General features: G+C 72.4%; 35 protein-coding genes and 6 pseudogenes (2 of these 41 cut by a window edge). 21 read left to right on the plus strand and 20 right to left on the minus strand.

Going from position 1 to position 57,671, the window contains the following annotated elements; translation table 11 throughout:
* Nucleotides 1–513, plus strand: the 3' portion of a protein-coding gene (locus tag WBG99_RS33690) for a hypothetical protein (protein ID WP_338899988.1). Its footprint begins 981 nt before the window's first position; only the last 513 of its 1,494 coding nucleotides appear in the window; its start codon lies off the left edge, out of view; the stop codon is at nt 511–513.
* Between the two features lie 32 nt (nt 514–545).
* Here WBG99_RS33690 and WBG99_RS33695 read toward each other — a convergent pair whose 3' ends face one another.
* A complete protein-coding gene (locus WBG99_RS33695) occupies nt 546–1,976 on the minus strand; it encodes a SpoIIE family protein phosphatase (RefSeq protein ID WP_338899989.1) in 1,431 nt (476 codons plus the stop codon).
* Between the two features lie 478 nt (nt 1,977–2,454).
* Between WBG99_RS33695 and WBG99_RS33700 the strand changes: the two genes are divergently transcribed.
* Entirely contained in the window at nt 2,455–2,868 is a 414-nt protein-coding gene (locus tag WBG99_RS33700) for an SsgA family sporulation/cell division regulator (protein ID WP_338899991.1), read from the plus strand.
* A gap of 41 nt (nt 2,869–2,909) precedes the next feature.
* On the opposite strand, the gene WBG99_RS33705 is transcribed toward WBG99_RS33700, so the two are convergent.
* The 4 genes from WBG99_RS33705 to WBG99_RS33720 all read right to left on the minus strand — a co-directional run bounded on the left by WBG99_RS33705 (nt 2,910) and on the right by WBG99_RS33720 (nt 8,235).
* A complete protein-coding gene (locus WBG99_RS33705) occupies nt 2,910–4,010 on the minus strand; it encodes a chemotaxis protein (RefSeq protein WP_338899992.1) in 1,101 nt (366 codons plus the stop codon).
* 162 nt (nt 4,011–4,172) lie between these two features.
* A complete protein-coding gene (locus WBG99_RS33710) occupies nt 4,173–4,709 on the minus strand; it encodes a DUF4232 domain-containing protein (RefSeq protein WP_338899993.1) in 537 nt (178 codons plus the stop codon).
* 123 nt (nt 4,710–4,832) lie between these two features.
* The gene (locus WBG99_RS33715) at nt 4,833–6,470 is read right to left on the minus strand and encodes an alpha/beta hydrolase (protein ID WP_338899994.1); all 1,638 of its coding nucleotides are present in this window, start codon (nt 6,468–6,470) and stop codon (nt 4,833–4,835) included.
* 574 nt (nt 6,471–7,044) lie between these two features.
* Nucleotides 7,045–8,235 (minus strand): acyltransferase family protein, encoded by a 1,191-nt coding sequence (locus tag WBG99_RS33720; protein ID WP_338899995.1) that lies wholly within the window; start codon nt 8,233–8,235, stop codon nt 7,045–7,047.
* A gap of 154 nt (nt 8,236–8,389) precedes the next feature.
* Here WBG99_RS33720 and WBG99_RS33725 point away from each other — a divergent pair, with 154 nt between their 5' ends.
* On the plus strand, nt 8,390–9,184 hold the full coding sequence (locus WBG99_RS33725) for a GNAT family N-acetyltransferase (RefSeq protein WP_338899996.1): 795 nt from the start codon (nt 8,390–8,392) through the stop codon (nt 9,182–9,184).
* A 33-nt stretch (nt 9,185–9,217) separates the two neighbouring features.
* On the opposite strand, the pseudogene WBG99_RS33730 reads toward WBG99_RS33725, so the two are convergent.
* From WBG99_RS33730 to WBG99_RS33745, 4 genes and pseudogenes are all read right to left on the minus strand, one after another.
* A pseudogene (locus WBG99_RS33730) lies at nt 9,218–9,509 on the minus strand (GNAT family N-acetyltransferase); the annotation flags it as partial.
* 245 nt (nt 9,510–9,754) lie between these two features.
* Entirely contained in the window at nt 9,755–10,018 is a 264-nt protein-coding gene (locus WBG99_RS33735) for a GlsB/YeaQ/YmgE family stress response membrane protein (RefSeq protein ID WP_338899997.1), read from the minus strand.
* Nucleotides 10,019–10,103: 85 nt separating this feature from the next.
* A pseudogene (locus WBG99_RS33740) lies at nt 10,104–10,640 on the minus strand (hypothetical protein).
* Nucleotides 10,641–10,894: 254 nt separating this feature from the next.
* Nucleotides 10,895–11,278, minus strand: a pseudogene (locus WBG99_RS33745) (phosphotransferase); the annotation flags it as partial.
* Here WBG99_RS33745 and WBG99_RS33750 point away from each other — a divergent pair.
* On the plus strand, nt 11,248–11,394 hold the full coding sequence (locus WBG99_RS33750) for a hypothetical protein (RefSeq protein ID WP_338899999.1): 147 nt from the start codon (nt 11,248–11,250) through the stop codon (nt 11,392–11,394). The pseudogene WBG99_RS33745 and the gene WBG99_RS33750 overlap by 31 nt on opposite strands.
* 684 nt (nt 11,395–12,078) lie before the next feature.
* Here the strand turns inward: WBG99_RS33750 and WBG99_RS33755 are convergent.
* The gene (locus WBG99_RS33755) at nt 12,079–12,537 is read right to left on the minus strand and encodes an SPW repeat protein (protein WP_338900000.1); all 459 of its coding nucleotides are present in this window, start codon (nt 12,535–12,537) and stop codon (nt 12,079–12,081) included.
* A 169-nt stretch (nt 12,538–12,706) separates the two neighbouring features.
* Between WBG99_RS33755 and WBG99_RS33760 the strand changes: the two are divergent.
* Nucleotides 12,707–12,841, plus strand: a pseudogene (locus tag WBG99_RS33760) (transposase); the annotation flags it as partial.
* A 78-nt stretch (nt 12,842–12,919) separates the two neighbouring features.
* Here the strand turns inward: WBG99_RS33760 and WBG99_RS33765 are convergent.
* Complete coding sequence (locus WBG99_RS33765) at nt 12,920–14,287, minus strand: deoxyribodipyrimidine photo-lyase (RefSeq protein WP_338900001.1); 1,368 nt, start codon at nt 14,285–14,287, stop codon at nt 12,920–12,922.
* A 181-nt stretch (nt 14,288–14,468) separates the two neighbouring features.
* Nucleotides 14,469–15,512 carry an acyl-CoA dehydrogenase family protein gene (locus WBG99_RS33770; RefSeq protein ID WP_338900002.1) on the minus strand — a complete coding sequence of 348 codons (1,044 nt, stop codon included), beginning with the start codon at nt 15,510–15,512 and terminating at the stop codon, nt 14,469–14,471.
* Nucleotides 15,513–15,849: 337 nt separating this feature from the next.
* Between WBG99_RS33770 and WBG99_RS33775 the strand changes: the two are divergent.
* The 5 genes and pseudogenes from WBG99_RS33775 (at nt 15,850) to WBG99_RS33795 (ending at nt 21,394) form a co-directional block, all read left to right on the plus strand.
* A pseudogene (locus tag WBG99_RS33775) lies at nt 15,850–17,216 on the plus strand (PI-PLC domain-containing protein).
* A 42-nt stretch (nt 17,217–17,258) separates the two neighbouring features.
* On the plus strand, nt 17,259–18,206 hold the full coding sequence (locus WBG99_RS33780) for an aldo/keto reductase (RefSeq protein ID WP_338900003.1): 948 nt from the start codon (nt 17,259–17,261) through the stop codon (nt 18,204–18,206).
* Between the two features lie 149 nt (nt 18,207–18,355).
* Nucleotides 18,356–19,531, plus strand: coding sequence for a hypothetical protein (locus tag WBG99_RS33785; protein ID WP_338900004.1), 1,176 nt, complete (start codon nt 18,356–18,358; stop codon nt 19,529–19,531).
* 170 nt (nt 19,532–19,701) lie between these two features.
* Nucleotides 19,702–20,097 (plus strand): VOC family protein, encoded by a 396-nt coding sequence (locus WBG99_RS33790; protein ID WP_338900005.1) that lies wholly within the window; start codon nt 19,702–19,704, stop codon nt 20,095–20,097.
* Nucleotides 20,098–20,317: 220 nt separating this feature from the next.
* Nucleotides 20,318–21,394, plus strand: coding sequence for an adenosine deaminase (locus WBG99_RS33795; protein ID WP_338900006.1), 1,077 nt, complete (start codon nt 20,318–20,320; stop codon nt 21,392–21,394).
* Here WBG99_RS33795 and WBG99_RS33800 read toward each other — a convergent pair.
* Nucleotides 21,370–21,894 (minus strand): DinB family protein, encoded by a 525-nt coding sequence (locus WBG99_RS33800; protein ID WP_338900007.1) that lies wholly within the window; start codon nt 21,892–21,894, stop codon nt 21,370–21,372. The two genes, WBG99_RS33795 and WBG99_RS33800, sit on opposite strands and share 25 nt — an antisense overlap.
* A gap of 408 nt (nt 21,895–22,302) precedes the next feature.
* On the opposite strand from WBG99_RS33800, the gene mgrA reads away from it, so the two are divergent.
* Nucleotides 22,303–23,301 (plus strand): L-glyceraldehyde 3-phosphate reductase, encoded by a 999-nt coding sequence (gene mgrA / locus WBG99_RS33805; RefSeq protein WP_338900008.1) that lies wholly within the window; start codon nt 22,303–22,305, stop codon nt 23,299–23,301.
* Here mgrA and WBG99_RS33810 read toward each other — a convergent pair.
* Both WBG99_RS33810 and WBG99_RS33815 read right to left on the minus strand, forming a co-directional pair.
* On the minus strand, nt 23,282–23,584 hold the full coding sequence (locus WBG99_RS33810) for a DUF1905 domain-containing protein (RefSeq protein ID WP_338900009.1): 303 nt from the start codon (nt 23,582–23,584) through the stop codon (nt 23,282–23,284). The two genes, mgrA and WBG99_RS33810, sit on opposite strands and share 20 nt — an antisense overlap.
* A 106-nt stretch (nt 23,585–23,690) precedes the next feature.
* A pseudogene (locus WBG99_RS33815) lies at nt 23,691–24,076 on the minus strand (nuclear transport factor 2 family protein).
* 477 nt (nt 24,077–24,553) lie between these two features.
* Between WBG99_RS33815 and WBG99_RS33820 the strand changes: the two are divergent.
* The 4 genes from WBG99_RS33820 to WBG99_RS33835 are packed head-to-tail and all read left to right on the plus strand — an operon-like array spanning nt 24,554 to nt 29,032.
* Entirely contained in the window at nt 24,554–24,964 is a 411-nt protein-coding gene (locus tag WBG99_RS33820) for a hypothetical protein (RefSeq protein ID WP_338900010.1), read from the plus strand.
* Nucleotides 24,965–25,021: 57 nt separating this feature from the next.
* On the plus strand, nt 25,022–27,346 hold the full coding sequence (locus WBG99_RS33825) for an FHA domain-containing protein (protein WP_338900011.1): 2,325 nt from the start codon (nt 25,022–25,024) through the stop codon (nt 27,344–27,346).
* Between the two features lie 5 nt (nt 27,347–27,351).
* Nucleotides 27,352–28,035 carry a hypothetical protein gene (locus WBG99_RS33830; protein ID WP_338900013.1) on the plus strand — a complete coding sequence of 228 codons (684 nt, stop codon included), beginning with the start codon at nt 27,352–27,354 and terminating at the stop codon, nt 28,033–28,035.
* A complete protein-coding gene (locus WBG99_RS33835; protein ID WP_338900014.1) occupies nt 28,028–29,032 on the plus strand; it encodes a serine/threonine-protein kinase in 1,005 nt (334 codons plus the stop codon). Before WBG99_RS33830 ends, WBG99_RS33835 begins: the two co-directional genes overlap by 8 nt.
* Here the strand turns inward: WBG99_RS33835 and WBG99_RS33840 are convergent.
* Nucleotides 29,004–29,468, minus strand: a complete 465-nt coding sequence (locus WBG99_RS33840) for an RpiB/LacA/LacB family sugar-phosphate isomerase (protein ID WP_338900015.1) — start codon at nt 29,466–29,468, stop codon at nt 29,004–29,006. The genes WBG99_RS33835 and WBG99_RS33840 overlap by 29 nt on opposite strands.
* A gap of 31 nt (nt 29,469–29,499) precedes the next feature.
* Nucleotides 29,500–29,748: a hypothetical protein gene (locus WBG99_RS33845; protein ID WP_338900016.1), complete on the minus strand. Its 249-nt coding sequence runs from the start codon at nt 29,746–29,748 to the stop codon at nt 29,500–29,502.
* A gap of 252 nt (nt 29,749–30,000) precedes the next feature.
* Here WBG99_RS33845 and WBG99_RS33850 point away from each other — a divergent pair, with 252 nt between their 5' ends.
* The 3 genes from WBG99_RS33850 to WBG99_RS33860 are packed head-to-tail and all read left to right on the plus strand — an operon-like array spanning nt 30,001 to nt 34,699.
* Nucleotides 30,001–31,707, plus strand: a complete 1,707-nt coding sequence (locus WBG99_RS33850) for an ABC transporter ATP-binding protein (RefSeq protein ID WP_338900017.1) — start codon at nt 30,001–30,003, stop codon at nt 31,705–31,707.
* Nucleotides 31,704–33,626 (plus strand): ABC transporter ATP-binding protein, encoded by a 1,923-nt coding sequence (locus WBG99_RS33855; RefSeq protein ID WP_338900018.1) that lies wholly within the window; start codon nt 31,704–31,706, stop codon nt 33,624–33,626. The genes WBG99_RS33850 and WBG99_RS33855 overlap by 4 nt, the downstream gene beginning before the upstream one ends.
* Nucleotides 33,626–34,699: an iron-siderophore ABC transporter substrate-binding protein gene (locus WBG99_RS33860; protein WP_338900019.1), complete on the plus strand. Its 1,074-nt coding sequence runs from the start codon at nt 33,626–33,628 to the stop codon at nt 34,697–34,699. The genes WBG99_RS33855 and WBG99_RS33860 overlap by 1 nt, the downstream gene beginning before the upstream one ends.
* Nucleotides 34,700–34,756: 57 nt before the next feature.
* Here the strand turns inward: WBG99_RS33860 and WBG99_RS33865 are convergent, their stop codons facing one another.
* Nucleotides 34,757–34,966 carry an MbtH family protein gene (locus tag WBG99_RS33865; protein ID WP_338900020.1) on the minus strand — a complete coding sequence of 70 codons (210 nt, stop codon included), beginning with the start codon at nt 34,964–34,966 and terminating at the stop codon, nt 34,757–34,759.
* A 14-nt stretch (nt 34,967–34,980) separates the two neighbouring features.
* Nucleotides 34,981–53,886, minus strand: coding sequence for an amino acid adenylation domain-containing protein (locus WBG99_RS33870; RefSeq protein WP_338900577.1), 18,906 nt, complete (start codon nt 53,884–53,886; stop codon nt 34,981–34,983).
* 197 nt (nt 53,887–54,083) lie between these two features.
* On the opposite strand from WBG99_RS33870, the gene WBG99_RS33875 reads away from it, so the two are divergent.
* From WBG99_RS33875 to WBG99_RS33885, 3 genes are all read left to right on the plus strand, one after another.
* Nucleotides 54,084–55,124 (plus strand): iron chelate uptake ABC transporter family permease subunit, encoded by a 1,041-nt coding sequence (locus WBG99_RS33875; RefSeq protein ID WP_338900021.1) that lies wholly within the window; start codon nt 54,084–54,086, stop codon nt 55,122–55,124.
* 217 nt (nt 55,125–55,341) lie between these two features.
* Nucleotides 55,342–56,448 (plus strand): iron chelate uptake ABC transporter family permease subunit, encoded by a 1,107-nt coding sequence (locus tag WBG99_RS33880; RefSeq protein ID WP_338900022.1) that lies wholly within the window; start codon nt 55,342–55,344, stop codon nt 56,446–56,448.
* Nucleotides 56,449–56,476: 28 nt separating this feature from the next.
* Nucleotides 56,477–57,355, plus strand: coding sequence for an ABC transporter ATP-binding protein (locus WBG99_RS33885; RefSeq protein WP_338900578.1), 879 nt, complete (start codon nt 56,477–56,479; stop codon nt 57,353–57,355).
* A 30-nt stretch (nt 57,356–57,385) separates the two neighbouring features.
* On the opposite strand, the gene WBG99_RS33890 is transcribed toward WBG99_RS33885, so the two are convergent.
* A protein-coding gene (locus WBG99_RS33890) for a methionyl-tRNA formyltransferase (RefSeq protein WP_338900023.1) crosses the window boundary here: on the minus strand, nt 57,386–57,671 show its 3' portion. 662 nt of this gene lie beyond the right edge of the window; only the last 286 of its 948 coding nucleotides appear in the window; its start codon lies off the right edge, out of view — the gene reads right to left on this strand; its stop codon occupies nt 57,386–57,388.

A 57,671-nucleotide genomic window follows, 5' to 3' on the forward strand; every position in this document is an offset into this window, starting at 1 on the left:
GAGGCCTGGGCACAGGCCTCCATGGGCAAGGGGCAGGCCATGCGCCGCACCCTCGGACAGGCCGAGGACCTGTTCGTCTCCGACCGGGGGGACGTGCCGCCACCGAGCTGGATGCAGATGTTCAACGAGGCGGACCTCTACGGCATGCAGGCCCTGGCCTACCGCACCCTCTCGGAGCACGAGCCGGCCGCGGCCAAGCACGCCCGGCACTACGCGGAAAAGGCTTTGGACCTCAGGACCGATGCGCAGGAGAGGTCGCAGATCTTCGACTACCTGTCGATGGCCTCGGCCTGCTTCATCGCCGACGACCCGGAACAGGCCAGCGGATACGCCCGCCTCGCCCTCGCGGCGATGGGCTCCAACTCGTCCCATCGCACCTGGGACCGGCTGCGCCAGATGTACCGGCTCACCGGTCAGTACTCCAGCTATCCGAAGATCCAGGACCTGCGGGAGGAGATCAAACTCGCTCTGCCCAACCAGTCGAAGAACAAGGGCGACATCGCCCCGGCGTGACCGTCAGGCACCGACGCCTCAGTGACGACGCCTCAGGAACTGACCCTGGCGACGAGTACACAGGCGTCGTCCGCCCGCTCGGTCTCGCCGAACTCCTCCACCACCGTCCGTACGCACTCCTGGGCCGTACGCGCCTCGCCGAACCGTGGGGCCAGGTCCAGCAGCCGCTGGACGGCGGCGGCCCCGTCCTGCCAGGGGACCAGTCCGTCGGTGTGCAGGAGCAGCAGATCGCCCTGCTCGAGCGTCACTTCGGCCTGTCCGTAGACGGCACCCGAGGTCGCTCCGAGCAGTACACCGTCCGGCGCTGTCAGCGCACGCCCCGTCCCGTCGCGGAACAGCAGCGGGGCGGGGTGCCCGGCCTGCGCCCAGAGGAGGGTGCGGGTCGCCGGCCGGTAGCGGCAGCAGACGGCGCTGCCGAGGGCCGGCTGCACGGTGGCGTCCAGTAACTGGTTGAGGCAGGCCATCAGCCGGCCCGGCTCGCTGCCCGCCACCGCCATGCCGCGCAGCGCGCCGATCAGCATCGCCATGCCCGAGGTGACGGTGACGCCGTTCCCGGTGAGGTCGCCGACGCTCAACAGGCTCTCGCCGCCCGGCAGTTCAAGGGCGTCGTACCAGTCACCGCCGATCAGCGCGCTCGTCGCGCAGGGCAGGTAGTGCGCCGCCAGATCCAGATTTCCGGGGCCCTGGCACGGGAGCCGCAGGGAGCCGCGCCACGGCGGCAGCACGGCCTCCTGCAGTTCGACCGCGAGCCGGTGCTCGGTCTGCGCGATGTACCGTTGGCGCTGCAGCGAGTCACGGGTCTCGCTCACCGTCCGCTGGCTGCGCCGCAGTTCGCTGACGTCCCGCAGCACGGCCCACATCGAGGCCGTACCGCCGTCGTCGTCGAGCACGGGCTCGCCCATCATGTGTACGGTGCGCACCCCGCCGTCGGGGAGCGCGATCCGGAACTCGCCGTCGATGCGCTGGGCGTCGATCAGACAGTCCGTGACCATCGCCGTCAGCTTCGGCCGGTCCTCGTCGAGCACCAGCGACGGCAGTTCGTCCAGGGTGAGTGGTGGGGCGTCGGGGTCGCGGCCGAGGATCTGGTACAGCTCCCCGGACCAGCTCGCCTCGTCCGTCAGCAGGTTCCATTCGGCGCTGCCGACCCGGCTGAGCAGTGACTCACGCCGGGGGGCCGGGGGCGGCGCGACCGGGATGTCGGCCGTGACCGCGGGGACCGGCGGCAGGGCCGGCCCGTCCCGCAGCTGCGCCAGGTGCTCGTCGAGGTCCCCGAGTTGATGCAGCGCCAGGTCATAGAGCGCGCGCTGCCACCGGCCCTCGGCGTCCGCGCCGTCGGCGGGCGCGTCACGTCGGACGGCGTCCACGTCGCCCCGCAGTCGCCGTGTCTGCGAGATGAGCGCGTCGACCGTGCCGCGCCGGGGCGGCTGGGCGGCGGGACGATCCGCAGAGAGATGGGACGGCATCACGTACTCCGATGGGGGACGGTACGACCAACGCTGACGTAAGGGCCGATTACGACTGTCGCACAGCCCGCGACGCGCTGTAAGGGATTTGGCAAGACACGATACGGTGGTGCTTCCGGCATATGCCACCGTCCTTGCGGGTGGGGTTCACCGCGGCAGGCCGGTGCACGCCCGGAGGGGTCAACTCGCAGAGATCGTACGTGACTTGGCGGACCGTCGGCTGCACGTCACATGTCTTTCATTCCCCTGTTCGAGGGTCGTATGTGCGACCCACTCCGATTGCAGAGAGCGGCATCTGTAAATCGGACCGCCCCGGCACTCCTGGAAGCGTCCGGGGCCGTGGATTGCGTGATGTGGGTCACAGGTGCGAATCCAGATGGCCGCGCCGTACGAAAGCCCACCGCGAGGTCGAAGGGGCACGTCGGCGCACCGGCCGGCCCGCACCGGAAGAAGAGCTTCACCCGAACGGAGACCGTTGATGACCGTCACGCTGGAACAGCCCGCCCGCGCGCTCCTCGTCACCGCCGAGGACCGGGAGATCCCCGTGCCCGCGAGCCTGCGCTATTCCTCCGACGATCCGCTGGCCGTCCACCTCGACTTCCCGGCCGACATCTCGCTGAGCGGCGCCATGGTGACCTGGACCTTCTCCCGCGACCTGCTGGAGGGAGGGGTACTGGCGCCCGCCGGCTCGGGGGACGTGCAGATCTGGCCCTCGGGCCGCTCCCGCACGGTGGTGGAGCTGAGATCTCCGTACGGTCTGGCCCTGCTCCGGTTCGAGACGGCGGCTCTGTGGCGCTTCCTCCTGTGCAGCTACACCGTCGTCGCGGCCGGAAGCGAGGACCTGGGCCCGGCAGTGGACCGAGGTCTGACGTCCCTCCTCGGCGGCGTCTGACGTCTTCCTCGGCGGGACTCCGGTGTGTGCGGGCCCGGGGCTCAATACCGCAGGACGCCCGCGATGCCCCGGGCGTCACCGAGCGCGCCGTCGGGGACGAAGCGGACCTCGGCGCCGGTGTTCAGGCACTGCTCCACGATCTCGTCCACGATGTCCTCGCGGACGTCGGGATCGTCGCTCTCGGCCGGGACCAGATGGCCGTCGCCGCCGTCGGCGCGGACGGTCGTCCGATAGTTCTCCTCCACGGCCAGGAGCTCGATGCGGCCCTCCCGCGCGTTCTGCCGGACCTCGTCGACCCCGGCCGCGAACGCCTTGCGGCCGCGGGCCGCTTCGAGCCGTCGAGCCACCGTGTCGAGATTCCTGCGGTCCTCGGCGGCGACCAGGGGCCGGACCGCCTGCCACACGGCCTCGGGGGTGCCGTGCGCGAGACCGCCGTGCGGGAGGCGGGTGGCGTCCTCGGTGACCGTGCCGATCTCGTCGAGCAGGGACAGCGCCGCCGTCTCGCCGGTGACATACAGGGGCCGGTCGTGCGTGCGCAGCACACCGGCCAGCGCGGTGTCGGCGGCGCGCAGGAAATGGCGGGTGCCCTCGTCGCGGAAGGCGGACGGCAGGTCGCCGATCCGCTCCTGCCGCTCGGCGTCGAAGTTGTCGCGGTCCCGGGTCAGCGGGAAGCCACCGACGTGTGCCTCCGTGACACGGCCGCCTCCGCCGTTCCACAGAGTGACCCGGTCGGAGGAGACCGAGAGCACCCAGAACGGCCGCTCGGCGGCCTGCGCGGCCACCAGGTTCCGGGTGAGGAAGGTGTCGGAGAGCACCACCCGCTCCGGCACCGGGCGGGCCAGTGACCAGACCTGGTGCTCACCGGGCGCCGCGAAGATCACCAGGCCCTCCTCGGTGTGCGCCAGGTCCACCTCGGCCAGCGCCTGCTCCAGCTGTGCCACGACATCACCCCGCCGTTCACGCGTCACCGCGGGGTCGTGTTCCAGCCGCTTCCTGGCCTCGGCCACCACATTGCGCAGCCGGACCGGATCCTGCGCGTTCTCCGGTTCCCGGCGGTGTGTCGGCGTCAGCACCGTCACCGCGGGATAGGGCCGAGGACGGCGCAGCTCGGTGAGGGTCGCGGGGCTGAGGGCATGCTCCATCCCTTCACGATAGGACTGATCGGCGTGTCGGGCATTCGGGGTGACCCGGCCGCCGGTCCGGGCACCTCGGGGGCCGGAGCCGGCACGCATCGAGCCCGTCGGCACGCACCGGTGAAGGTGCGCGCCGACGGGCTATTCAGTGGTGTGCGCCCGCCGCGAGGGTCAGCCGACTTCCTTCTCCTTCTTCAGCGCCCTGTCGGCGGCGGCCTCGGACGGCTTCCACCACGTCGTCACCGGCTCCCAGACCTTCACCTTCTTGCCCGCGCCCAACTGCTTCGCGGTGAAGGTACGGCCGTTGTAGGCCGGGTTGGCCGACACGGTGACGGTGCTCACGCGACGCGTCTGTGGGTCCTCGAGGTCGGCGATCGTACGGACCGCCGCGTACGCCGTCCTCCCGGCGCCGACCTGGTACGGGCCGCTCCCGCCCGAGGGCACCGGCAGGGCCGCCCCGTCGAGGTCGCCGAAGGTGACGACGGGGAGGCGGTCGATCGTGCAAGCGCGGGTGCCGGTGTTCTCGACGCTGATGTGCACGACCCTCGTGTCCTTCGCCTGCTTGGCCCGCAGCTTCAGGACCTTCGCCTTGCAGACCGGGGTCTTCGCGGCCGGCTGGGCGGCCAGACCCTGCGGGGCGGCGGCGAGGAGCAGCGCGGCCCCGGCTGTCGCCGCGGTCGAGAGGGTGAGGACGGAACGGATACGCATCGGTGAATTCCCCGGTATTGGTCACGTACGGGTATGGCATGTGCAAAGACGACGCATACCCGATGTGACGCGCGAGATGCGGGAGGGGTCGTACCGCACGGTTCCGTGTTGCACGCCTGATGCTCAGTCGTCGGCTCCGCAGGAACTTCCGTCGGCCGGCAGCGAGCCGTACAGCAGGAAGTCGTCGACCTTCCCGCGCACGCACTTCGACGACCCGTACCCGGTGTGCCCCTTGCCCTTGTTGTCGAGGACGACCGCCGAGGAACCGAGCCGCTTCGCGGTCTCCACGGTCCACCGATACGGCGTGGCCGGGTCGCCCCGGGTACCGACGAGCAGCATCTTCGGGGTGTCGACGTCCCGCACCTTCTCGCGGATGTAGTCGGTGCCCGCGGGGCGGCCGTGGCACATCAGCACCTGGGCGAGCCGGTACGGGCCGAACACGGCAGAGGCGTCCTCGTACGCCGCGCGCAGGTCCTCCAGGTCGTCGGTGATCTGCTTTGCGGTGGGCCGGTCGGGATCGTCGGCGCAGTTGATGGCCATGAGCGCGGCGGGGAGGTTGTCGAGCGGGACCTCCTCGGCGTCGACGAGTCCGCTGTGCGGAATCGGTGTGGCGGACGCGCCGGGGCCGGGCGGCTCGTACGGGCGGACCGGCGTCGAGGACCTGTACGAATCGGGCGGTGTGGCGAAGCCGCCGCCCGCGAGGGACATGAGGCCCCGGGTGTCGCCGTCGTGGACGAGCATGTTGAGCGCGTGGGTCAGGGCGGGCCACATCTGTTCGCTGTAGAGGGCGTGGCTGATGGCGCCCACGAGGTCCTGGCCGGAGAACTCCTGACCGAAGTCCGTCGGCACGGGGTGCTCGTCCAGCGACTCGACCAACTCGACGACCTGCTCACGGGCCGAGCGGGAGTCCTGCCCGAACGGGCACGTCAGCTCCTCGGTGCACGCGTCGAGGTAGTCCTCCAGCGCGGTCTGCTGCCCCTGGGCACCCACCAGCCCCTGCTCGGTCAGCGGTTGCGTGAGGGTGTCCACCCCGTCGAGGGCCATCCGGCCCACCTTCTCGGGGAACCGCGCCGCGTACACCGCGCCCAGCCGGGTTCCGTAGGAGAAGCCGAGGTAGTTGAGCTTCTCGTCGCCGAGGGCGGCGCGCATCACGTCCAGGTCGTGGGACGCGTTGAGCGTGCCGATGTGGGGCAGCACCGGACCGGAGTGCTTCCTGCACGCGGCGGCGGCCAGCCGCAGTTGCTTGAGCGCGGTCTGCGGGTCGTTCGCAACGTCGCCGTCGTCGGTCGCCTCCAGAGCCTCGTCGGTGCCGTCGCCGCAGCTGACGGGGGAGGAGCGGCCCACGCCGCGCGGATCGAAGGAGACGAGGTCGTAGCCGTCCGTGAGGCCCATGAACTCCTCTCCCCCGTAGGCGAGTTCGGGGACACCCGGGCCACCGGGGCCGCCGAAGTTCAGCAGCAGCGAACCGCGCGCGTCGCCGGTGGCCCGGTAGCGGGCCATCGCCAGGTCGAGGGTTCCGGCCTCGGGACGGGCGTAGTCGAGCGGCACGGTGACCTTGCCGCACCGCAGGTCCTCGGGCACCTCCATGCCCTCGCACCGGGACCACTTGATCTTCTGTTGGTAGAAGCGGGTCAGGTCGGGCTGCTTGTCGTCCTTCTCGGCGTGGGTGGCCGCCGCCGTGGCCGGCAGCCCGGCCCCCAGCAGGGCCAGCGCCGCGACCGCGGCTCCGGCGAGCGGACGCCGTCTGTGCGTGGACCGCATGCGCGCCTCCAGGGAAACCCGGCCGGGCGGCCGGGAACAACCCCCGGATCACGATAAGCGGGCCCTCCCGGCCACGCCTCCCGGCGAGTGCGTCAGGCGAAACTGCCGTACCCTGCGCCTCGTCACCGCCGCACACTGTTCTGCGGATGTAGCTCATACGCGTGAACTCGACCATTGGGAAGCCCTGTTGCCCGCTGAACCGGCTGCTTCCGGTGTCGCGGGCGTGACCGGCGTCGGCGAGGACGCCGCGGGGGTGCGGCCGACCACGTACTCGGCGGCCGCACCGCCGTGCCGCATCCGCGATCGCCAGCGAAGGAGCGCACAGATGACCTGTCCGGTCCATCGGGACCTCGTCGTCATCCGGGCCACGCCCGACGACCTGGCGGTGGTCGCCCGCTGGGCGGGGACGAGGGCTGGAACCCGGGGCTCTCGGACCCGTCGTGCTTCTTCGCGCAGGACCCCGAGACGCGGTCCGTCGCCGGCTGCGACAGTGTCCTGCCGTCCGGTCGACCGCACCCCGTTTCCTGGAGCACTGGCTGACCACCGACGGGCACCGCGCGCTGGCGCGGACGGCTCACCGGTCGGCGTCGTCCGTCCCGGCCGGGACGCCCTGCGCGTCGGCTCGCTGATCGCGTGTACCGACCCGTGGGGTTGGGGCAGCCGTGTCTCCCGTCCTGGCCGGGTGGGCGGCGTCGCCCTTCCTGAACGCCCACTCCATGCGCGGCTCGACGACACAGCGCAGCGCGGTCCGCACGGGTGCGGTGCACAGCAGCGTGATGCCGCCGACGGCCAGGGCCGTGACGGCGAGTTCCCCGAGCGGGGTGTGCAGCCACTCCACGGCGTACCAGTCCCGGAAACGGGCCCACTTGATCACGAAGCCGTGCAGCAGATAGCCGTACATCGTGCCCGCGCCCAGCGCCGTGAACCACAGCTCCCGGCGCGGCACCCAGGCCAGGAAGCAGGCAGTCAGCAGCACCGCCAGACAGAACAGCGCGGGCGTGGTCAGCAGACCCGCCCAGCGGGACACGCCCTGGCCGGTGACACTGCCCCGGTGGTAGAACCAGCCCGCGTCGAACCACGGCGCCACCCGGTACGCCGCCACGACCGCCCCCAGCCCCACCGGGAGCAGACACAGCCGTACGCGACGGGCGCGCAGCCGCTCGAAGTGCTCGGCGCGCAGGGTCAGCCCCAGCACGAAGAACGGCAGGAAGCCGAGGACGCGCTGGATGGAGACGTCGCCGCCGAGATCCGGTGAGACCGCCGCCAGCATCGCCAGCCCCAGCGCGACGGGCATCGGGTGACGCAGCATCAGCCACAGGGGAGTGGTCAGCCGCCAGATGAACAGCGCGACCAGGAACCACATCAGGTACCAGGGATCCAGCAGGCTCAGCGGATAGCCCGGGTCGTCCTGCGCCCACCGGTAGAACAGCGTGTACGCCGTCTCGAAGACGACGTACGGGAGCACCACACCCGTCAGGAGCCGCTTCAGCCGGCCGGGCGCCATGTCGAAGCCGCGCGAGAAGTAGCCGGAGATCAGGGCGAAGGCCGGCATGTGGAAGGCGTAGACGGTCAGATACACGGCCGTCGCGGTCCGGCTGCCGTACGTCAGCGGCTCCCACGCGTGTCCGCAGGCCACCAGGACGATGGTGAGGTATTTCGCGTTGTCGAAGTACGGGTCTCGCGAGGCCCCCTTCGCCCGTGGCGTCTCCCGGACGGGTGGGGTCGCGGGAGCGGGGCGGGTCTGCTGGACCACGTCTTCGGACATCGGCGAAGGTCTCCGGACAACGACGACGGAACCCGAACCGCCTGCCCCCTCACGCCGGTCTCAGTCGTCATCGGTGGGGTCCGCGTCGCTTCCGGTACGTGAGAAGCGGGTGATTTCCGTTGCCAGGGCCAACGACTGATGATGGAGTGAGCACATGGATCACGCTGCTGTGCTGGCACTGTTCGACCGGGACATGCGGGAGGGCGCTCTCCCCGACGGCCCCGGAGCCCGGATCGAGCGCGTGGGCGGGGTGGTGCGCCAGGTCGGCTCCGAGATCGGCTGGAGCGGAGTCGTCTGGTCCGACCTCGACGAGGCGGGCGCGGACGCGGCCGTCACCGAGCAGATCCGGTACTTCTCCGGCCTCGGACGCGACTTCGAGTGGAAGCTGTACGGCCACGATCTCCCCGTCGACCTGGGACAGCGCCTGCGCGAGGCCGGCTTCACGCCAGCACCGGAGGAGACCCTGATGGTCGCCGAGGTCGCCGACCTGACCCTCGACGTCGAGCCGCCCGAGGGCGTACGCATCCTGCCCGTCACCGACCGTGCGGGCGTGGACCTGGTGGCCGACGTCCACGAGAAGGCCTTCGGGACGGACAGCTCCCGTATGCGCCACCAGTTGCTGGCCCAGCTCACCGGCGACACCGAGACGGTGGTGGCCGTCGTGGCCCTCGCCGGCGACGAACCGGTGAGCGCCGCCCGTATGGAGCTGCTCCCCGGTACGCGCTTCGCCGGCCTGTGGGGCGGTGGCACCGTCGAGGGCTGGCGGGGCCGCGGTGTCTACCGGGCCCTCGTCTCCCACCGCGCCCGCGTCGCCGCCGACCGGGGCTACCGCTACGTCCAGGTCGACGCCCTCGCCCGCAGCCGCCCGATCCTGGCCCGCCTCGGCTTCGAGCCGCTCACGACGACCACGCCGTTCGAGTACGCCGTGGACAGCGTGGCGGCGGCCTGACCGGCAGCCCCGAGTGCGTCACAGGTCGAGCTGGGCGTCGCCCGGGGAGTGCTGTTCGGCCTGGGCGATGACCGCGCGGCGCCGCTCACCACGGGCCGCGCCGACCGCCGCGTCGAGCAGCGCGGAGGCGACGCCCTGCCGCCGCTCGGCCGGGTGCACGGCGATGTACCAGCTCCGCCAGATGGCTCTGCCCCTCCTTGGTGAACAGCCGCAGACAGGCCGAGCCGAGGAGTTGTGCGCCCTCCGCTCCCGACGCCAGCCACGCCAGACGGTGGCTCGACGAGGTGGTCGCGGGGTCGGCGAGCTGGGTGATGCGCGGGGACAAAAGGGCTCCGGGGCGGGTCGGCGTACGGGTGGCGAGGCCCGGCGACGCCAACCGCCGGGTGCCGCGACTCGCAACGGAAATCCGCAGGCGACGTCCCGCGATGCGGGCGCGCGGCCCAGTCGCCGCCCAGGGTGCGTGACCGTCGGTCGGCTGTCGGGCCCGCGTCACCGTCGGCGTTCCGGCCTGCGGGAGCGCCGGCGATCACGCCGGGTTCCCGCCACCGCCGACCGTCGCCCCATGAACCCTCAGCGCCGCGCCCGTGTGCGGTCCAGCGCCGCGACGCCCAGGGCCGCCAGCGCGATCTGGATGAGCCACTCGGCCCAGTCGACGCCGTCCGTGTCGGCCACACCGACGCCCACGGCGATCGCGGTTCCGATCAGCGCGGCGATGATGCCGACGAGGATCGTCAGCAGGATGCCGATGCGCTGACGGCCCGGCACGACGAGCCGCCCGAGTACACCGATGACAATGCCGATGACGATCGCGCTGATGATGCCGTCGATCTCCATCTGATCTCCTCCCCTACGCGTCGGGCCCCCGCAACCGTGCGAGTGCCCTTCGAACGCGAGTACAGTCCGCCCTTGTTCGTGTTCTTCAGGAGCCCGTCACCCATCCCGTGACGGCCAGCACCTCCGCCGCGATGTCGACGACCAGGCGCCCGTCCGTCGCCACCCGAACGGTGTCCGCCGGCGCCCGCTCGTCCAACAGCCTTGCCTTGCGCGCGCTTCCGGCCGGCTCCCGCTCCAACTCGGAGCCGATCTTCCGGCCTCTGAGCCGCCCCTCGGTCGTCTCGTCGGTGGCGGTGAGGAGTACCCGCAGGATTCGTACGTCTCCGCCTATGGCCCGCCGGAGGAGGCCCGCCGTCTCGTCCAGCACGCTCAGGGTGTTGGTGTGGACGAGCCTTGGATGGCCCAGCGCGGCGTAGTTGCCCCACACGGCCGAGAATTGCGTTCGGTGATGGCGGAGCGGTGCGGATCTCCCGGGGCGCCGGATGCACCTGCCCCGTGGAGTCGCCCTCGATGACCGCGTGCGGCACCTCGGCGACCCGCAGTCGGTCCATACCTCCCAGCCCACCGTCGACTTGCCGGCCCCGGCCCGCCCGCCGATGAGCAGCACCTCGGCACGTTCCATCTATCCGCCACCTTCGGAGAGCCGACGCCGGGGCGTGCGGCGCACCGCAGCGCCGTCCGGATCGCCGCCGCCGGATCGCCCTCGTGATACGGCCGCTCCGATGCCTCGACGCCGTCGAGGAACTCCTGGTAACGCACGGCGTACGCGAGGTGTGCCGGCGGCTCGGCCAGGGCGAGGGCGCGGGCGGGATCGCTCGCCGGAACGTGGGCCTGCCAGGCGTCGACCCAGACCCGGACGGCCGTGGGACGGGTCTCCTCGGGAAGGAAGTCGTACAGGCGCAGACCGTCCAGGACCGGGTTGCCCCAGTGGGCGTCGGCGAAGTGCACGACGACGGGCGGCCCGCTGTCGCTGCGCCAGTTGCCGGGATGGAAGTCGCCGTGGACGAGTGTGTCGGGGAGCCCGCACTCGGCGAGCAGGTGCCAGCGGTCCGCCAACTCCCGTGCCATGTACCGCTCTTGACCGGTGATGCCCAGATCGGCCGTGCCGTTGAGCAGTTCGCGTGTCAGTCGGCCGAGGGCCGGGGCCCGCCGGTCCCGGAGTCCGGGCGGTCGCCGGCCGGCCAGGGCGGCCTGCGCGGCGACGAAAGCGGCGCACCGCCGCCTCGACCGTGGCGGCGTCGGCCGCCCAGCAGTCCTCACCGGGGACGTGCTCCAGCAGCACCCGCCGCTCGTCGGCGGCGAGGACCGTCGGCACCAGCCCCGGGTCCATCCGGGCGAACGCGGCGATGACCGAGGCCTCGTCGGAGGAGAAGTGAGGCGTCGCCTTGAGCCACACCGGCCCCTGCCCGGTGGGCAGCCGGAACAGTCCCGCCAGGTTCCACGTCCGTCGCTGCTCGACCGGCCCCGTCGCCGGCCGCCCGAGCGCGGCAAGCGTCCGTGAGGCCCAGTCGAGCAGTTCCCGCAGCCCGTCGGCCCGGCCCCAGGGCTGCCTGAGCGCGTCGTCGGCGTCCAAGATCCCCTGTGCCGCGGGGTGTTGATCCAGGAGCCCGCGCCCCGGCGGTTCCAACGCCTCCACGTGGTACGTCAGATGTCCGTCCCGTCCTCCCTCACCTCCGTCGGCCTCCAGGAGGCGCAGCACGAGCACGGGCACCCCGAGCGAGCGCTCCAACCGTTCTACGACCGGCTCGACCTCGGCCCATTAGGGAACGTCGACGGGGAACGGGCCGGTGACACCGAGGAAGTGCTCACCCGATGTCACCCATGCGCTGACGGTTCGACACGGCGACAGTCTGAAGCGGCGTGAGGGATGCCGGCCAACGAATATCGCCCACCGTCTCCGCCCCGGCCCTCCGTTTCGCGCGAAACGTCAAAAATAGTCTTGAAAAGGAAGTCGGGGGCCTTCTCGGCCATGGATCTGCGGTATGCGTGGCCGGGCCGGACGGCGACGGCCGGCCCGCCGGAGCGGGTCGGCCGCCGTTACCCCTCGCGGGCGTTCCTGTTCACACCTGCGGCGTGCGGGGCGCACGCGTGCCGCCGCCCTTCGCCGAGGCGCCGGCGCACAGCAGCCCCAGGAGCAGAGCGAGGCAGCCGATGACGATGTTGTTGATCACGACCCCGGCGTCCGGGCTGGCGCCGACGATCCACGCCGAGATGATCATCCAGACTCCCAGTGCACACATGGCCCAGCTCAGGCCGTACATCCGCTCGGGTGCGGCCGTGAAACCGAGAGCCAGCAGGCCGATCGCGATGCCCACGATCAGGTTGTGGGGCACCAGCGAGGGCTGGCTGGAGGTGTAGTGCAGTATCCACGGGGACACGGCGCAGTACAGACCGAGCAGGAACACCGGTCCGTCCACGAGCGCCACATCGCGACCACCGAGCATGCGGGCATACCGGGCCCGCATTTCGGTTACATCAGGGTGGCTGGTGATGTCACTCCTGTGTGAGGTGTTGGCCATGACTCGACTCCTTTGAACTCTGCAGGCCTGACCGCGTCTGGTGGGGTTTGCGGTAAGGGCCGCGTACGTTCATTCTGCGCTTATTCTGCCTTTATGTGTAGTCGTCGGGGGAAGGGGAGGGATGTACATGGCCGGTCTCGTCGCGCCGCCATGGGTGTAGTCGCAGGCGATGAACCCCGCCGATCCGGGGCCCACCACCGGAGCCACGGCCCGCCGACTGGGCGTGTCGCCCATCACCCTGCGCTCCTGGGGCCGCCGCTACGGCATCGGGTCCGCCGTCCGCCCCGGCGGCCGGCACCGGCGCGGTCCGCCGACCGCGCTGGGCGAGGCGGTGGAGGCCCTGTCCGGACTCCACCGAGGAACGGCCCGAGCCGCCGAAGCTCTACGGCGTGCCTCCGCGCCCTCGCAGGAACCGCTCCCGGCCCTCGGACAACGAGACGATCGGCTCCGGGTAGTCCAGCGCGGCGCGATCCACCCCCCGCAGCTTCCACGGCTCGTGCACGGCCGGCCCCTCGACGTCCGCCAACTCCGGCACCCAGCGTCGTACGTACGCCCCGTCCGGGTCGTACCGCTTCGCCTGGGTGACCGGGTTGAGGACGCGGTTGGGGCGGGTGTCCGTGCCCGTCCCGGCCATCCACTGCCAGTTGAGCTGGTTGTTGGCCATGTCGCCGTCGACCAGCAGGTCCAGGAAGTGGCGCGCGCCGACGCGCCAGTCGACGTACAGCGTCTTGGTGAGGAAGCTCGCGGTCAGGAGCCGGCCTCGGTTGTGCATCCAGCCCTCGTGACGGAGCTGGCGCATGGCCGCGTCGATCACCGGGTAGCCGGTGCGGCCTTCCCGCCACGCCTCGACCTCCTCCGGAGCGGACCGCCAGCGGTCGTGCCTGGGGCGGTAGTCCACGACCGTCGCCCGGGGCCGCGCCGCCAGCACCTGGCGGTTGAAGTCCCGCCACGCGAGCTGCCGTACGAACGCCTCGGCACCCGGCCCGCCCGCCCGGCGGGCCCGATGGACAAGTTCGACGGGGGACAGGGTGCCGAAGTGCAGATGAGGGGAGAGCCGGGAGGTCGCGTCGCCCGCCAGATCGTCGTGGCGGTCCTCGTACGCGGCGACACCGCCGCGCAGCCAGTCCGTGAACCTCCGCCGGCCCTCCGTCTCACCGCCGGTCGCGAGTCCGGGCGACAGCTCCGTGAGCTCCGCGCGAGCGGGCAGCCGCTCGGAACCGACGGCGTCCGGGACCCGGACCGTCCGGGGCGCGCCGAGCGGGTCGCGCGGGCGCTGCCGGGACCAGTGGCGGAAGTACGGCGTGAAGACGGCGAAGTGGTCGGACGCGGCGGGGACCAGAGCGCCCGGCGGGACGGCCGTGGTCACCGCCGCGTGCACATGCAGCCGCAGCCCCTGCCTCCCCAGCGTCCGCCGCAGCCGTTCCTCCCGCCGGCACGCATGGGCGCTGACGTCCGACGCCAGATGCACCTCGTCGGCGCCCGCCTCGGCCGCCACCTTCGCCACCTGCTCCGCGACGTTCCCCGAGCGCACCACGAGCCGACCGCCGCGTTCCCGCAGTCCCGCGTCGAGATCCCGCAGGCAGTCGGCGAGGAACGCCAGCCGGTTGGGCACGGCGAAACCGGCCCGGTCCACGGCCGGATCGCGCACGAAGAGGGGTACGACCTGCCGGGAGCCGTCCAGGGCGGCACGCAGCGGGGGGTGGTCGTGCAGCCGCAGGTCGGCGGTGAACAGGACGACCGAGACATTCATAAGCACACCTCCGTATCAGGCCCTCCACTGGTCACTTCCACGAGGAGAGCCGATCCGGATGCGGCGGACGCGCTTTTCATCCGCCGGGAGCGCCGGGAGCGCCGGGAGCGCCGGGAGCGCCGGGAGCGCCGGGAGCGCCGGAGAGGCCGAGGGGAGGCCTTCGAGTGCCGGCCGGTCCGGATCAGTGCGCGGCCGACAGGGAGGCGAGGTGCGTCTGGCGAACTTCGGCGGTCTGGCCCTGGACCAGCAGGAACATCGCCTCGCGGGCCAGCCGCTGCGCCCGGCTGTCAAGGGCGAGGGCCCGCCCGCCGCCGACCACGACCGCGGCGGTGGTCGCCGTGCGCATCAAGTCGAACGCCTTCGTCTTGAGGGCCAGTCGCTCCTCCATGTGCTCGTGCGGCGCCGGATGGTCGGCGAGGGCGTACGCCTGCCGTCGCACCTTGTCCAGCCGCAGCCGCAGCCGCTTCGTCGTGGGGTCGTCCTGGTCCAGCAGACCGAGGGCGGACTCGGCGACTCCGAACACCGCCGGCGAGGCGTTCGTCGGCTTGGGCCGGTCGCTCGCGGCCCAGGATTCGTACGGCGCGTGCAGGGCCACCGCGTCGTCGGGGATCCACAGCCCGTCGAGGTCGAGCGAGACCGTGCGGGCGGCCGTGAGGGCCGCGAGCCGTACGGGTGCCGAGGCCTTGAGCCCGGACTGCTGTCTGGCCTCGGTGAAGGCGAACACCACCTCGTCCGCGTCCGTCACCCCGGCCAGCAGCATCACATCGTTCAGGCCCCACCCGGTGTACCAGGGAACCGTCCCGTGAAACCGCCAGCCACCACGCTTCGGCACGGCCCGGACCGGGACCCGCGGGTACCTCCGCAGATGCGCGTACGCGACACCGGACAGCAGCTCACCGGTGGCCAGCTTCGCCAACAGGCCGTCCCGGGCGGGGAGTTCGCTCTTCGTGAGGGTCAGTACGGGGGTGTGGTGCTGGGCCTGCAGGAACCAGGTGGAACAGCACGCGCCCGCGAGGATCTCGGCAGTCTCCCGCGCCACGGAGTCGGGCGCGCCCGAACCGCCGTACGCCTCCGGCGCGCTCACCCCGAGCAGCCCCGACTCCTTGATCGCCCGAATGCTGCTCGCGGGCACCCCCTCCTGGTCGACGCGCTCGGCCTGAGGCAGGAGCACCTCGGCGGCGAGTCCGCGCGCCTGGACGACGAGGGGGTGCGGTGACGTGGTCATGGGGTGATTCTCCCCGGCCCCGGTCCCAAGGATCACCTCTTCGGGGCGGGCAAAAGATCACACCTCCTCCGGGGTCGGGACTGCGCTGAAGGAAGGGCGCCGATGACGCGGGAGACCGGCGCGAGGTGCCCGACATCGCTCTGGGCGGCGGTCGGCGCGGATTCCGCCGCCGTCGGCCGACCCGGCGGCATCCTCGGGACCTCGGAGAGCGGCGATCGCGTATTGCTGACGCCGACGCGCGGGTCGTAATGTCATGCACCTGACTTCACCGTGGGGCCGGCCCAGGCCGGGCCCCACGACCACCCCCGTTCAGATGATTCGGATGAAGGGCATCGTCATGCCGCGCCCCCGCACCACACTGCTCGCGACCGCCGTCGCACTGGCCGCCGTCGTCGCGGCTCCCGCTCCCGCCGTCTCCGCCGCGGCCCCGGCCACGGGCGCCTACTACGTGCAGAGCGCCACCACCGGGCTCAACGCGGCCGACAAGGGGGAGCGGTCGAGCAGCACCGGCCCAAGGGCAACGAGGACCGTCAGCAGTGGACGGTGCGGGCGAGCGGATCCTCCTACGTCCTGGAGAGCGTGGACACGGCGGGCAGCTGCCTCGGCCGCACCGGCGACCGGGCCGCGACCGTCGCGTGCACGAGCACCGACGCCGCCTGGGACATCACCGAACTCGGCGCCGATCGCCACCGGCTGAAGGTTCCCGGCGCGGAGCGCTACCTCACACTCGGCGCGAAGCCCTCCGGCTCCAACTACCCCGCCCGGCTGGCCGTCGGCCCGGCGAGCGCCCTGGCCGCCTGGTACCTCACCCCGGTCGCGCCGACGACCCGCCCCATGCCCTCGGCCGACCAGCGCACCCTCGACCAGGTCACCTTCCTCACCGCCCACAACGCCTACGCCAACGGCGTCGACGGCGGTTTCGCCCCGCCCTTCGTGAACCTGGTGCCGAACCAGTCCCGGGGCATCAACCAGCAACTCGCCGACGGTGTACGAGGATTCATGCTGGACATCCACCAGACCCCGGACGGCGCGATCCTCTGCCACAACAGTTGCACCCTCGTCAGCAGACCCGTCGCCCTGTGGGTGGACCTCCAGCGGATGGTCGACTTCCTCAAGCGGAACCCGAACGACGTCGTCACCGTGTTCCTGGAGGACTACGTCGACCCCGGTGTTCTGCGCGGCGAACTCGCCCGCGTCGAGGGACTGTCCGACGTGCTCTACCGGCCCGACCGGGCTGGTGTTCGGACCAACGGCTGGCCGAAGATGGCCGACTTGATCGCGGCGGACGACCGGCTGCTGATCTTCACCGACCACAGCCGCTCCGCGGACCAGTCCGCCGGGCTCACCCGGGACACCTTCGGTGTGATGTACCAGAAGGAGTGGACCGTGGAGAACTACTGGTCCATGGGCGGCGGTATCGGCTCCTCCGACTGGTCCTGCTACAGCCGTTGGTACGACGCCAACACCAACATCCCGCTCACCCGCGCCGAGTCCCGATTCAAGCCGCTGTTCGTCATGAACCACTTCCGCGATGTCCCGATCACCTCCACGGTGACCACGGACAACGCCAAAGTCGCCGACCGGGCCCAGCGGTTCTGCGCGCCGGCCGCCCGGAAGAAGCCCAACTTCCTTGCCGTGGACCACTACAACCTCGGCAACCCGGCGTCCGCGGTGACGACTTTGAACACGTACGTCTATCCGTAGCACCCGGCGGACGCGGTGCCCGGCGCGTGCGAGACTGCGCCGATGACCTGGGACACGTCACGAACCTCTCACGGGCTTCGCCAGAAGATCACCGCGACCGCCGCCGGCACCTGGACACTCGGTGACCTGCCCGTCAGCCGCATCGGCTTCGGCGCGATGCGGCTGACGGGCACCGCCGCCTTCCACCTCGGGGCGCCCAGGGAGCGCGAGCGGTCGATCGGCGTGCTGCGCCGCGCGTTCGAGATGGGCGTCAACCACATCGACACGGCCGCCTTCTATTTCTCCTCGCTGCGCTCGGCCAACGAACTGATCAACAGCGCGCTGGGCGGGCCGTACCCGGACGACCTGGTCGTCGTCACCAAGGTCGGGCCGCACCGCGCGTACTCGGGCGAGTGGGGCACAGCCGCCCGCCCCGACCAGTTGCGCGGCCAGGTGGAGGAGAACCTAAGGCAGTTGGGTCGCGACCATCTCGACGTCGTCAATCTGCGCCGCATGCGGCAGGACTCCATCGCCGAGCACTTCGGCGCGCTGGCCGAGCTGCGGGACGCCGGGCTCGTCCGGCACCTCGGCGTCTCCGGCGTCGAAGCGCGGCACCTCGCCGAGGCCCGGGCGATCGCACCCGTGGTGTGCGTCCAGAACCAGTACGGCCTGCACAGCCCCGACCCCGACGCCGACGAGGTGCTCCGCGTCTGCGGCGAACAGGGCATCGCGTTCGTGCCGTTCTACGCCATCGCCGGCGACGCCGGTCCCGGGGGCGCGAGTACCGCGCACGACGACGAACTGCTCGCGGTCGCCCGCGTCCACGACGCGACCCCCGCCCAGGTCCGGCTCGCCTGGACGCTGCACCAGGGGCCGCACGTCCTCGCCGTCCCCGGCACGGGAAACCCGGACCACCTCGTCGAGAACATCGCCGCGGGCGCCCTCCGGCTCACGGCCGACGAGGTGGCCCGGCTGGACGCCGTGCGTCGAGGGGAGCCGGCCACGCTGTGACAGTCGGCCGCCGCCCGGCGGCCGACCGAGTCCGCCGGGGAGCGGGAAGTCGGCACACCCGGCACACGCCGTCGGGGCAAAGCGGCGCCAACTGGTTCATATAGGCTGCCTGTTCTGCCCCTGCCGTTCGCCCCCCGGGAGAGTCACCCGTGAGCGTAGCCACCGCCCACTCCTCATCGGCCGTACCGCCCGCCGACGGGACACCTGTGACCGTGCCGCAGCAGGACGACGGGTACTGGACCGAGCCGAACGCGACCGGCGACGCGGAACCCTCGGCCGCCGCCGACGGCGAAACGCCTGCGCAGGAGCCCGGCGACGATGTTCCCGCCGACGCCGTCGACGAGCAAGTCGCCCGCGACGCGAGGGAGTTCGGCGTGTACGCGCGCACCGGCGGATGGTCCTTCGCGCTGAAGGTGGCGCGCAGCGTACGGCCCGGCGGGGAGACGGCGGGCGAGACGCCGAAGGTGTCGGCGAAGCAGTTCGCCGAGCTGGCCGGGTGCTCGCCGGAGCGGGTCATGCGGTACTACAAGGCGTGGGACAAGGCGGCCGACGACGGCATGGTCCCGCACTTCGAGGCGCTGGCACCCGGCGAGGAGATCGGCCTGCCGGACTCGGACGTGTGGCTGTCGTACTACAGCTCCCGTTCCAGCGCGACCTCCGGCCGGGGCGCCGCGATCACCGCGGCGGCCGAGGCCGAGGGTATCCGCCCCACCAAGGCGCTGGAGGTCGCCGAGAACCCCACCGCGCTGCGCGCCGCGATCCTCGCCGACCCGTCCACCGCCCAGGCGGCCCGCACCGCCCTCCTCGACCGCCTCAAGGAAGACCCCTCCCTCCGGACGGAACTGGCTCGCGACATCGCCCGCACCGACGAGCTGAAGAAGGCCGTCGCGAGCGAGACCCAGGCGGCCGGCCGCATCGGCTACGTCCGGCAGATCGTCGAGAACGGGCAGGTCAAGACCCCGGCCGGCCAAGTGATCGACGCCACCGCCGAACTGCGCGCCGAAGCCGAGCGGCACCTGTCCCTCATCGACGAACTCGACGACGACGAGGACAGCGGCGAGTGGGCGGCGGAGGCGTACGACACCGTCAAGGAGCTCGTCGTCCAGACCGTGCGGGCCGACCCCGAGCTCCGGGTCCAGGAGCGTCGTACGAAGTTCTACAGCAGCCTCCAGAAGGCGACGAAGGTCTTCGAGGAACTGACCCTCGACGACGCCGTCGACCTCGACGCCATCTACGAGGACGACATGCTGGAGCGACTCCAAGAACTCCAGCAGGCGCTCACCACCTGCATCGCCGCCCTCCGCAAGGCGTCGCCGGGCGACTGATCCCGGCCCCGGCCGCCCCGAGACCGAGGCCCCCTGCGTGGCAGGGGGCCTCAGTCGTGCGCTGTGGGGGAGACGCCATTTGCCGTCCCGCACGTGTTACGTATAACCTCCCGGGAACCCCGGGCGGAAATCGGAATCTCCGCCCGACCCGCCCCCGCCGAGAGGTCCCGATGAGACGCATCGCCCTGGTCACTCTCGTGGTCGACGACTACGACGAGGCGATCCGCTTCTACACCGAGGCGCTCGGCTTCCGGCTCGCCGAGGACGAACCGAGGCCCGACGGCAGCCGATGGGTCGTCGTCGAGCCGGGGAGCGCGGGGCAGGGCGTCGGACTGCTTCTCGCGAGGGCCAAGGACGAGGCACAGCGCGGCCGGATCGGCGACCAGACCGGCGGACGCGTGGGCTTCTTCCTGCACACCGGCGACTTCGCCCGCGACCACGCCCGGATGCTGGCCGCCGGCGTCAGGTTCCTGGAGGAGCCGCGCCACGAGCCGTACGGCTCGGTCGCCGTCTTCCAGGACCTGTACGGAAACCGCTGGGACCTCCTCCAGCCCGCCGCCGGCTGACCTCCCGGTCACCCGCTCCATCCACCGACACCGCCCCACCCACCGACACCGCCCCACCCACCGACACCGCCCCACCCACCGACACCGCCCCACCCACCGACACCGCCCCACCCACCGACACCGCCCCACCCACCGACACCGCCCCACCCACCGACACCGCCCCACCCACCGACACCGCCCCACCCACCGACACCGCACCACCTGCCGAGGAACGAACGCCATGACCGCGCCCCGCATCGACGCCGACACCATCCGCCGCCTCCCCAAGGCCGTCCTGCACGACCACTTCGACGGCGGTCTGCGCCCTGCCACCCTCGTGGAGCTGGCGGCTGAGGTCGGCCACACCCTCCCGGTGACCGACCCGGACGCTCTCGCCGTCTGGTACTACGAGGCCGCCAACTCCGGTGACCTGGTGCGCTACATATCCACCTTCGAGCACACCCTCGCCGTGATGCAGACCCGCGAGGGCCTGTTGCGCACCGCCGAGGAGTATGTGCTCGACCTGGCCGAGGACGGCGTCGTCTACGGCGAGGTCCGCTACGCCCCCGAGCTGATGGTCAACGGCGGTCTGGCCATGGCCGAGGTCGTCGAGACCGTCCAGGAGGGACTGGCCGCCGGCATGGCCAAGGCGGCGGCCCAGGGCACCCCGGTCCGGGTCGGCACGCTCCTCTGCGGCATGCGCATGTTCGACCGCTGCGCGGAGACCGCCGACCTGGCTGTGGCGTTCCGGGACGCGGGCGTCGTCGGCTTCGACATCGCGGGCGCCGAGGACGGCTTCCCGCCCGCCGACCACCTGGCCGCCTTCGAACACCTGCGCAGCGAAAACGTCCCCTTCACCATCCACGCCGGGGAGGCCCACGGACTGCCCAGCATCCACCAGGCCCTCCAGGTCTGCGGCGCCCAGCGCATCGGCCACGGCGTCCGCATCACCGAGGACATCGTCGACGGCAAGCTCGGCCGCCTCGCCTCCTGGGTCCGCGACCGCCGGATCGCGCTGGAGATGTGCCCCACCTCCAACCTGCAGACCGGCGCGGCCACCTCCATCGCCGAGCACCCGGTCACGGCCCTGAAGGACCTCGGCTTCCGCGTCACCCTCAACACCGACAACCGCCTGGTCTCGGGCACCACCATGACCCGTGAGATGACCCTGCTCGTCGAGGAGGCCGGCTGGGCGCTCGACGACCTGCGCACGGTCACCGTCAACGCCCTCAAGAGCGCCTTCATCCCGTTCGACGAGCGCAACGCCCTGATCGAGGACGTCGTGCTCCCCGGCTACGCGTCGGCGTCCTCGCGCTGAACCAGCCCGCGCACGTAGGCCGCCTGGCCGACATGCTGGAGATCGTCGGCCAGGACGCTCACCAGCCGCACGCCGAGGGTGACGGCCGGCGTCCACCGCTCGTCCACGATCTGGTCCAGGTCCCCCGGTCCGAGGCCGTGCACGAACCCCAGCGTCTGTTCGTGCACGGCGTCGTAGTAGCCGGTCAGCAACTCGCCCGAGTCGGTGACCCGCACTCTGGCGACCTGTGCAGGGCTGTGCCCGAAGCCCGTGTCACGGGCCGGAAGGTCGAGACCGAAGCGCTTCTCCCAGCCCTGGGACAGCCAGACCTGGTCCCGTCCGGCGGCCTCGGCGACATGGTCGTCCTGCACGCGGGTGAGGTGCCAGACCAGCCAGGCGACGGAGTTGGCGTCGGGGGCGGGACGGGCGTGGAGGTCCGCCGGCGCCAGTCCGGCCACGACGGCGTGCACCTCCTCCTTGATCCGGCCGTACGCCTCGATGAGAACGTCCTTCACATCCATGTGTCCACCATCGGCCATCGGCGCCACGGCCGCACCACCCCGGAACACCTGCCGCGAGGAATCCGTCAGCTGCCGGGCGCCCCGTGGAGATCACGGTGCGCAGTCGGAAGTCCACGGCCGTCGTCCTCACGGCGCTGCGCGTGCGCGTGGTCGGACGCACCTGCCCGGCCCAGGGCGACGCCTGCCGTACCGCGTGTCGACCGAGGACCCGGAGGTGCTGATGGTGACCGTGGATCCGCGCCACACGTACGCCACCTGGCAGCACCAGTGGGCGCCCGTCACACCGGGAGGCGTGTGCGCTGACTCCCATCGGATTCTTCTGTTGGACCGATGCCCCCAGGTCGCGAAAGAGTGGAGACCGGTTCTCAGGGACTCCGGTCCCACCGTGCCAACCACTCTGGAGTCGCGTTGTACACCGCACACCCCGACCGCTACGCGGACATGCCCTACCGGCGCACCGGACGCAGCGGCCTGAAACTGCCCGCGCTCTCGCTCGGTCTGTGGCACAACTTCGGTCCCGACCGGTCCGTCGAGACCCAGCGCGCCATCCTGCGCCGCGCCTTCGACCTCGGCGTCACCCACTTCGACCTGGCCAACAACTACGGTCCGCCGCCCGGCTCCGCCGAGTCCGCCCTCGGTGACGCGCTGAAGGCCGACTTCGCCCCGTACCGCGACGAACTGGTCATCTCCACCAAGGCGGGCTATCTGATGTGGCCCGGCCCGTACGGTGAGTGGGGCTCCCGGAAGTACGTGCTCTCCTCGCTCGACCAGAGCCTGCGGCGCATGGGCCTCGACTACGTCGACATCTTCTACTCGCACCGCCCCGACCCAAAGACTCCGCTGGAGGAGACGATGGGCGCGCTGCACTCGGCAGTCCAGCAGGGCAAGGCGCTGTACGTCGGCATCTCCAACTACTCGGCCGGGCAGACCCGCGAGGCCGCCCGCATCCTGGGCGAGCTGGGCACACCGCTCCTCATCCACCAGCCGCGCTACTCGATGCTCGACCGGCGTCCCGAGAGTGAGGGCCTGCTCGACGCCCTCGACGAACTCCAGGTCGGCTCCACCGTCTTCTCCCCGCTGGAGCAGGGCCTGCTGACCTCCCGTTACCTCGACGGCATCCCGGAGGGCTCGCGCGCTGCGAGCGACAGCCCGTTCCTCAACTCCGACGTCCTCACCGAGGACCTGGTGGGCAGGTTGCGCGCGCTCGACGAGGTCGCCAAGTCACGCGGTCAGACCCTCGCGCAGCTCGCCCTCGCCTGGGTGCTGCGCGGCGGCCGGGTCACCTCCGCGCTCGTCGGCGCGAGCAGCGCCCGGCAGATCGAGGACAGCGTCGGCGCCATCGCCAACCTCGACTTCGACGCGGACGAGCTGGCCCGCATCGACGCGATCATCGAGGGCCGGGGCTGACGTTCCGTTCCTCGATCCGCTCCTCCAGTCGGACCGTCACCGACTCGCCCGCCCCCTTGTCGATCGCTCTGCGTACCTCGCCGTTGACGGGCAGCTTGTGGGTGCCGTCGCCCAGGGCCATGAAGGAACCGCGGAAAGGGTGTCCGTCGATCGTCCCGCGCACCTTGACCAGGCCGCGGGTGCCGAAGAAGGCGACGGACTCGGGCCACACGAGATAGGTCCAGCCGCCCTTGGCGGGGCTCTTGCGCAGCTCCGCGGTGAACTGCTCGTCGAGCGTGCTCATGATGTCGTCCTTCGCTCCCGGTCGTCCTCTCCTGCATACGAGACCACCGGGAGCGCGGAAACTCGTCGCGAGGCGGCGAGCGATCCGGTGCTACGTCGCTACGTCGCTACGCCGCCGACGGCGGCACCCGGTCCAGGAAGCCGTACACGCTGCGGATGCGGCCCTCGGCGTCGAGCCTGATCACGTCGAACCCGGCGACCGGGCGGCACCGTCCGCCTCGTCCACCAGCTCCCAGCCGAAGCGGGCGGTGTCGTGGTGACCGTCGACGGCCGTGGTCAGATGGAAGGCGAGGGCGGGGAACTGGGTGCGTGCCGCCGTGATCAGCGCGGCGATCTCCGCGTGCCCGCGCACCTCGGCCAGCGGATCGGTGTAGCCGCCGTCGGCGGCCCAGGCGGCGGCGACCGCTTCGGTCATCGTCTCCTCGCCGGAGGCGTTCCAGGCCGCGAAGCAGCGGGCGACGGCGGACTCGTAGCGGTCGTGCATCGTGGACATGATCGTTGAACCCTTCGACGAGGAGATACGTAAAGGACGGGGACCGGACACGGAGCCGTCCACAGCCCCTCGTGATCCGGCACCGCACACGATGCCCGGAGGTGCCGGAGGGCGTCGATCACCTCGGAGGTCATGCCGAGGAAGGCCCGGTCGGAGGGCCCTGCGCATCGTTTCGGCCAACCATGCTCCCGCATATGCCAGGAGACTGGCCGAATTGGGATGGTGACAGAGCGTCAGGAGTGGCGATACTCGACTGGCAGGGCGGTTGAGCCATGAACCGACGCGCTTCCGTGCGCCCCCATGGTGTCGCCGTGCGTGACGGTCATGTCGCCAGACGTGCGTGACCAGGCAGGACTGCGCCCGGGCAACACTGTGAGACGAGCGGGACCGCGAGTCAGGCAGGACGGCGGAACGAGAGGAAGTCCGCGCGGCGAGCCGGACCGCGCGGGGTCGGCGGTGCGATCGGGGGAGCGAAGCGTGCATGACGAATTCCTGTGCCATGTCACCGCGTACGGCATGTGCGGCGGCCGACGCGTCGGCGTGCCCCTCGGTACCTACCGCGCTCCCACGCTGGCGCTGGCGCTGTGGTGGATGCGCGACCGCGCGTTATGGATCGCCGAACGCCTCGACCCGCAGCCGGAGAACCCGAGCTTCCCTCCGAACGCGGTCGTCCCGGTCGCCGCAACCGTCCCGGACGTGCCGAGCATGCTGCGCGACTGGTCCACCGACGGTATGCAGCAGGAGCTGGTCGCCGAGGAGTTGGCTGCCGGCAACCTGGTCCGGATCGCCACCAACGACGACACCACCGAGTACGAACTGCTCGCGGAGTCCGTCGACGCGGTACGCATGCAGCGCATCGTCCAGCGGATCACCGCTCCGGCCGCCTGATCCCGGGACGACGGCGCGGCCAGGCGCATATGTGGGCTGATCGGTAGAATTTTCCCCATGGCAGAGCGGTCGATCGCACCGACTGCGCCCGAACTCCTGCTGGAAACCGAGTCGGGCTCCACGGTGATGACCCCGAGCCACGAGTACCACGTGGGACGCGACCCGCTCAGCGACGTCGTCCTCGACGACGACCGGGTCTCGTGGCACCACGCGGTGCTCCGCGCCGAAGCCGGCCACTGGACGATCGAGGACGAGAACAGCACCAACGGCACCTACGCCGACGGCCACCGCGTCCGCGAGTGGGACGTGGGCCCCGGCAGCGTCATCCACTTCGCGAGCCTTCCCGACGGCCCCCGCGCGGTGCTCAGCGGCCTCGCTCCCGAACGCCCCTCCGGCATCTTCCGCCCCGCCTCCTCCGGCACGTTCCGGCAGCCCACCAGCGTCCGCCCGCTTCCGGAGCGGACCGTCCGCATCGGCCGCGCCGCCGACAACGACCTGGTCATCGACGACCTCGTCGTCTCCCGTCGGCACGCCGAGCTGCGGGCCCGCCCGGAGGGCACGTACGAGATCGTCGATCTCGGCAGCCACAACGGCACCTTCCTCAACGGTCGGTCCGTCGACCGCGCCCCGGTCACTCCCGGTGACGTAGTCGGCGTCGGCCACTCCGCGTTCTGCCTGGTCGGCGACGAACTGCGGGAGTACGTCGACACCGGCGAGGTCTCCCTGGACGTCCAGGAACTCACCGTCGCCGTCGACCGGGGCCGGAAGACACTGCTCGACAAGGTGGCGTTTCCGGTCGGCGAGAAATGCCTCCTGGCGGTCGTCGGCCCCAGCGGCGCCGGCAAGTCCACCCTCCTCAACGCCCTGACCGGGCAGCGCCCCGCCGACAGCGGCACGGTCCTGTACGACGGCCGCGACCTGTACCGCGACTACGCCGAACTGCGCCAGCGCATCGGCCTGGTCCCCCAGGACGACATCCTGCACGCCCAGCTGACCGTGCGCAGCGCCCTCGCCTACGCCGCCGAACTCCGCTTCCCACAGGACACCGCGAAGGCCGAGCGCCAGGCGCGGGTCGACGAGGTGATCCGCGAACTGGGCCTCGAACAGCGTGCCGACCAGCCCATCCACAGCCTCTCCGGCGGTCAGCGCAAGCGGGTCAGCGTCGCCCTGGAACTGCTGACGAAACCCTCGCTGCTGTTCCTGGACGAGCCGACCTCCGGTCTCGACCCCGGCATGGACCGCTCGGTGATGCACATGCTGCGCGGTCTCGCCGACGACGGCCGAACGGTCATCGTCGTCACCCACAGCGTTCTCAGCCTCGATGTCTGCGACCGGCTCCTCGTCCTCGCACCCGGCGGCAAGGTCGCCTACTACGGGCCGCCGGACGAGACCCTCGCCTTCTTCGGCTTCGCACAGTGGCCGGAGGCATTCGAGGCCTTCGAGCGGGACAGGGAGCGGGACTGGGCCGGGCAGTACCAGGACTCGCCCCTCCACCGCCGGTACGTGACCACGGCCATGGGCCAGCCGTATCTGCCCGACGAGGCGCCGGTCGCCGTGGCGCCTCCGCCCAAGCCGCAGAGCTGGAGCGCCCAGCTGGGCACACTCGTCCGCCGGTACGCGGCGGCGCTCGGCGCCGACCGCACCTTCCTCGCCATCATGATCGCCCTGCCGTTCGTGATGGGCGCGATGGCCAGGGCGCTCGCGGGGAGCACGCTGGACCGGGAGACCGCCATGAACGCCCTGCTCATCCTGTGCGTGGGCGGCGTGCTGACGGGAGCCGCGAACGCCGTACGCGAACTGGTCAAGGAACGGGTGATCTACCAGCGCGAGAGAGCCGTCGGCCTGTCCAGATCCGCCTACCTCATGTCCAAGGTCGTCGTCCTCGGCACCGTCACCGTCCTCCAGGCCGTCGTGCTCACCCTGGTCGCCCTGCTCGGCGTCGATCTGAACGCCCCCGGCGGCGAAGGGGTGCTGCTGCCGCCGCTGGCCGAGATCACGGTGGCCGTGGCGCTGCTCGCCTTCACCGCGATGATGCTGGGCCTGGTCGTCTCCGCGCTCGTCCGCAAGGAGGAGGTCACCATGCCGCTGCTGGTGCTCCTCGCGATCATCCAGGTCGTGTTCTGCGGCGCGCTGCTGGATGTGAAGGGCACGATCGTCCTCGAACAGCTGGCGTGGCTGGTGCCGTCGCGCTGGGCGTTCGCCGCGATGGCCGGCACCATCGACCTCGACCGGATCGTCCCCGACAGGACGGACCCGCTGTTCGAGCACGCGGTCGGCGTGTGGCTGCTCGACATGGGAATGCTCGTCGTCCTCGCGGTGCTCTGCGGCTACCTGGTCGCCCGTCTGCTGCGCCGCCGCGAACCCGCGGTGATGCGGAAGTAGTCGCGATGACGACCCCCGCCTTCCTCCCCACCCACGTCGTCCCGCCGGGCGGACTGCCCGCCTGGGAGGCCCCCGATCCGTCCCGTCCCACCGTGCCTCTCGACGCGCTGCTGCCGGTCCAGCTCCTGGACCGGCAGGGAGACTGGGGCCGTGTCCTGTGCGCCAACGGCTGGTCCGCCTGGGTCGACGGCCGCCTCCTCGTCGCCGTACCCCGGGAACCGCCCGTCGCAGGCACCGCCCTCGCCCGCACGGCGGACCCGCGCCCCCTGCTGGCCCGCGTCGAGGAGGCCCTGACGCGCTACCGCACCGAGGCGGAGGCCCTGGCCGCCGGACATCGCGACGGACAGTCCTTCCGCGACCGTACGAAGGGCCTGCGGATCGGGGTCGTCGTGGACGGCGAGTCGCTGTGGCTGTTCGACGCCGCGCACGAGCGGTGGGTGTACTGCGACGGGGCCCGGCTCAGTACGTTCGCCGTGGGCGACAAGCCGCACGACACCCCGGCCGACCCTCAGGTCCCACCGGCCGCAGCCCCGGCCCCGGAGCCGACCCGGGTCGTAGGGGACGGCGCGGGTGAGCCGGCGGATCACCGGCCCCCCGACCGCCGGGCGACCGGTCCACGACCCGGGGAACACGGGCCGAGCCAGGACGAACCCACGCGTCTGGTCCCTCCGGTGACCCCCGATGGGTGAGACCCAACCGTTCGCGGGGCGCCCGTCCGAGCTCGTGGGGCGGCAGATCGCGCGTTACCGCATCGAACGCGAGATCGGCCGTGGCGGCATGGCCGTCGTCTACCAGGCGCGCGACCTGCGGTTGGAGCGGACCGTCGCGCTGAAGCTGCTCGCCCCGGAACTGGCGCGCAACGACACCTTCCGTCGCCGCTTCACGTACGAGTCACGGGTGGCCGCCGCGATCGACCATCCGCACATCGTGCCGGTCTTCGAGGCGGGGGAGACGGACGGCCTCCTCTACATCGCCATGCGGTACGTCGCCGGGCGGGATCTGCGTCATCTCCTGGACCAGCAGGGCCCGTTGCCCGTCGCGACCGCCACCCGGATCGCCGCACAGGTCGCCTCCGCGCTCGACGCCGCGCACGACCACGGGCTGGTGCACCGGGACGTGAAGCCCGGCAACATCCTGGTCGCACAGGGCACCGACAGCGACCACCCCGAGCACGTCTACCTCACCGACTTCGGCCTGACGAAGAAGTCGCTGTCCCTGACGGGCTTCACGAGCGTCGGCCAGTTCGTGGGGACCCTCGACTATGTGGCGCCGGAACAGATCTCGGGCAAGCCCGTCGACGGCCGATGCGACGTCTACAGCCTCGCCTGCGTCGTCCACGAGACGCTGGCCGGCCGGCCGCCCTTCCAGCGGGACGACGACATGGCCCTGTTGTGGGCCCATCAGTACGACGAGCCGCCCCCGCTGACCCGTGCGCGCCGCGATCTGCCGCCGGCCGTGGACCAGGTCCTGGCGACGGCGCTGGCCAAGTCCCCGGACGAGCGGTACGACTCCTGCCTGTCCTTCGTGGCCGCGCTGAGGGCCGCTGACACCACACGCGGCTTCCCGCCGGGGCACGCGCCGACCCGGGCGGTCACGCCGACGACACCCGGACCGCCCGAAGTCCCGCCGGAGCCGCCCCGCTGGGCCAGGCCCGTCTTCACCGGGCCCGGCCGGCACCCCGACTGACGTCCAGCCGCTCGACGCGGGCCACGTTCTCCCGGTCGTCGGCGTCCTGGCTGGCCTCGGCGGCGAACCAGGCGTCAAGGATCTCCCTGAGCAGCGGCTCGGAGGTCAGCCGCAGGCCGATCGCCAGTACATTGGCGTCGTTCCAGCGCCGGGCGCCGTCTGCCGTGTACGCGTCCGTGCACAGGGCCGCCCGTACGCCGGGCACCTTGTTCGCGGCGATCGACGCGCCGGTGCCCGTCCAGCAGCACACGACGGCCTGGTCCGACGTGCCGGAGGCGACCTCCCGCGCCGCCGCCTCCGAGCAGGCCGCCCAGCGGGGGTCGTCCCCGGTGCGCAGCGCGCCATGGGTCAGCACTTCGTGGCCACGCTCGCGCAACTGCGTGACGAGGAGGCGGGCGACGGGTTCGTCCACATCGGAGGAGACGGAGATCCGCATGCTCCCAAGGCTACCCGGCTTTCCGTCACGCCTACGGGCGCGGCCACGGCTTGCCGTGCAGCCGCTGGATACCCGTGTTGCAGCGTTCGAGGTGGTCGGCGAACCCGGTGATGTCCTCGTCGGACCAGTCGGCCGGCATCATGGCGAGGGTGCGGACGTTGCCCTCCCGCTCCTCGTCGAGGCGGCGCTCACCCTCCTCGGTGATACGGAACTGGCGCGCCACGCCACCGTCCGGGTCGAGGGTGTGCGAGACCGGCACGGCCCGAAGGGCGGCGGCCATGTCTGCCGAGCCGGGCGGTCGGGTCGGTCGCCGCGGTGACGTGTCGTGGTGGTGAGGTGTGACGTCTCGATGGGATGAAGTGGCCTTCTTGGCCCGTCAGTTGACGGCTCATCGGATAATGTCCCAGCGTTCGGCAGAGATCGGTTCGTCGTGACGGCGCTTCAGGGCTGGCCCGAGAAGGTAAATGTAGTTAGCCTTACCTAAGTTTCCTTGTACGGTTCCTGTGTTGGCGAGACCGGTCCGGAGGGATGTGTGAGAAGAGCGGACCCGCCGGGACGGAACGTTCTGTGGCGCGCGGTCGGCGGGCAGCGTCGGGACGTCGTGCTGGGCACGGTTGTGGGGATGGGGCACCAGACGGGCGAGGCCCTGGTGCCGGTGCTCATCGGACTGGCCATCGAGCGCGGAGTCGTGGGGGGCGACGTCCCCGGTCTGCTCCTCTGGCTCGCCGTCCTCGCGGCCGTGTACGTCGGACTCTCCGTCAGCTTCCGCTTCAGTGCCCGCGCGGGCGAACGCGCCTCCGTCACCGCCGCACACCACCTCAGAACCCGACTCGTCGGCCGTGTCCTCGCCCCCGAGGGCGGCGCCGAAGAGGGGAGGCTGCCGGGCGAGTTGACGAACATCGCCACCGAGGACGCGAAGCGGGTCGGTGCCGTCGCCATGGCCCTCATCGTCGCCTTCGCGGCCACCGCGGGCCTCGTGGTCAGCGCGGTGGCCCTGCTGCGGGTGTCCCTGGGGCTGGGCCTGCTCGTCCTGCTGGGCACCCCGCTGCTGCTGTGGCTGGGACACCTGCTGAGCAAGCCTCTGGAACGGCGCAGCGAGACCGAACAGGAACGCGCGGCGCGGGCCTCCGGTGTCGCCGCCGACCTGGTGGCCGGACTGCGCGTCCTCAAGGGCATCGGCGCCGAGACGGCGGCCGTCGCCCGCTACCGGCTCGTCAGCCGGGACTCCCTCTCCGCGACCCTGCGTGCCGCCCGCGCCGAGGCCTGGCAGAACGGCGTCGTCACCATCCTCACCGGCGCGTTCATCGCCCTGGTGGCCCTCGTCGGCGGGCGACTCGCGGCACGCGGCGACATCGGCCTCGGTGAACTCGTCTCCTCCGTCGGGCTCGCTCTCTTCCTCATCGGTCCGCTCACCGAATTCGCCTGGGTCAACGCCGAGTTGGCGCAAGGCCGCGCCTCCGCGGCCCGGATCGCGGAAGTCCTGGACGCCCCCGGCGCCGTAGCCCCGGGTCCGTCGGCCGTCGACATCCGGGCACGTGGTGTCGAGGGACGGCTGACGCTCCGCGACCTCTCCCACGGCACCCTGCGCGGCGTGGACGTCGACATCGCCCCCGGCGAGACCGTCGGCGTCGCCACCACCGATCCCGCCGACGCCGCCGCGCTGCTGCGCTGTCTCGGTCGCGGCGCCGACCCCGACTACGGTGCCGTGGAACTGGACGGCACGGCACTGACCGCCCTCGGCCTGGACGGGCTCCGCGCGACGGTCCTCGTCGCCGAACACGACGCCGACCTGTTCGAGGGCACGCTCCTGGAGAACGTCACGGCGGCGGTCGGCGCCGTCCCGGCGACGGTCACGGTCGCGATGGCCGCCTCCGGCACCGACGAGGTCGCCGACACGCTGCCCGACGGCGTCGACACGCCCGTGACCGCACGCGGCCGTTCACTCTCCGGCGGACAACGGCAGCGGGTCGCGCTCGCACGGGCCCTCGCGGCCGACGCGCCGGTGCTGGTCCTGCACGAGCCCGCCACCGCCGTCGACGCCGTCACCGAGACACGGATCGCCGCCGGGATCAGGGACGTCCGCAGCGGGCGCACCACGCTCCTGGTGACCAACAGCCCCGCCCTGCTCGCCGTCGCCGACCGGGTCGTCCTCCTCCGCGCCGGCCGCGTCACCGCGACCGGCGACCACGAGCGGCTCGTCCACGAGTGCGCCGACTACCGTACGGCGGTCCTCACATGACCGAACCCGCCCAGACCGCCGACACCGCCGAGGCCCCCAAGGCGATCGAGACCGCCGAGGCCATCGAGACCGTGGAGACCGGGGCCCCCGGCGGCGACCGCGCCGGACCCGTCCTGCTCCCCGTCGCCACCCCCGCCCGCACCCGGGCGGCCGTGGCCGAACTGCTGCGCCCGCAACGCCGGCTGGCGCTGTCCGCGTTCACCGTCATGGTCGGCTCCACCGCCGTCGGGCTGCTGGTGCAGCCCCTGCTGGGCCGGATCGTCGACCTGGCCGCCGAGCGCGGGTCCGCCGACGCCGTCACGGCCACCGCCGGGCTTCTGGTGGCGGTAGCCGTGGCACAGGGCGTCACCGCCGGGTTCGGGCTGTCGCAGATCGCCCGGCTCGGCGAGACGACCCTGGCCCGGCTGCGTGAACTCTTCGTGGCACGGGCCCTGGCACTGCCGCTGGACCGGGTCGAGAAGGCAGGCGCCGGTGACCTGACCGCCCGGGTCACCGCCGACGTGTCCCTCATCGCCGACGCCGTACGCACCGCGCTGCCCGCGCTGGGCCGTTCCCTGCTCACCATCGTCCTCACTCTCGGGGCGATGGCCCTGCTCGACTGGCGTTTCCTGCTGGCCGCGCTGCTCGCGGTGCCCGTACAGGCGGCCACCGCGCGCTGGTACGTCACCCGTGCCGTCCCGCTCTACGCGGAGCAGCGGGTGGCCGCGGGCGCCCAGCAGCAGCAGCTGCTCGACACCATCGGCGGCAGCTCCACCCTGCGGGCGTTCCGGTTGGGACGGGAACACACCGAGCGGGTCACCGATCGGTCCTGGTCCGTCGTGGCCCTGACCATGCGGGGCGTACGGCTCGTCCTCGGCTTCTACAGCCGACTGCACATCGCCGAGTACCTCGGTCTCGCCGCCGTCCTGGGCACCGGCTACTGGCTGGTCCGCCAGGGCTCGGCCAGCATCGGTACGGCGACCGCCGCCGCCCTGTACTTCCACAGCCTGTTCGGGCCCGTCAACGCGGCCCTCGCCCTCCTCGACGACGCCCAGTCGGCCACGGCGGGCCTCGCCCGCCTCGTCGGCGTCACGGACGAACCCGCTCCCCCGGCGCCGAAGCACACCGTCGAGGCCGGCCGCGTCGACGTCACCGTCCGAGGTCTGAGCCACGCCTACCGCACCGGTCACCCAGTTCTGCACGACATCGACCTGACGATCCGCCACGGCGAACGCGTCGCCCTCGTCGGCGCCAGCGGGGCCGGCAAGACCACCCTGGCCAGACTCGTCGCGGGCATCCAGCCGCCCACCACCGGAACGGTCCTGGTCGGCGGCCTGCCACCCACCGAACTCGGCGCCGCCGCCTCCCGCACGATAGCCCTGATCACCCAGGAGACCCATGTCTTCGCGGGCCCCCTCGCCGACGACCTGCGGCTCGCCAAACCCGACGCCACCGACGACGAACTGCGCGCCGCACTCGACCGCGTCGACGCCCTCGCCTGGGCCGAGGCCCTGCCCGACGGGCTCGCCACGGTCGTCGGCGACGGCGGCCACCGGCTGAGCGGCGAGCGCACGCAGGCCCTCGCGCTGGCCCGGCTCGTACTCGCCGACCCACCCCTGGTGATCCTCGACGAAGCCACCGCCGAGGCGGGCAGCGCCGGAGCACGCGCCCTGGAGAAGTCGGTCGCCCGCGCCGTGGACTGCCGCACCGCGCTGATCGTCGCCCACCGCCTCAGCCAGGCCGCGACCGCCGACCGTGTCGTCGTCATGGAAGCCGGCCGTGTCGTCGAGAGCGGCACCCACGACGAACTCCGCGCCGCGCGGGGCCCCTACGCCGCCCTGTGGGCGGCCTGGTCGGACGCCCGTGACACCGGCCCCCGGCCGGCCCCCGAGACCCCCACACGAACCGCTCCACAGGAACCCGAACCGAAGGACCGCTGATGTTCCGCTCCCGTAGAGCGCCACGGCTCGCCGTCGCGCTCGCCTCCGCCACCCTGTTCCTCGCCACCGCCTGCGGTGGCGGCTCCGCCTCCGACGACGCCTCCGACGCGTCGGACGCCGGCGCGGAGGAGAGCACCTCCGGCGGCTCCGCCTTCCCTGTCTCCATCGACCACAAGTACGGCAGCACGACGATCGAGGCCGAGCCCCAGCGGATCGTCACCGTCGGCCTCACCGACCAGGACGCGGTCCTCGCCCTCGGCAAGGTCCCCGTCGGCACCACCGAATGGCTCGGCGGCTACAAGGGCGCCATCGGACCCTGGGCCGAGGACAAGCTCGGCGGCGCCGAGGCACCCACCGTCCTCAAGGACACCGGCACCGGCCCGCAGGTCGAGAAGATCGCCGCCCTCAAGCCCGACCTGATCCTCGCGGTGTACGGCGGACTCACCAAGGAACAGTACGAGTCGCTGTCGAAGTTCGCCCCCGTCGTCGCCCAGCCGAAGAAGTACAACGACTACGGCGTCCCCTGGCAGGAGCAGACCGAGACCGTCGGTAAGGCGCTCGGTAAGCCGGAGGAAGCCGCCGAGGTGGTCGCGGACACCGAGGCGAAGATCAAGGCCGCCGCCGAGGAGCACCCCGACTTCAAGGGCGCCACGGCGGTCATGGCCACGCCGTACGAGGGCATGTTCGTCTTCGGCAGCCAGGACGCGCGCTCGCGCCTGCTGACCGGCCTCGGCTTCTCCCTGCCGGCGGACCTGGACAAGGTGATCGGTGACCAGTTCGGCGCGAACATCAGCAAGGAGCGCACCGATCTGCTCGACCAGGACGCCATCGTGTGGATCGTCGGAGATCCGGCCGAGGACGCCGCCACGCTGCACAAGGACGCCTCGTACAAGGATCTGACGGTTGTGAAGCAGGCCCGCGAGGTCTTCGTCGACGAGTCCAGCGACTACGGCAACGCCACGTCGTTCGTCTCGGCGCTCAGCCTGCCGTACGTGGTCGAACGGCTGGTCCCGCAGCTGGCGGCGGCCGTCGACGGCAAGACAAACACGAAGGTGGAGCAGCCCGCGTCCTGACGCGGCGGGAGCCGGAGGAGGGGGCCGGTCGAGCGACCGGCCCCCTCCTCCGGCAGGTCAGCCGTCCATCGACTCGGCCAGGCTCCGGGGCCGCATGTCGGTCCAGTGGGTCTCGACATGATCCAGGCAGGACTGCCGCGAGCCGGGCCCGTGAACCACCCGCCAGCCGGCCGGCACGTCCACGAAGTCCGGCCACAGACTGTGCTGGTTCTCGTCGTTGACCAGCACCAGGTAGACGCCCTCGGGGTCCTCGAACGGGTTGCTCATACCACTCCTCTTCCTCACTTCGGGTTCCGCTCCGCCCACGCGAGGAGCCCTCGCAGGGCCCGGAACCAGGTCTCGGCGAGATCCTGGACCGTCTCGCGCGGCAACAGCCCCTCCAGATACGACCAGTGCGCGGCCAGCACCGGCCCGTCCGCCCGGTCCTCGGTCACCACGTTGATCTCCAGCGCGTGACCCTCCCGCATCGAGCCCTCCGGCCCGATGTCCGCCGCGTCCTCCTCCGGCGCGTACGACCAGTCGGTCTCCTCCGGAATGCCGAACCGGCCCAGATAGTTGAACTCGACCCGGGCCGGCTCGCAGGCCGCCAGCACCTCGCGTGTCCGGGGATTGAGGTACCGCAACAGGCCGTACCCGACACCGTTCGCGGGCAGCGACGCCAGATGCCCGCGCACCCGCCGCACGGCGTCCTCGGCGGCCCGGCCGCCCGCGAAGGCCTCCGCCGTGTCGACCGGACCCGGATCGAGCCGGACCGGGAAGACACTGGTGAACCAGCCGACCGTACGGGAGAGGTCGACCCCGTCGCCGCCCAGCTCCTCCTCGCGGCCGTGCCCTTCGAGATCCACCAGGACCGAGGTGTCCGAACCGCCGTCCCGTCGCCGCCGGTCCGCGAAGGCCAGGCCCAGCGCCGCCAGCAGCACGTCGTTGACGGCGGCACCGAACGCGGCCGGCACGGCCGACAGCAGGGGACCGGTGTCCTCGGCGGGCATCCGGAGCACCACCTCGCGCCGGGTCGCGGTGGTGTCGCGGTCCGGGTCGGGCTCCCGCAGAAGCGGGAACGGCTCGGCGCCACCCGCCAGGACGCTTTCCCAGACGGGGAGTTCGGCCTCCCGGGCCGGCTCCCGGGCCAGCTCGGTGAGCAGCCGCGACCAGCTCGCGAACGAGGTGTCGACCGGGTCCAGCCGCACCGGCCGCCCGGCGCGGACGTCCCGCCACGCGGCGGCCAGGTCGGGCAGCAGCACCCGCCAGGACACACCGTCGACCACCAGATGGTGGGCCGTCAGCAGCAGTCGGCCCGGCGCGTCACCCGCGTCGAACCACACGGCCCTGACCATCACACCCGCGTCCGGATCAAGGAGCGCCCGTGCCGCCCGCGCGTGCTCGGCCACGGCCGCGTCGAGAGCCGCCGCGTCGAGCCCGGCCACGTCCACACGGTCGATCCACCCGGCGGCGTCGACCGCCCCGATGGCGGGCACCCGCAGCGACCAGTCGTCGGGGGCGTCGGGCGACGGCCGCAGGAGGGTCGCCCGCAGCAGGTCGTGCCGGTCGGCGAGGGCCTGGAGCACGGCGGTCAGGCCGGGCAGGTCCAGTGCGGCGGGGGTGCGGACGAGCGCCGACTGGTGGTAGGACGCGAACGGGCCGCCCAGTTCGCGCAGCCAGTGCATGACCGGGGTGAGCGGCGCGATGCCGGTGCCGTCGTCCTCGGGACGGTGGACGGACGAGTCGACGGCCTCGGCGACCGTGCCCAGCGCCGCCACCGTGCGATGACGGAACACCAGCCGGGGCGTGATGCGGACGCCCGCCGTACGCGCCCGGCCCACGAGCTGCATCGCGACGATGCTGTCGCCGCCGAGGGCGAAGAAGTCGTCGTCCACGCCGACCTGTCCGAGCCCCAGCACGTCGGCGAAGACCGCGCAGAGCGTCTTCTCCACCGGGGTGGCGGGCGCGCGGCCGGAGGACTGGGCGGAGAAGTCGGGCGTGGGCAGCGCGGACCGGTCCAGCTTGCCGTTCGCCAGCTCCGGGAACCGGTCCAGGGCCACGACGGCCGCCGGGACCATGTGATCGGGGAGCCGGGCGGCGACATGGGCGCGCAGCGCCGCGGGCTCGGGCACGGTGCCCGCGGACGACGGGACCACATGGGCCACGAGCAGCTTGCGCGTCCCGTCCTGACGTACCGTCACCAGGGCCTGGCCGACGGTCGGATGGGCGGCCAGCGCGGACTCGATCTCCGCCGGTTCGATCCGGAAGCCACGGATCTTGACCTGGTCGTCGGCCCGTCCGAGATAGTCCAGCCGTCCGTCGGCCGTCCAGCGGGCCAGGTCGCCGGTCCGGTACAGCCGTGAGCCGGGTGCCCCGAACGGGTCGGCCACGAAGCGCTCGGCCGTCAGCCCGGGGGAGCCCAGATAGCCGCGGGCCAGACCGCCGCCCGCCAGGTACAGCTCGCCGGTGACACCGGGCGGCACGGGCTGCAGGAGCCCGTCGAGGACGTACGCCCGGGTGCCGGCCACCGGCCGCCCCACGAGCGGGCGTTCACTGTCCCCGATGCGTCCCACCAGGGCGTCCACGGTCGACTCGGTCGGCCCGTACAGGTTGAACGCCTCGGTGTCGCGCAGCCCGGCCAGCCGCTGCCACAGCGCGACCGGCACCGCCTCGCCGCCCACCCCGACCACCGCGAGGGGGCAGTCGTCACCGCGCAGCAGACCACTGTCGGCCATCTGCGCGAGGAACGACGGGGTGACCTCCAGGAAGTCGAATCGGTGCTCGACAACCGCGGCGGCGAGCAGTTCGGGGTCGCGCCGCACCTCCTCGGACACGATGTGCACACAGTGCCCGTCCAGCAGCCACAGCTGGGGCTGCCAGGACGCGTCGAAGAAGAACGACCAGGCGTGCCCCGCCCGCAGATGCCGCCGCCCGGCCGCCTCGATCGCAGGCGCGTACAGCGTCTCGCGATGGCTGTGGAAGAGATGGCCCAGGCTCTCGTGGGTGATCACCACGCCCTTGGGGCGGCCCGTGGAGCCGGAGGTGTAGATGACGTACGCCGGATGGCGGGGCGTCAGGTCCCCGTCCCGGTCGGCGTCGGTGAGGTCCGTGGCGTCCCGGGCGGCGATCCGGTCGACGGTGGCGGGATCGTCGAGCACCAGGCGCCCGGCGTCCGGCGGAAGCGCCGACACCAGCTCCCGGGTGGTGAGGGTCAGCACCGGCCGGGCGTCGTCCAGGACGTCCGCCGTACGGTCCGTCGGCGCGTCGGGATCGAGCGGCAGGTACGCCGCACCCGCCTTGTGCACGGCCAGTACGGCCACCAGGAACCGTGCGGTGCGCGGCAGCGCGAGGCCCACCGACCGCTCCGGCCCGGCGCCGAGTTCCACCAGGAGGCGGGCCAGGCGGTTGGCCTCGGTGTTGAGTTCGGCGAAGGTCAGCTCGACGCCGTCGGAGGCCGCGGCGGGCAGCCGGGGACGGCGCCGAACCTGTTCCTCGAAGAGCGCGGGCACGGTGGTCGGCCCGGTGACGACCGGACGGCTCTGCCAGCCACCGGTCAGGCGGCGTCGCTCATCGGCGTCCAGGATGTCGATGCGACCGAGCGTCAGGTCCGGGTCGGCGGCGACGGCCCGCAGCACACGCCGCAGCCGGTCCGCGAAGGACCGCGCGGTCGCGTGGTCGAACAGATCGGCGCTGTACTCCAGCACACCGTCCACGCCACTGCCGTCGCCGCGCTCCACGAAGTCGAAGGACAGGTCGAACTTCGCGGTGGTATTGACGACTTCGTCCCGGCGTGCCCGCAGTCCGGGCAGTCCGGCGTCCTCCCCGTCGGCGGCCAGATACACAACCATCACCTGGAACAGCGGATGCCGGGCCAGCGACCGGGCCGGGTTCAGCACCTCCACCAGCCGCTCGAACGGCACCTCCTGATGGTCGAAGGCGGCCAGATCGGCCTCCCGGACCCGGGCCAACAGCTCCCGGAACGTCGGCTCCCCGGAGGTGTCCGTGCGCAGTACCAGCGTGTTGAGGAAGAACCCGACCAGGTCCTCCAGGGCCGCATCGGTCCGCCCGGAGATCGGGCTGCCGATCGGGATGTCGTGCCCGGCGCCGAGCCTGCTGAGCACCGTCGCCACGGCGGCCTGCATCACCATGAACACACTGACGCCGTTCTCACGCGCCAGCCTGTGCAACCGCGCGGCCAGTTCGGCGTCGAGCGACAGGTCGGCGGCGCCACCCCGATACGTCGACTCCGGCGGACGCGGCCGGTCGACGGGCAGCACCAGCTCCTCCGGCAGCCCCTCCAGAGCCTGCCGCCAGTAGGAGACCTGACGTGCCGCCGGACTGTCCGGGTCCCTCTCGTCGCCGAGGACGTCCCGCTGCCACAGGGTGTAGTCGGCGTACTGGACCGGCAACGGCTCCCACCCGGGCGCCCGTCCGGCCGCACGGGCCGCGTAGGCGACCGCCAGATCCCGGATCAGCGGGCGCTCGGACCACTCGTCCCCGGCGATGTGGTGCAGCAGGAGCAGCAGCGTCCACTCCCGCCGCCCCGAACGGAACACATGGACGCGCAACGGCGGTTCACGGTCCAGCTCGAAGGCGTACGCCCCCGCCCGAGCCAATCGCCCGGGAAGCAGTTCGGGACTGGTGTCCTCCACCTCGAACGGTACGGACACCTCCTCCAGGTCCAGCACCCGCTGGAAGGCCCGCCCCTCCTCGTCGGGGAAGACCGTGCGCAGCGTCTCGTGCCGGACGACCAGATCGCGCACGGCCGCCCGTAGCGCCTCGACGTCCAGGTCACCGGTCAGCCGCCAGGCCGAGGGGATGTTGTACGTCGCGCTCGGGCCCTCCACCTGGTACAGCACCCACAGGCGCTGCTGCGCGGACGAAAGTGGCAGCCGCTCGGGACGCGCCCGCACCCCGAGCGCGGGCCGGGCCCGGACATCAGCCGTGGAGCCCTCGGCCAACCGCCGGGCGAGCCGTGCCACCGTCGGCGCGTCGAACACCGTACGCAGCGACACATCCGCCCCGAACGCCGCCCGGACCCCGGCGACCAGCCGCATGGCGAGCAGCGAGTGGCCGCCCAGGACGAAGAAGTCGTCGTCGACGCCGACCCGGTCCACGCCCAGGACGTCCGCGAACAGACCGCAGAGGATCTCCTCCCGCGGATCCGGCGCCCGGCCGCCCGTGCCGCCGCCCGCCGCGAAGCCGGGCGCGGGCAGCGCCCGGCGGTCCAGCTTGCCGTTGGGCGTCAGCGGCAGCGCGTCGAGGACGACGACGGCGGCCGGGACCATGTGCTCGGGGAGGAACGTGGCGGTGTGGTTACGCAGCACCGCCGGGTCGGTGGCCTGTCCGGCGGCGGGGACGACGTAGGCGACGAGCCGCTGCTCGTGCGGGACGACGACCACGTGGGCCACGGACTCGTGCCGGGCGAGCACGGCCTCGGTCTCACCGGGCTCCACGCGCACCCCACGGATCTTGACCTGGTGGTCGGTCCGGCCGAGGAAGTCGAGCGTGCCGTCCGCCCGCCAGCGGGCCAGGTCGCCCGTGCGGTACATACGGGCGCCCGGACCGCCGTAGGGGTCCGCGACGAACCGCTCGGCCGTGAGGCCGGGGCGGTCGAGGTAGCCACGCGCGAGCTGGACCCCCGCCAGATACAGCTCACCCGCGACGCCCGGCGGTACCGGCCGCAGCGCCGTGTCCAGGACGTACACCCGGGTGTTCCAGACCGGACGACCGATCACCACCCGGTCGGCGCCCGGAACGACCTGGCCCGCCGTGACGTCGACCGACGCCTCCGTCGGCCCGTACAGATTGTGCAGGTCGGCCGACAGCACCTCGTGGAAACGTTCCGCCACCGCTGACGGCAGCGCCTCTCCGCTGCACATCACCCGCCGCAGACCCGTGCACCGCGCGGCGGTCGGCTCCTCCAGGAACACCTGGAGCATCGACGGCACGAAGTGCGTGGTCGTGACCTCCTGTGCACGGATCAGCTCCGCCAGATACGCCGGGTCCTTGTGGCCCTCCGGCCGGGCGACCACCAGCGCGGCCCCGGTGATCAGCGGCCAGAAGAACTCCCACACCGACACGTCGAACCCGGACGGCGTCTTCTGCAGCACCCGGTCGTCGGGGCCCAGCCCGTACGCGTCCTGCATCCACAGCAGCCGGTTCACGATGCCCTCGTGCGGCACGACCACGCCCTTGGGGCGGCCCGTCGAGCCGGAGGTGTAGACCACATAGGCCGGGCTCGACGGATCGTAGGCCGTGGGCAGTTCACCCTCCACGCCCTCCGGGAGCGCGTCCTCGACGACGCACACCGGCCGGGCCTCCTCCAGCATGAGCGCCAGCCGCTCCCGCGGCTGATCGGCATCGAGCGGCAGATAGGCCCCGCCCGCCCGGTGCACCGCCAGCAGGGCCACGAGGAGGTCCGCCGAACGCGGCAACGCCACCGCCACCGTGCGCTCCGGGCCCACGCCCCGGCCGGCCAGGACCCGAGCCGTCCGCTCGACCCGGGCGTCCAACTCCGCGTAGGTCAGCCGCTGCTCACCGTAGACGAGAGCGAGGGCGTCCGGCGTCCGCGCCGCCTGGGCACGGAACAGCTCCGGCAGCGTCGTCGCGGGCACATGCCGCCCGGTGTCGATCCACCGGACGAGCACCGATTCCCGCTCGGTCCCCTCCAGCACCTCCAGGTCCCGTACGGGAATGTCGGGCCGAGCGGCAACCTGCTCCAGCAGCCGTGCCAGCCGCCCGGCCAGCCGCCGGGCCGTCGTCTCGTCGCACAGGTCGAGCGCGTACTCCAGAAGCAGGGTGAGGCGGTCTCGGCCCCCCTCATCCACGAAGGTGAAGTGGAGGTCGAACTTGGCCATGCCCGTGTCCATGTCGAACCACTCGGTCGGCATGCCGAGCACGTCCGGGTCGCCGTCGGGCCGGTGGTGGTAGCCCACCATGACCTGGAAGAGCGGATTGCGGCCGGCGACCCGGGGCGGGTTGGCGGCCTCGACGACGTGGTCGAAGGGCAGGTCCTGGTGCTCGAACGCCTCCAGGGCGGACTCCCGGACCCGCTCCAGGAGTTGGACGAAGGTCAGGTCGGACTCCCCGCCCGACAGATCGGTGCGCAGCACCAGCGTGTTCACGAAGAACCCGACCAGGTCGTCCAGCGCGTCGTCCGTACGCCCCGCGACGGGTGCCCCCAGCGGAATGTCGTCCCCGGCGCCGAGCCGGTGCAGCAGCGCCGCCGTGGCCGCCTGGAACAGCATGAACATGCTGGTGCGGGTGGCGCCGGACAGCTCGCGCAGGGCACGGCAGGCGGCGGGCGAGAGGTCCAGGCGGACCTTGCCGCCCCGCCCGGTGGGCTCCTCCGGCCGGGGTCGGTCCAGCGGCAGCGACAGCTCCTCCGGAAGCTCGCGCAGGGCCTCCGTCCAGTGGGCGAGCTGGGCCTCGCCGACCTGACCGAGCAGCGTGTCCTGCCAGAGGGTGTAGTCGGCGTACTGGACCGGCAGCGGCGCCCACCGAGGTGCGCGGCCCTCGACGCGGGCCCGGTACGCGGTGCTGAGATCAGCGAGGAACGGCCGGTCCGACCACTCGTCGGTGGTGATGTGATGCAGCACCAGCGCCACCACATGCTCGCCCGGTCCCAGCCGCAACACCTCGGCCCGTACGGGCAGTTCGGCGCTGAGATCGAAGGGGCGACGCTGAGCCTCCTCGATCCGCGCGGCCAGCCCCTCCTCGGGGACGTCGGCCATCAGGAACTCGGGCTCGGCCGTGCCGGGCGGCACGATCCACTGATACGGCTCGCCGTCCTCCTCCAGGAACCGTGTCCGCAAGGCCTCATGACGGTCCGCCACATCACTGAGAGCGACCCGCAGGGTGCCGACGTCCAGCTCACCGCGCAGGCGGAACACGAGGGGGAAGTTGTAGGCGACCCCGCCGCCGGTGATGCGCTGAACCAGCCACAGCCTCCGCTGTGCCGCCGAGAGCGGGATGCGGGCGGGCCGCTCGGCCGCCGGCCGCAGTACGGGCCGCGCGGGCCGACCGGCCCCCGTCCGCAGAGCCAGCGCCTCGGGAGTGGGCGCCTCGAACAGGTCCCGGATCGCCAGTTCCGCGCCCAGTTCGGTGCGCGCCCGGCTGATCAGCCGGGTCGCCAGCAGTGAATGGCCGCCCAGATCGAAGAAGTTGTCCTCCGCGCCGGTGCGGGACAGCCCCAGCACCTCCGCGAAGAGCCGGCACAGCACCTCCTCCACCGGGGTCGCCGGGCCCCGCCCCTCCGACAGGGCCACCGCCGGCTCGGCGTCCGGCAGTGCCCGTACATCGAGCTTGCCGTTGTCGTTCATCGGCAGCCGTGGCAGGGCCACGAAGGCGGCCGGGACCATGTAGCCGGGCAGCCGCCGCCCCAGGTCCTCACGCAGCCGGCGTACGAGGGCCCCGTTGCCGCGTGTGGCGGTCGGGGTGTTGGCGTACGGGGCGACGCCACGGTCCGGGCGCGGGACGTACAGATCCGCCGTGCGCCGCGCCGCCGATCCTCGGACGAAGACCGCCTCGAAGAAGCCCGGCTCGTCCGACCAGGTCGTCAGGACGTCGTAGCCGTGGGCAGCGCCCAGCGAGCGCACGTCCTCCGGCTCCACGCCCGCCGAGCCTGCGGCCGGCGGCAGCCCGGCGTCGATCGCCCGCATCGCACTGAGGTCGTCCGCCGTCCGCGCGTCCGGGATCCGCCGTACCCGCAACAGCTCCAGCCCGTCGAGACGCGCCACAAGCACGCTCGGACCGGAATAGTCGTGCACGGGTGCGCCGCCCAGTCGCAGCACGTCCTCCGCCGTGGCCACCCCGTCGTACAGGACGACGTCGTAGCGATAGCGCGTCAGCTCGTTGTGGTGCCGTCCGGCCTTGGTGCGCACCTCGGCGCCGACACCGAGGGTCGTGAACCAGTCGGGGTCCACCAGCAGTTCCTTCTCCAGGGCGAGACCCCGGTCCACGGCCCGGCGCAACGACTCCGGGTCCGACTCCGCGCCCGCGCGGGCGAGCTGGACGCCCGTCTGGAACACGCGGGCCTGCCGCAGATCGCGCACGTCACCGAGGAACAGCGCGCCGCCCGGTGCCAACAGCCCCATCGCCCCCCGGATCACCTGGCGCAGATGGTCCAGGCTGGGGAAGTACTGCACGACGGAGTTGATGACGACCGTGTCGAAGAAGCCGGCCGGCAGCCCGTCGGTGACCTCGGCGGGCTGACAGCGCAGCTCGACCTTCCGGGCCAGCTCGGGGTCGGCCCGCAGGTCCTCGCCGAGCTTGCGGATCACGGGCGCGGCGAAGTCCGTCGCCCAGTACGCCTCGGTGTCCGGGGCGAGCCGCGACAGCAGCAGACCGGAGCCGACGCCGATCTCCAGGACCCGCCTCGGCCCCAGCTCCCGGATCCGCTCCACCGTGGCCTCACGCCACTCCCGCATGTGCTCCGGCGGGATCGGCTCGCCGTCGTAGGAGCTGTCCCAGCCCGCGAAGTCCTCGGTGAACAGGGCGGTGCCGATCTCGGTGTACTCGGCGGAGTAGATCTCCCGCCACTCGCCGATCTGCTCCCGCTCGGCCGACTCCCTCGCGCTTTCGTCGAGTTCGGCGGGCACGACATATCCCACGAGCCGCTTAGTACCGGGTGCGGAGGTGTCGTCACGGGCGATCACGGCGGCCTGCGACACCTCGGGGTGCTGCGCGAGCACGGTCTCGATCTCGCCCAGCTCCACCCGGTGGCCCCGGATCTTGACCTGGTCGTCGGTGCGGCCGAGGAAGTCCAGATTGCCGTCCGGGCGACGCCGGACCAGGTCACCCGTGCGGTACATCCGCTCGCCCGGCCGCCCGTACGGATCGGCCACGAACCGTTCGGCGGTCAGGCCCGGCCGGTCGAGATAGCCGCGCGCCAGACCGACACCCGCGATGTACAGCTCGCCCGCCACACCGTCCGGCACCGGACGCATCCAGGTGTCGAGGACGCGGGCCCGGGTGGCCCGGATCGGACGGCCCACGGTCGGGGTCGCGCTGTCCCGCGTGCCACCGCCGAGCGTGTTGATCGTGTACTCGGTCGGCCCGTACAGGTTGTAGCCGTACGTCCCCTCCGTGTCCCGCAGCGTGTTCCACACCGTCTCGGTGACGGCCTCGCCGCCGAGCAGCACCAGCGGAGGCCGGTGCCCCTCCAACAGTCCCTCCTCGATGAGGAGATGGGCGTATGTGGGGGTCACGTTGACGACGTCGACGCGGTGTTCCTCGCAGTACGCCACCAGCGCGGTGGCGTCCCGCCGCAACTCCTCGTCGCAGACGTGGACCTCATGCCCCTCGACGAGCCACAGCAGTTCCTCCCAGGACATGTCGAACGCGAACGACACGGTGTGCGCGATCCGCAGCCGCCGCCCGCCCGCCGACTCGACCGCCGGGGCGAAGATCTCCCTCTGGTGGTTGAGCTGCATGTTCGTCAGGCCGATGTACGGCGTGACGACACCCTTGGGCCGGCCGGTCGACCCCGAGGTGTAGATGACGTACGCCGGGTGATCGAGGCTGAAGGACACCGACACCGGGTCGGCCGGGAGAGCCGCCAGCTCGGCCGCCACCTCCGGGGCGTCGAGCAGCACACGCGGCGTGTCGCCCGTCAGCGTCCGCGACACGGCCTGTGTGGACAGCAGGAGCAGCGGACGCGCGTCCGCCAGCATCAGCGACAGCCGCTCGGCCGGATGGTCCAGCTCCAGCGGCAGATACGCCGCCCCCGTACGCAGCACCGCGAACAGCGCCACCACCATGTCGATCGAGCGCGGCAGTCCGAGCGCGACGACCCGCTCGGGACCGGCTCCCCGCGCCATCAGCAACCGGGCCATGCGGTCGCAGCGCTCATCGAGTTCGGCGTAGGTGAGGGTCTGCGCGCCGAAGACCAGGGCGGTCGCGTCCGGGGTGCGGGCGGCCTGCGCGGCCAGCATGTCCGCCACCGTCTCGTGCGGCACGGGCCGGCGGTTCTCGGCCTCCTCGCGGGCCAGCGCGGCGACCTCGGCGGGCAGCAGCGGGTCCAGCGAGCCGACGGGGGCCGACGGATCGGCCACCAGCCGGTCCACCAGCAGCACGAATCGGTCCAACAGGCGCTGTGCGTCCGCGCCTTCGAGCAGGTCGGGACGGTAGGCGAGCGTCACCCGGATCCGCTCACCGGGCGTCACCACCAGGTTCGCCGGGTAGTGGGTCGCGTCCACGTTGGCCACGGCCGTCGCGCCGTGCCGGTCGCGCAGCTCTGCCAGCCGCTCGTCGGTGTCGGCGTTGCGCAGCACGAACAGCGTGTCGAACAGCCGCCGGTGCCCCGTGTCGGCCTGGAGCACCCCCAGACCCAGGTACTCGTACGGCATCACCGACAGCCGCTCGCTCTGGACCCGGCGCAACAGGCCGAGAACCGGCTCACGCGGGTCGAAGGCGATGCGCGCGGGCACGGTGTTGAGGAACATGCCGATGACGTTCTCGACGTCGGGCACCTCGCTCGGCCGCCCGGCGACCGTCGTGCCGAACGCGATGTCCGTACGGCCGGTCGCGCCGGCCAGGACCAGTCCCCAGGCCGCGTTCAGCACGGTGTTGAGCGTCAGACCGTGGCCGCGCGAGGTGTCCCGCAGCCGCTCCGCGACCGGCGCGTCGAGCACGGCGTCCAGGTGCTCCGGGATCACCGGCTCCCGCCCCCGGTCGGAGGCGGTCGGCACCAGCAGCGTGGGCTCCTCGAAGCCCGACAGGGCGGCCCGCCACGCCCGGGTGGCCTCGGTGTCGTCCTGCCGCTCCAGCCAGGTCAGGTAGTCGCGGTACGAGCCGGGACGGGCGAGGCCCGCCGGGTCGCCGCCGCTCTCGTACAACGCGAACAGCTCGTCCAGGAACAGCCAGGCCGACCAGCCGTCCCACAGGATCAGATGACGACCGACGACCAGCCGGTCCCCGCGCCCGTCACCGAGCCGCAGGAGCAGCATCCGGAAGAGCAGCGGGCGGGACAGGTCGAAGCGCCGCGACCGTGAATCGTCCAGCAACTCCCGCATCCGCCGGTCCTGTTCGGTCACCGGCAGCCCCGCCAGATCCACCTCCGTCAACGGGATCTCGGCGTCCCGCACGATGAACTGCACCGGCTGGCGCAGCCCTTCGCTCGTGAACCCGGCCCGCAGACCGGGATTGCGGGCCAGCAGCGTGCGCAGGGCCGCCGACAACCGCTCGGCGTCCACGCGCTCTGCGAAGTCGAAGGACTCGTGGACGGTGTAGACGTCCAGGGAGCTGTCGTCGAAGTTCGAGTGGAAGAACAGGCCCTCCTGGAGCGGGGCGAGGGGCCACACGTCCTCGATCCGGCCGGGGGCGAGCCGCTCGACCCGCTCCCGCTCCTCCTCGGTCAGCGTGAACGCGGACGGGGAAGGAGTGCCCCTCGCGGCCGTCTCCCCGATGCCGGCCGCCGCCGCGAGCCCCGCCGGAGTGCGGTGCTCGAACACCTCCCGGGGGCCGATCACCAGACCCGCGCGACGGGCCCGGCTGGAGACGGCGATGGAGCTGATGCTGTCCCCGCCGAGCAGGAAGAAGTCGTCGTCGACACCGACCTCCGCCAGCTTCAGCACGGCCGCGAAGATCTCCGTGAGCAGTTGTTCCCCGGGACCGGCCGGGGCGCGGGTGACCGTGGCCCGTACGACCTGCGGGGCGGGCAGGGCGGCCCGGTCCAGCTTGCCGCTGGGGGTGAGCGGCAAGGCGTCGAGAACCACCCAGGCACTCGGCACCATGGGGGAGGGCAGGGAGCGGGCCAGGGCCTCGTGGAGGCCGGTCACCCCGGTGGCGCCGACGGGCACCACATACGCGACGAGCGCGTCCTCGCGTACCGTCACGGCGGCCTGCGCCACCTCCGGCAGCCGTACGAGCGCGGCCTCGACCTCACCGGGTTCGATCCGGTTGCCGCGCAGCTTGACCTGGCGGTCGGTGCGGCCCAGATACTCGATCACCCCGTCCGCGCGGCGTCGTACCAGGTCACCGGTGCGGTACATCCGGCTGCCGGGCGGCCCGTACGGGTCGGCGGTGAACCGCTCGGCGGTCAGCGCCGGACGGGCGTGGTAGCCGCGGGCGAGCTGGACACCGGTCAGGTACAGCTCGCCGGGGACATGGTCGGGCACGGGCCGCAGACAGGAGTCCAGGATCCGCAGGCCGGTGTTCCATACGGGCCGCCCGATGGGCACGGACGCGCCGAAGTCCGCGTCGCGGGCGTACGGGTGGTGCGTGACGTCGACGGCCGCCTCGGTCGGGCCGTACAGGTTGTGCAGCGGAACGCCCGTCATCGCGTGCCAGCGGGAGGCCGCGGTGGCCGGGAGCGCCTCGCCGCTGCTCAGCACCCGGCGCAGCGAGGCCGCCCAGGTGGGGTCGCCCGTGACCTCGTCGTGCCGGAGGAAGGCCTCCAGCATCGACGGCACGAAGTGCAGGGTGGTGACGGACCGCGCGCGTACGAGGTCCGCCAGGTAGGCGGGGTCGCGGTGGCCGTCCGGCCGGGCGAGCACCACGGCCGCGCCTTCGAGGAGCGGCCAGAAGAACTCCCACACGGACACGTCGAAACTGGACGGCGTCTTCTGCAGCACCCGGTCGTCGGGGCCCAACCCGTATTCGTCCTGCATCCACGCGAGCCGGTTCACGATGGCGCGGTGGGAAACGACGACGCCCTTGGGGAGGCCGGTCGAGCCGGAGGTGTAGATGAGGTAGGCGGGGTCGTCGGGACGTGCGACGTCCCCGGCCGCCTCGGCGGGCTCGTCCTCCATGGCGTCGATCAGCAGCACGGAAGGAACGCTCCGCTCGGGCGGGCCGGGCAGCTGGGGCAGTCGGCCGGCCGTCGCGGTCAGTGTGACCACCGTCGTGGCGCCCGAGTCGGCGAGCATGTGGGTCACCCGGTCGGCCGGGTAGTCCAGGTCCACCGGCAGGTAGGCGGCACCCGCCTTCAGCACGCCCAGCAACGCCACCATCAGCTCTGTCGAACGCGGTACGGCGACCGCCACGAACGCCCCCGGTCCGGCACCCCGTCCGCGCAGCCGAGCAGCCAACACCTCGGCACGGGCGTCCAGTTCGGCATAACTCAGCCGCTCGTCCCCGAAGACGACGGCCGTCGCGTCCGGGGTCCGGGCGACCTGCGCGGCGAACCCGTCCGCCAGCGTGGATTCCGGTACCAGGCGTTCCTCGCCGGAGGGGTGGGCGCGCAGCGCCTCGTCGGCGGACAGCAGTTCGACGGAGCCGGCTGCGTGGTCCGGGGCCTCGGCGATGGCCTCCAGGACGCGGGCCAGACGGTCACCGAGGGCGCGGACCCGGTCGCCGTCGAGGCGTTCCGCGTGGTGCTTGAGCCGCAGGTCGAGCCGTCGGCCGGGCTTGACGACGAGGGCGAGGGGATAGTGCACGGCGTCGTGGAAGGCGTCACCGGTGATCCGTACGGTGCCCGAGGAGTCCCGGAGGTCGGTCTCGGCAGGGTAGTTCTCGAACACCACCAGGGTGTCGAAGAGTTCGCCGGAGCCCGCGTGTCCGGCGATCCGCTGGATCTCGGCCAGGCCCAGATGCTGGTGGTCCAGCAGCCGGGCCTGCTCCTCCTGGAGACGGACCAGCAGGGCGGCGAGGGTTTCGCCGGGGGTCCAACGGAAGCGTGTCGGCAGGGTGTTGATGAACAGGCCCACCATCGAGGCGATGCCGTCGACCTCGCCGTCGCGCCCCGAGACCGTGGTGCCGAAAACGACGTCGGCACGGCCTGTCAGCCTGCCCAGCAGCAGCCCCCAGGCGCCCTGGACCACCGTGCCGAGGGTGACGCCGCGCTCACGGGCCCGCTCGGTGAGCCGCGCGGTGGTCCGCTCGGACAGCTCCACCCGCACCTGTTCCGGCCGCACGGGCACCCCGTCGGTGGGAACGCCGACCAGCCGCGTCGGCGCGTCCAGCCCGGCGAGCGCGTCACGCCAGGCCGCGCGGGCCGCGTCACGGTCCTGCGCGGCGAGGCGGCGCAGGAAACCGCGATAGGGGGCGACTTCGGGCAGCGGCGGAGTTCCGGTGCCGTAGTACGCCATCAGCTCGCGGTGCAGGACCGGCAACGACCAGCCGTCCGCCACGATGTGATGGAACGTCAGCACCAGTCGGCTGCGTTCCTCGCCGAGCCGGACCAGGGCACAGCGCAGCAGCGGCGGCGCGGCCAGGTCGAACCCCCGGGCCCGCTCGTCCGCGGCCACCGCGTCGCCCAGCGATTGCCGGGTCTGCCCGTCCTGCGTCGAGAGGTCGACCTCCCGCCACGGCAGTTCGGCGTCCTGGGTGACGATCTGCACCGCAGTGCCGTCGGGCCGCCGGCGAAAGGCGGCCCGCAGCGGCGCGTGCCGGTCCAGCAGGGCCTGTGCGGCCTGGCGCAGCACGGAGCCGTCGACGGGTCCGGCCAGGTCGAGGATTTGCTGGACGACGTAGGTGTCCCCGTCGGCACCGCCGGTGAGGGAGTGGAAGAAGAAGCCCTGCTGGAGCGGGGTGAGCGGGAGGAGTTCCGCCATGGGCAGCGGGTGCGTGCCCTGGATCTCGGCGAGTTCGGCATCGTCGAGCTCCACCAGCGGGCCGTCGGCGGTGGGCTCGGTGGTGTGATCGGCGACGCGCTCGACGGCGGCCTTCGCCAGTGCCTCGACCGTGCGGTGCCGGAACACCTCACGGGTGGTGAGCCTGAGCCCCGACTCCCGTGCCCGGATCAGGAGTTGGATCGCGCTGATGCTGTCGCCGCCGAGGGCGAGGAAGTCGTCCTCGGCCGTCACCGCACCCAGGCCCAGCACCTCGGCGTACAGGGCGCAGAGCAGCTTCTCGCGGGCGGTTCGCGGGGCGCGGCCGGAGCTCATCGCCGCGTAGTCCGGGGCCGGCAGCGCCCGCGCGTCGATCTTGCCGCTGGGGGTGACCGGCAGGGCGTGCAGCGGGACGAACGCCGAGGGGACCATGTAGTCGGGCAGCCACTCGGCGGCGTGCCCCCGCAGGGCGCGCATCAGCGCGCCGACGTCGCGGAAGGGTGCGGGCCGGTTGGCATGGGGATAGGCGGCGGCCGTCCGGTAGAGGGGGCCGAAGGGGCCGTCGAGGACGAGAACGGCGTCGAACGCGCCGTCGTCGGCGCTGCCGCTCCAGGTGAGAGCCGCCCGGTAGCCGTGCTGCGCCGCCAGCGCGTGCACCTCCTCCGGATCGGTCCCGGCAGCCGCCTCCCCGCTGCTGCCCTCCAGCCGCCGCAGGTCCGCCAGGTCGTCCGCGAGGCGTGCGTTGGGCACACCGGTGACCCGGAGCCCGTCCGGCCGCCCCGCCAGCAGCTCCGCCAGTCCGTCGAGGCCGCCGACCGCCGCCCAGGGGATCTCCGGTACCTTCGGGGCGGCCGTCGGCGCACCGGGGCGCAGCACGACGTCGTACCGGTACCGGCTCAGCTCGTTGTGGTGAGCGGCCCGCTTGATCCGGATCTCCGCGTCGAAGCCGTCGAGCGCGGCGAAGAAGTCCGGGTCGAGGAGGAGTTCACCCTCCCAGCGCACCGACCGCTCCACGGCCGCCCGAAGCGCGCTCTTGTCCTCGCCCTCGCTCTCGCCACCGGTCGCCCGGCGGGTCTCCACCGCCGCGCGCAGCGTGCGCAGCAGCCGAAGGTTGCGTACGTCACCGACGAAGATCCGCCCGCCGGGCGCCAGCAGCCCCGACACCTGGCGCAGTACGTCGACGAGGTACTCCCCGCCGGGGAAGTACTGCGCGACCGAGTTGATGACGACCGTGTCGAAGTACCCGGCGGGCAGCCCGTCGGTGTCATGGGCCGGCCGGGCCCGCAGCTGGACCTTCGCGGCCAGCTCCGGATCGGCGTCGACCTGCGCGCGCAGCGCCGCGACGGCCTGCGCCGAGAGATCGGTGCCCCAGTACGCCTCGCAGTCGGGCGCGATCCGGGACAGGAGCAGGCCACTGCCGACACCGATCTCCAGCACCCGCCGCACCGGGCCCAGTTCACGGATGCGGTCGACGGTCGCCGCCCGCCACTCGCGCATCTCCTCCACGGGGATCGGCGTCCCGTCGTACATGCTGTTCCAGCCCGCGTAGTTCTCGCGGAGGCCGGGTCCGGCGGCGCCTTCCGCCGGATCTCCCGCGTCCTCGGAACCGGCCGCGCCGTAAAGGAGTTCGTGCAGCTCCTTCCACTCCTCGACCTGCGTGTCCGGGTCCGCGTCGCGCGGCCCGTCGAGGGCGGGCACGACATAGGCGGCGAGGCGGCGGTCGCCGGGCCGGTCCTCCCGGACGACCACGGTGACCTGGTCGACGGCCGGGTGGCCGCGCAGCACCGACTCGATCTCGCCCGGCTCGATACGGAAACCACGGATCTTGACCTGGGCGTCGGCACGCCCCAGGAACTCCAGCCGCCCGTCGGCCCGCCGACGGACCAGGTCACCCGTGCGGTACAGCCGCTCCCCGGGCTCCCCGAACGGATCGGCGACGAACCGCTCGGCGGTCAGGTCCGGCCGCCCGAGATAGCCCCGGGCCAGGCCCGCCCCGCCCAGGTACAGCTCGCCGGTGACCCCGGCGGGAACCGGCCGCAGGAACGCGTCGAGGACATACGCCCGGGTCCCCGGGTCGGGCACCCCGATCGGGACGATCGCCCCGGCCGGGGTGTCCGGGTCGCACAGCCCGAGCGTGGAGTTGGTGGTGGCCTCGGTCGGGCCGTAGGCGTTGAACATCATCCGCCCGCGCGCGTACCGTCCCACCAGCTCGGGGGAGACCCGCTCGGTACCCGCCAACAGCGTCGCGGCCGGCGGCAGTCGGACGTCCTCGGGCAGGGCGGCGAGCAGTGCCGGCGGCAGGATCATGAAGGTGACGCCGTGCGCGTGGGCGTAGTCGGCGAGGGGCGCGCCGGGCACCCGCCGCTGTGCCGGTACGACGACGAGCCGGCCGCCGGACAGCAGCCCGAGGCACAGGTCCCAGAACGCCACGTCGAAGCTCGGCGAGGCGAACTGCAGCACCCGGCTGTGCGGGCCGATGCCGAACCGCTCGCTCTGCGTCGCCACCAGCTTCGCCACGCCGCTGTGTGCGAGAACCACACCCTTGGGGCGGCCGGTCGAGCCCGACGTGTAGATCACGTAGGCGGCGTTCAGGGCGGTCAGAGGTGCCCCGCGCTCCTCCTCGGTGGGGTCGTGGACCGGTCGCCGCGCCAGTTCGGCGGCCGTGGCGGGCGAGTCGGACTCCAGGACCGTCATGCCGTCGGCCGGGGTGGGGAGGTCGCGCGCGGTCTCCCTGGTGGTCACCATGCAGACGGGCCGCGCGTCGCCGAGCATGTACGCGATCCGTTCGGCCGGGTAGTCGTGGTCGATCGGCAGATAGGCGGCGCCCGACTTCAGGACGGCCACCTCCGCCACGATCAGCTCGGCGGAGCGGGGCAGCGCGAGAGCGACGATCCGCTCCGGACCCGCCCCCCGGGCGATGAGCGCGTGCGCCAGGCGGTTCGCCCGCTCGTCCAGCTCGGCGTAGGTGAGTTCCTCGTCCTCGAAGACCAGCGCCACGGCGTCCGGCCGCTGCCGTACCCGCGCGGCGAACATCGCGGGCCAGGTGTCCGCCGGCACCGTGTGCGCCGTGTCGTTCCAGTCGACGACGACCTGGCGGTACTCCCGCGGCCCCATCAGATCGAGCCGGGCCACCGGCGCGTCGGGCCGGGCCAGGGCGTCGGTGAGAAGGGTCCGGTAGTGGCCGAGGAACCGCTCGATCGTCGTACCGTCGAAGATGCCGGGGTGGTACGACGCCCGCGCCGAACCCTCGCCCACCTCCAGCAGCACGTCCACCGGGGCGGGCAGCTCACCGGCGGGCCGGGCGGGCGTGGCGAACGCCGTGTTGAAGAGCAGCCCGCCGCCGCGCGTCGGCCGGGGCCGCAGCTCGTCGACCAGGAGGCCGACGGGCACCCGATGGGTCTGCGCCTCCTCCCACGCCTGCGTCACCCGCCGCACCAACTCGGCGAAAGTGGGCTCGTGTTCGACAAACACCCTCAGCGGGAGCCCGTCGTGCCCCACGGTCAGGTCCGTCGCCCCGGTGTAGCGGTGCAGCAGCGCGACGAACGCCGCGAGACGTACGGCGTCGGGGGCGTCCGGGACATCCGCCAGCTCGCGGACGTCCCGTTGGGGAAGCGGCTGCGGCGGATGGGGCCGATCGGCGGGCAGTGAGACCTCGAGCGGAAGCGGTGTGAGCAACCGCCGCCAATGGGCCAGGACTTCCTCGGAACCGCACACAGCAGTGAGCCTCCCCAGCGGGTCGGGGTCCCGGCCCTGGGCCGGGGTCGCCGACATACTAAGGTAAGGGTTACCTAATTCACAGGGTGCTCATGGTGAGTTACCCCGGGGGCGGCACGGCAACCCGCGGAAGACCTACAGTTCAACCTGCACTCGCCCTACAGTTAAGGTAAGCCTCATCAAAGAAAGTTGAAGACGTGGGGACCTCGACGGTCCGGGCGGCGAAAGGCCCCCGCGCGGTACTGCTGCTCGCGCTCTCGGGCGTGGCCCTGCTCACACTGTGCGCCCTGTCGATGGCGTTCGGCGCGCTCGGCGTTCCCCTCGACCAGGTGGGGCGCACCCTGCTCGGGGACGCGCCCAACTCCCGTATCGACAACGTCATCTGGGCGGTTCGTCTGCCGCGCACGGCCCTCGGCCTCGCCACCGGCGCCGCCCTCGGCCTCGCGGGCGCGCTCATGCAGGCCCTGACCCGCAATCCGCTCGCGGACCCGGGCATTCTCGGTGTCAGCGCCGGCGCCGCCTTCGCGGTCGTCCTGTCGGTCGGTGTGCTCGGCATCGGCTCGGTCTACGGATACATCTGGTTCGCCTTCGGTGGCGCCCTCGTCGCCAGCGTCCTGGTGTACCTCCTCGGCGGACTCGGCCGGTCCGGCTCCACCCCGGTCAAGCTCGCCCTGGCCGGTGTCGCCGTGACCTCCCTGCTGTTCTCGCTGACCAGCGCCATCGCCCTCACCGACCCGGACGCCCTGAACCGCTACCGCTTCTGGAACGCGGGCTCCCTCGCCAACCAGAACGAGGAGGTCCTGTTCCGCGTCCTGCCGTTCCTGGCCGTCGGCGCCGTCCTCGCCGTAGCCTGCGCCCCGGCCCTGAACAGACTCGCGCTCGGCGACGACGTCGCGAAGTCGCTCGGGCTCAAGCTCGGCCTGGTCCGTGTCCAGGGCGTCGTGGCCGTCACCCTGCTCACCGGGGGAGCGGTCGCCGTCATCGGGCCCGTCGTCTTCGTCGGCCTGGTCGTCCCGCACATCGCCCGTGTGCTCGCCCAACTGGCCGGCCTCGGCCCGGACCACCGCTGGCTGCTGCCCCTGTCCGCCGTCCTCGCCCCCTGCCTGCTGCTGGCCGCCGACATCGCCGGCCGCCTGATCGCCCGCCCGATCGAGGTCCAGGCCGGCATCCTCGTCGCCTTCATCGGCGGTCCCTTCTTCATCGCCCTGGTCCGCCGCCGCCGACTCGCGGAGCTGTGAACCATGACGTCCCGACTGCGGCACTGCCCACCCATGACCTCCGAATCCGCGAAGCCACCGGCCCACGACGGCCGGGCGAGCCTGGGGCGGTGGTGGCGGGGGTCGAGTGTGCGGGGTCGCCGGTTCGCGGCGGCCCGCGGTGTGGAGCCGTGCTGGTGGAGTCCAAGGGCGCAGAGCCGCCGTCCCATGGCGGCCCGACGCGTGGAGATGTGAACCGATGACGACCGAACTCGCGCCCGGACCGGGCCGGAAGGACTCCGTCGCCCGGCCCCCGAGCCGGACTACCGCCCGGATCACCTTCCGGCTGCCCGCCCCGCCCGTCTCCGGTGTCGTCCGGCCCCGGCTGCTGGCCGTCTGTCTGCTCCTCGCGACCACCGTCTTCGTGGCGTTCGCCATGGAGACCTCCGTCGGCGACATCGACCTCCCGCTCACCGATGTGATGAAGGCCCTGGTCGGCACCGCCGACCCCGGCACCGAGCTGATCGTCCACGAACTGCGGCTGCCGCGCGCCCTGGCCGGGCTGCTCGTCGGCATCGCGTTCGGCGTCTCCGGCGCCCTGCTCCAGACGGTGACGCTCAACCCGCTGGCCAGCCCCGACATGATGGGCATCACCCAGGGCGCCGGCACGGCGGTCGTCGCCGGGATCGTCCTCGGCCGGGACGGCGGCCTGAGCACCCAGGCCCTGGGCCTGTTCGGCGCGCTCACCGCCGGAGTGCTGGTGTACGTCCTGGCCTGGAAACGCGGAACCACCGGCTACCGCATCGTCCTCGTCGGCATCGGCGTCGCCTGGATCTGCACCAGCGCCACCGACTACCTCGTGGCCCGAGGCCAGCGCTTCCAGGCACAGGCCGCCCTCGGCTGGCTCGTCGGCAACCTCAACGGCCGCACCTGGGACCAGATCGGCCCGCTCGCCGTCACCACCGCCGTACTGGTACCGCCCGCGATCCTGCTCGGCCGCCAGATCCGCACCCTGCAACTCGGGGACGACGTCGCCCGGGGCCTGGGCACCCGCGTCCAGGTCGTCCGGGTGGCCGTCCTGCTCATCGCCGTCGGCCTCGTGGCCTTCGGTACGGCCGCCGCCGGGCCGGTCGCCTTCGTGGCGCTCGCCGCACCCCAGGTCGCCCAGCGCCTGGCCGGCACCCCGTTCCCGCCACCCGTCGCCGCCGGGCTCACCGGCGCCGTGATGGTGCTCGTGTCCGACCTCGCCGCCCGGAAGATCATCCCGGACACGGAGCTCCCGGTCGGGGTCGTCACCGGTGTGCTCGGCGCACCGGTACTGCTGTGGCTGCTCATCCGCGCCAACCGCGCCGGTTCAGGAGGCTGAAGACGTGTCATCGAAGTACGACCCGGCCATCCGGCGCGACGGCCGCGCCGAGAGCCGCGTCCACGGCCGCCCCGACGGCCCCGACCTGCGCGCCGAGGGCCTGCGCCTGGCCTACGACGACCGGATCGTCGTCGAGGACCTCGACCTGGTCGTCCCCACCGGCCGCGTCACCGCGATCGTCGGAGCCAACGCCTGCGGCAAATCCACCCTGCTGCGCGCCCTGGCCCGGCTGCTCACCCCCAAGGCGGGCGCCGTCCACCTCGACGGCCGCTCGGTGCACTCCATCCCGACCCGCACCCTCGCCCAGAAGCTCGGCATCCTCCCGCAGACGCCCGTCGCACCCGAGGGACTGACCGTCATCGACCTGGTGGGGCGTGGCCGTTCCCCGCACCAGACCTGGTGGCGGCAGTGGTCGCAGAGCGACGAGGAGGCCGTGCACGAGGCGCTCGGCGCCACCGCCATGACCGACCTCGCCCACCGGGCCGTCGACGAACTCTCCGGCGGACAGCGCCAGCGCGCCTGGATCGCCATGGCCGTCGCCCAGGGCACCCCCGTGATGCTGCTGGACGAGCCGACGACGTATCTCGACCTGGCCCACCAGATCGACGTCCTCGACCTGGTCACCGACCTCAACCGGCACCAGGGCCGCACCGTCGTCATGGTCCTGCACGACCTCAACCAGGCCTGCCGGTACGCCGACCACATCATCGCCATGAAGAACGGGCGCATCGTCGGCGAGGGCGCCCCCGCCGACGTCATCACCGCCGCGATGGTCGAGGACGTCTTCGGACTGCGCTGCGTCGTCGGCGAGGACCCCGTCAGCCGCACCCCCATGGTCGTCCCGATGGGCCGCCACCACGAGGGCACGGACTCCGCCGCGGTCACCGTGTCGGGCACCACCGGCTGACCCGGACCGGCGGTGCCCTCGACTCGTGGCTTACGGACGGACCGTCAAGTAGCCGCCCATCGTGCGGAAGTAGTCCGTCGCCGCGTGCTCCGTACCGTCCTCCGTCCGCACCCGCTTGACCACCAGCCCCGGCAGCCGCCCGAAGCGCGCCTCCGCCCCGGCGACGATGACGACACCGCCGCCCTCCTTGATGAAGATCCGCCCCGGCGTGCCGCCGTAGAGTCCCTCGGAGACGGCGGCCGAGACGATCCCGAGGCGCTCGCCGCGGTGGTGGGTGAACGCGCTGGGATACGGGTCGGACTGCGCCCGTACGAAC

The sequence above is a fragment of the Streptomyces sp. TG1A-60 genome (genome assembly GCF_037201975.1).
Classification (GTDB): Bacteria; Actinomycetota; Actinomycetes; order Streptomycetales; family Streptomycetaceae; genus Streptomyces.

Excerpts from the sequence above, each read along its gene's own strand:
- WBG99_RS33825 (WP_338900011.1), top strand. The coding sequence starts at position 25,022 with ATGGCAGAGCGGTCGATCGCACCGACTGCGCCCGAACTCCTGCTGGAA.
- WBG99_RS33865 (WP_338900020.1), bottom strand. The coding sequence starts at position 34,966 with ATGAGCAACCCGTTCGAGGACCCCGAGGGCGTCTACCTGGTGCTGGTC.
- WBG99_RS33705 (WP_338899992.1), bottom strand. The coding sequence starts at position 4,010 with ATGGAGCATGCCCTCAGCCCCGCGACCCTCACCGAGCTGCGCCGTCCT.
- WBG99_RS33795 (WP_338900006.1), top strand. The coding sequence starts at position 20,318 with ATGACCGCGCCCCGCATCGACGCCGACACCATCCGCCGCCTCCCCAAG.
- WBG99_RS33735 (WP_338899997.1), bottom strand. The coding sequence starts at position 10,018 with ATGGAGATCGACGGCATCATCAGCGCGATCGTCATCGGCATTGTCATC.
- WBG99_RS33880 (WP_338900022.1), top strand. The coding sequence starts at position 55,342 with ATGACGACCGAACTCGCGCCCGGACCGGGCCGGAAGGACTCCGTCGCC.
- WBG99_RS33725 (WP_338899996.1), top strand. The coding sequence starts at position 8,390 with ATGGATCACGCTGCTGTGCTGGCACTGTTCGACCGGGACATGCGGGAG.
- WBG99_RS33755 (WP_338900000.1), bottom strand. The coding sequence starts at position 12,537 with ATGGCCAACACCTCACACAGGAGTGACATCACCAGCCACCCTGATGTA.
- WBG99_RS33810 (WP_338900009.1), bottom strand. The coding sequence starts at position 23,584 with ATGAGCACGCTCGACGAGCAGTTCACCGCGGAGCTGCGCAAGAGCCCC.
- WBG99_RS33700 (WP_338899991.1), top strand. The coding sequence starts at position 2,455 with ATGACCGTCACGCTGGAACAGCCCGCCCGCGCGCTCCTCGTCACCGCC.
- WBG99_RS33835 (WP_338900014.1), top strand. The coding sequence starts at position 28,028 with ATGGGTGAGACCCAACCGTTCGCGGGGCGCCCGTCCGAGCTCGTGGGG.
- WBG99_RS33845 (WP_338900016.1), bottom strand. The coding sequence starts at position 29,748 with ATGGCCGCCGCCCTTCGGGCCGTGCCGGTCTCGCACACCCTCGACCCG.
- WBG99_RS33840 (WP_338900015.1), bottom strand. The coding sequence starts at position 29,468 with ATGCGGATCTCCGTCTCCTCCGATGTGGACGAACCCGTCGCCCGCCTC.
- WBG99_RS33695 (WP_338899989.1), bottom strand. The coding sequence starts at position 1,976 with ATGCCGTCCCATCTCTCTGCGGATCGTCCCGCCGCCCAGCCGCCCCGG.
- WBG99_RS33720 (WP_338899995.1), bottom strand. The coding sequence starts at position 8,235 with ATGTCCGAAGACGTGGTCCAGCAGACCCGCCCCGCTCCCGCGACCCCA.
- WBG99_RS33790 (WP_338900005.1), top strand. The coding sequence starts at position 19,702 with ATGAGACGCATCGCCCTGGTCACTCTCGTGGTCGACGACTACGACGAG.
- WBG99_RS33830 (WP_338900013.1), top strand. The coding sequence starts at position 27,352 with ATGACGACCCCCGCCTTCCTCCCCACCCACGTCGTCCCGCCGGGCGGA.
- WBG99_RS33800 (WP_338900007.1), bottom strand. The coding sequence starts at position 21,894 with ATGGATGTGAAGGACGTTCTCATCGAGGCGTACGGCCGGATCAAGGAG.
- WBG99_RS33770 (WP_338900002.1), bottom strand. The coding sequence starts at position 15,512 with ATGACCACGTCACCGCACCCCCTCGTCGTCCAGGCGCGCGGACTCGCC.
- WBG99_RS33765 (WP_338900001.1), bottom strand. The coding sequence starts at position 14,287 with ATGAATGTCTCGGTCGTCCTGTTCACCGCCGACCTGCGGCTGCACGAC.
- WBG99_RS33780 (WP_338900003.1), top strand. The coding sequence starts at position 17,259 with ATGACCTGGGACACGTCACGAACCTCTCACGGGCTTCGCCAGAAGATC.
- WBG99_RS33715 (WP_338899994.1), bottom strand. The coding sequence starts at position 6,470 with ATGCGGTCCACGCACAGACGGCGTCCGCTCGCCGGAGCCGCGGTCGCG.
- WBG99_RS33860 (WP_338900019.1), top strand. The coding sequence starts at position 33,626 with ATGTTCCGCTCCCGTAGAGCGCCACGGCTCGCCGTCGCGCTCGCCTCC.
- WBG99_RS33855 (WP_338900018.1), top strand. The coding sequence starts at position 31,704 with ATGACCGAACCCGCCCAGACCGCCGACACCGCCGAGGCCCCCAAGGCG.
- WBG99_RS33710 (WP_338899993.1), bottom strand. The coding sequence starts at position 4,709 with ATGCGTATCCGTTCCGTCCTCACCCTCTCGACCGCGGCGACAGCCGGG.